Annotated in this window: 52 protein-coding genes and 1 tRNA gene (2 of these 53 running past the window's edge); 29 read left to right on the forward strand and 24 right to left on the reverse strand. The window is 60.0% G+C overall.

Translation table 11 applies throughout. The annotated features are described in order from the left end of the window. Together DJ564_RS29770 and DJ564_RS29775 are read left to right on the forward strand one after the other, a co-directional pair. A protein-coding gene (locus DJ564_RS29770; protein ID WP_109635338.1) for a bifunctional diguanylate cyclase/phosphodiesterase crosses the window boundary here: on the forward strand, window positions 1-789 show its 3' end. Its footprint begins 2,958 nt before the window's first position; the window shows 789 of its 3,747 coding nt (coding positions 2,959-3,747); the start codon falls outside the window, past its left edge; the stop codon is at window positions 787-789. 15 nt (window positions 790-804) lie between these two features. Then, window positions 805-881 (forward strand) — tRNA-Ile (locus DJ564_RS29775). A gap of 60 nt (window positions 882-941) precedes the next feature. Here DJ564_RS29775 and DJ564_RS29780 read toward each other — a convergent pair. Further along, window positions 942-1,127, reverse strand: a complete 186-nt coding sequence (locus DJ564_RS29780) for a hypothetical protein (RefSeq protein ID WP_077747304.1) — start codon at window positions 1,125-1,127, stop codon at window positions 942-944. Window positions 1,128-1,252: 125 nt separating this feature from the next. Continuing rightward, window positions 1,253-1,447 (reverse strand): hypothetical protein, encoded by a 195-nt coding sequence (locus tag DJ564_RS29785; protein ID WP_109635340.1) that lies wholly within the window; start codon window positions 1,445-1,447, stop codon window positions 1,253-1,255. Window positions 1,448-1,894: 447 nt separating this feature from the next. On the opposite strand from DJ564_RS29785, the gene DJ564_RS29790 reads away from it, so the two are divergent. Then, complete coding sequence (locus DJ564_RS29790; protein ID WP_109635342.1) at window positions 1,895-2,200, forward strand: DUF3077 domain-containing protein; 306 nt, start codon at window positions 1,895-1,897, stop codon at window positions 2,198-2,200. Between the two features lie 87 nt (window positions 2,201-2,287). Here the strand turns inward: DJ564_RS29790 and DJ564_RS29795 are convergent, their stop codons facing one another. Continuing rightward, window positions 2,288-2,968: a peptidase M41 gene (locus DJ564_RS29795; RefSeq protein ID WP_109635343.1), complete on the reverse strand. Its 681-nt coding sequence runs from the start codon at window positions 2,966-2,968 to the stop codon at window positions 2,288-2,290. Between the two features lie 156 nt (window positions 2,969-3,124). On the opposite strand from DJ564_RS29795, the gene DJ564_RS29800 reads away from it, so the two are divergent. From DJ564_RS29800 to DJ564_RS29850, 10 genes are all read left to right on the forward strand, one after another. Further along, window positions 3,125-3,586, forward strand: a complete 462-nt coding sequence (locus tag DJ564_RS29800; protein WP_109635345.1) for an Lrp/AsnC family transcriptional regulator — start codon at window positions 3,125-3,127, stop codon at window positions 3,584-3,586. A 260-nt stretch (window positions 3,587-3,846) separates the two neighbouring features. Beyond that, window positions 3,847-5,529, forward strand: a complete 1,683-nt coding sequence (locus DJ564_RS29810; RefSeq protein ID WP_109635346.1) for an NAD(P)/FAD-dependent oxidoreductase — start codon at window positions 3,847-3,849, stop codon at window positions 5,527-5,529. A 12-nt stretch (window positions 5,530-5,541) separates the two neighbouring features. Next, a complete protein-coding gene (locus DJ564_RS29815) occupies window positions 5,542-6,336 on the forward strand; it encodes a carbon-nitrogen hydrolase family protein (protein WP_109635347.1) in 795 nt (264 codons plus the stop codon). 48 nt (window positions 6,337-6,384) lie between these two features. Continuing rightward, entirely contained in the window at window positions 6,385-8,811 is a 2,427-nt protein-coding gene (gene pqqF / locus DJ564_RS29820; RefSeq protein ID WP_109635348.1) for a pyrroloquinoline quinone biosynthesis protein PqqF, read from the forward strand. Window positions 8,812-8,966: 155 nt separating this feature from the next. After that, window positions 8,967-9,041: a pyrroloquinoline quinone precursor peptide PqqA gene (gene pqqA / locus DJ564_RS29825; protein ID WP_009045898.1), complete on the forward strand. Its 75-nt coding sequence runs from the start codon at window positions 8,967-8,969 to the stop codon at window positions 9,039-9,041. A gap of 79 nt (window positions 9,042-9,120) precedes the next feature. Beyond that, window positions 9,121-10,032 (forward strand): pyrroloquinoline quinone biosynthesis protein PqqB, encoded by a 912-nt coding sequence (pqqB, locus tag DJ564_RS29830; protein ID WP_109635350.1) that lies wholly within the window; start codon window positions 9,121-9,123, stop codon window positions 10,030-10,032. Between the two features lie 139 nt (window positions 10,033-10,171). Further along, window positions 10,172-10,924 (forward strand): pyrroloquinoline-quinone synthase PqqC, encoded by a 753-nt coding sequence (pqqC, locus tag DJ564_RS29835; protein WP_109635351.1) that lies wholly within the window; start codon window positions 10,172-10,174, stop codon window positions 10,922-10,924. Next, window positions 10,921-11,196: a pyrroloquinoline quinone biosynthesis peptide chaperone PqqD gene (gene pqqD, locus DJ564_RS29840; RefSeq protein WP_109635353.1), complete on the forward strand. Its 276-nt coding sequence runs from the start codon at window positions 10,921-10,923 to the stop codon at window positions 11,194-11,196. The genes pqqC and pqqD overlap by 4 nt, the downstream gene beginning before the upstream one ends. A gap of 4 nt (window positions 11,197-11,200) precedes the next feature. Continuing rightward, window positions 11,201-12,343, forward strand: a complete 1,143-nt coding sequence (gene pqqE, locus DJ564_RS29845) for a pyrroloquinoline quinone biosynthesis protein PqqE (RefSeq protein ID WP_162556278.1) — start codon at window positions 11,201-11,203, stop codon at window positions 12,341-12,343. Beyond that, on the forward strand, window positions 12,309-14,135 hold the full coding sequence (locus DJ564_RS29850) for a S9 family peptidase (RefSeq protein WP_109635356.1): 1,827 nt from the start codon (window positions 12,309-12,311) through the stop codon (window positions 14,133-14,135). Before pqqE ends, DJ564_RS29850 begins: the two co-directional genes overlap by 35 nt. 130 nt (window positions 14,136-14,265) lie before the next feature. Here the strand turns inward: DJ564_RS29850 and DJ564_RS29855 are convergent, their stop codons facing one another. After that, window positions 14,266-14,424, reverse strand: a complete 159-nt coding sequence (locus tag DJ564_RS29855; protein WP_007904205.1) for a YqaE/Pmp3 family membrane protein — start codon at window positions 14,422-14,424, stop codon at window positions 14,266-14,268. Between the two features lie 205 nt (window positions 14,425-14,629). Then, complete coding sequence (locus DJ564_RS29860) at window positions 14,630-15,871, reverse strand: aspartate aminotransferase family protein (protein ID WP_109635357.1); 1,242 nt, start codon at window positions 15,869-15,871, stop codon at window positions 14,630-14,632. Between the two features lie 169 nt (window positions 15,872-16,040). Between DJ564_RS29860 and DJ564_RS29865 the strand changes: the two genes are divergently transcribed. After that, a complete protein-coding gene (locus tag DJ564_RS29865) occupies window positions 16,041-16,970 on the forward strand; it encodes a LysR family transcriptional regulator (protein WP_109635359.1) in 930 nt (309 codons plus the stop codon). A gap of 227 nt (window positions 16,971-17,197) precedes the next feature. Here DJ564_RS29865 and DJ564_RS29870 read toward each other — a convergent pair whose 3' ends face one another. From DJ564_RS29870 to bioB, 10 genes are all read right to left on the reverse strand, one after another. Next, the gene (locus DJ564_RS29870; RefSeq protein ID WP_109635361.1) at window positions 17,198-18,976 is read right to left on the reverse strand and encodes an acyl-CoA dehydrogenase C-terminal domain-containing protein; all 1,779 of its coding nucleotides are present in this window, start codon (window positions 18,974-18,976) and stop codon (window positions 17,198-17,200) included. A gap of 190 nt (window positions 18,977-19,166) precedes the next feature. Further along, window positions 19,167-20,963 carry an acyl-CoA dehydrogenase C-terminal domain-containing protein gene (locus DJ564_RS29875; protein WP_109635362.1) on the reverse strand — a complete coding sequence of 599 codons (1,797 nt, stop codon included), beginning with the start codon at window positions 20,961-20,963 and terminating at the stop codon, window positions 19,167-19,169. A gap of 90 nt (window positions 20,964-21,053) precedes the next feature. Beyond that, a complete protein-coding gene (locus DJ564_RS29880) occupies window positions 21,054-22,343 on the reverse strand; it encodes a GGDEF domain-containing protein (protein ID WP_109635364.1) in 1,290 nt (429 codons plus the stop codon). Window positions 22,344-22,584: 241 nt separating this feature from the next. Beyond that, entirely contained in the window at window positions 22,585-24,390 is a 1,806-nt protein-coding gene (locus DJ564_RS29885; RefSeq protein WP_109635366.1) for a phenylacyl-CoA dehydrogenase, read from the reverse strand. 280 nt (window positions 24,391-24,670) lie between these two features. After that, the gene (locus tag DJ564_RS29890) at window positions 24,671-24,967 is read right to left on the reverse strand and encodes a pyrroloquinoline quinone biosynthesis protein PqqE (protein ID WP_109635368.1); all 297 of its coding nucleotides are present in this window, start codon (window positions 24,965-24,967) and stop codon (window positions 24,671-24,673) included. Window positions 24,968-25,074: 107 nt separating this feature from the next. After that, entirely contained in the window at window positions 25,075-25,755 is a 681-nt protein-coding gene (gene bioD / locus DJ564_RS29895; protein ID WP_109635370.1) for a dethiobiotin synthase, read from the reverse strand. Continuing rightward, complete coding sequence (gene bioC / locus DJ564_RS29900) at window positions 25,752-26,564, reverse strand: malonyl-ACP O-methyltransferase BioC (RefSeq protein ID WP_109635372.1); 813 nt, start codon at window positions 26,562-26,564, stop codon at window positions 25,752-25,754. The genes bioD and bioC overlap by 4 nt, the downstream gene beginning before the upstream one ends. Beyond that, a complete protein-coding gene (locus tag DJ564_RS29905) occupies window positions 26,557-27,288 on the reverse strand; it encodes an alpha/beta fold hydrolase (RefSeq protein WP_109635374.1) in 732 nt (243 codons plus the stop codon). Before DJ564_RS29905 ends, bioC begins: the two co-directional genes overlap by 8 nt. Next, a complete protein-coding gene (bioF, locus tag DJ564_RS29910) occupies window positions 27,281-28,459 on the reverse strand; it encodes an 8-amino-7-oxononanoate synthase (RefSeq protein WP_109635376.1) in 1,179 nt (392 codons plus the stop codon). Before bioF ends, DJ564_RS29905 begins: the two co-directional genes overlap by 8 nt. A gap of 162 nt (window positions 28,460-28,621) precedes the next feature. Beyond that, window positions 28,622-29,677 carry a biotin synthase BioB gene (bioB, locus tag DJ564_RS29920; protein WP_010467114.1) on the reverse strand — a complete coding sequence of 352 codons (1,056 nt, stop codon included), beginning with the start codon at window positions 29,675-29,677 and terminating at the stop codon, window positions 28,622-28,624. Window positions 29,678-29,769: 92 nt separating this feature from the next. On the opposite strand from bioB, the gene DJ564_RS29925 reads away from it, so the two are divergent. The 5 genes from DJ564_RS29925 to rarD all read left to right on the forward strand — a co-directional run bounded on the left by DJ564_RS29925 (window position 29,770) and on the right by rarD (window position 35,641). Next, entirely contained in the window at window positions 29,770-30,510 is a 741-nt protein-coding gene (locus DJ564_RS29925; protein ID WP_109635377.1) for a ComF family protein, read from the forward strand. Between the two features lie 185 nt (window positions 30,511-30,695). Then, window positions 30,696-31,460 (forward strand): TOBE domain-containing protein, encoded by a 765-nt coding sequence (locus DJ564_RS29935; protein ID WP_109635381.1) that lies wholly within the window; start codon window positions 30,696-30,698, stop codon window positions 31,458-31,460. Window positions 31,461-31,518: 58 nt separating this feature from the next. Beyond that, window positions 31,519-33,420, forward strand: a complete 1,902-nt coding sequence (locus DJ564_RS29940) for a PhoX family phosphatase (RefSeq protein ID WP_109635382.1) — start codon at window positions 31,519-31,521, stop codon at window positions 33,418-33,420. Between the two features lie 182 nt (window positions 33,421-33,602). Further along, the gene (locus tag DJ564_RS29945) at window positions 33,603-34,577 is read left to right on the forward strand and encodes a serine/threonine protein kinase (protein ID WP_109635384.1); all 975 of its coding nucleotides are present in this window, start codon (window positions 33,603-33,605) and stop codon (window positions 34,575-34,577) included. A 176-nt stretch (window positions 34,578-34,753) separates the two neighbouring features. Beyond that, on the forward strand, window positions 34,754-35,641 hold the full coding sequence (gene rarD, locus DJ564_RS29955; RefSeq protein ID WP_109635386.1) for an EamA family transporter RarD: 888 nt from the start codon (window positions 34,754-34,756) through the stop codon (window positions 35,639-35,641). A 215-nt stretch (window positions 35,642-35,856) separates the two neighbouring features. On the opposite strand, the gene DJ564_RS29960 is transcribed toward rarD, so the two are convergent. After that, a complete protein-coding gene (locus tag DJ564_RS29960; protein ID WP_109635388.1) occupies window positions 35,857-36,375 on the reverse strand; it encodes a glycine cleavage system protein R in 519 nt (172 codons plus the stop codon). A gap of 558 nt (window positions 36,376-36,933) precedes the next feature. Here DJ564_RS29960 and DJ564_RS29965 point away from each other — a divergent pair. Next, window positions 36,934-39,111: a malate synthase G gene (locus DJ564_RS29965; RefSeq protein WP_109635390.1), complete on the forward strand. Its 2,178-nt coding sequence runs from the start codon at window positions 36,934-36,936 to the stop codon at window positions 39,109-39,111. A gap of 58 nt (window positions 39,112-39,169) precedes the next feature. On the opposite strand, the gene DJ564_RS29970 is transcribed toward DJ564_RS29965, so the two are convergent. Next, window positions 39,170-39,631 (reverse strand): response regulator, encoded by a 462-nt coding sequence (locus DJ564_RS29970; RefSeq protein WP_109635392.1) that lies wholly within the window; start codon window positions 39,629-39,631, stop codon window positions 39,170-39,172. 253 nt (window positions 39,632-39,884) lie between these two features. Between DJ564_RS29970 and DJ564_RS29975 the strand changes: the two genes are divergently transcribed. The 8 genes from DJ564_RS29975 to DJ564_RS30010 all read left to right on the forward strand — a co-directional run bounded on the left by DJ564_RS29975 (window position 39,885) and on the right by DJ564_RS30010 (window position 49,103). Continuing rightward, window positions 39,885-41,825: a putative nucleotidyltransferase substrate binding domain-containing protein gene (locus DJ564_RS29975; protein ID WP_109635394.1), complete on the forward strand. Its 1,941-nt coding sequence runs from the start codon at window positions 39,885-39,887 to the stop codon at window positions 41,823-41,825. Continuing rightward, window positions 41,822-42,529, forward strand: a complete 708-nt coding sequence (locus tag DJ564_RS29980; RefSeq protein WP_109635396.1) for a PolC-type DNA polymerase III — start codon at window positions 41,822-41,824, stop codon at window positions 42,527-42,529. Before DJ564_RS29975 ends, DJ564_RS29980 begins: the two co-directional genes overlap by 4 nt. Before the next feature lie 257 nt (window positions 42,530-42,786). After that, complete coding sequence (locus DJ564_RS29985; RefSeq protein WP_109635398.1) at window positions 42,787-43,305, forward strand: RNA polymerase sigma factor; 519 nt, start codon at window positions 42,787-42,789, stop codon at window positions 43,303-43,305. Beyond that, entirely contained in the window at window positions 43,302-44,273 is a 972-nt protein-coding gene (locus DJ564_RS29990) for a FecR domain-containing protein (RefSeq protein ID WP_109635400.1), read from the forward strand. The genes DJ564_RS29985 and DJ564_RS29990 overlap by 4 nt, the downstream gene beginning before the upstream one ends. A gap of 235 nt (window positions 44,274-44,508) precedes the next feature. Then, on the forward strand, window positions 44,509-46,935 hold the full coding sequence (locus tag DJ564_RS29995) for a TonB-dependent siderophore receptor (RefSeq protein WP_109635402.1): 2,427 nt from the start codon (window positions 44,509-44,511) through the stop codon (window positions 46,933-46,935). A 71-nt stretch (window positions 46,936-47,006) separates the two neighbouring features. Next, the gene (locus DJ564_RS30000) at window positions 47,007-48,140 is read left to right on the forward strand and encodes a PepSY domain-containing protein (protein ID WP_109635404.1); all 1,134 of its coding nucleotides are present in this window, start codon (window positions 47,007-47,009) and stop codon (window positions 48,138-48,140) included. Further along, on the forward strand, window positions 48,137-48,316 hold the full coding sequence (locus tag DJ564_RS30005; RefSeq protein WP_109635406.1) for a hypothetical protein: 180 nt from the start codon (window positions 48,137-48,139) through the stop codon (window positions 48,314-48,316). The genes DJ564_RS30000 and DJ564_RS30005 overlap by 4 nt, the downstream gene beginning before the upstream one ends. A 157-nt stretch (window positions 48,317-48,473) precedes the next feature. Next, a complete protein-coding gene (locus DJ564_RS30010; RefSeq protein WP_109636236.1) occupies window positions 48,474-49,103 on the forward strand; it encodes a glutathione S-transferase in 630 nt (209 codons plus the stop codon). A gap of 208 nt (window positions 49,104-49,311) precedes the next feature. On the opposite strand, the gene creD is transcribed toward DJ564_RS30010, so the two are convergent. The 4 genes from creD to DJ564_RS30035 all read right to left on the reverse strand — a co-directional run bounded on the left by creD (window position 49,312) and on the right by DJ564_RS30035 (window position 53,617). Beyond that, complete coding sequence (gene creD / locus DJ564_RS30020; protein WP_109635408.1) at window positions 49,312-50,682, reverse strand: cell envelope integrity protein CreD; 1,371 nt, start codon at window positions 50,680-50,682, stop codon at window positions 49,312-49,314. A 267-nt stretch (window positions 50,683-50,949) separates the two neighbouring features. Continuing rightward, complete coding sequence (gene creC, locus DJ564_RS30025; protein WP_109635410.1) at window positions 50,950-52,371, reverse strand: two-component system sensor histidine kinase CreC; 1,422 nt, start codon at window positions 52,369-52,371, stop codon at window positions 50,950-50,952. Then, window positions 52,371-53,051 (reverse strand): two-component system response regulator CreB, encoded by a 681-nt coding sequence (creB, locus tag DJ564_RS30030; RefSeq protein WP_109635412.1) that lies wholly within the window; start codon window positions 53,049-53,051, stop codon window positions 52,371-52,373. The genes creC and creB overlap by 1 nt, the downstream gene beginning before the upstream one ends. Window positions 53,052-53,110: 59 nt before the next feature. Continuing rightward, a complete protein-coding gene (locus tag DJ564_RS30035) occupies window positions 53,111-53,617 on the reverse strand; it encodes an ATP-dependent zinc protease (RefSeq protein ID WP_109635414.1) in 507 nt (168 codons plus the stop codon). A 336-nt stretch (window positions 53,618-53,953) separates the two neighbouring features. Here DJ564_RS30035 and DJ564_RS30040 point away from each other — a divergent pair, with 336 nt between their 5' ends. Further along, window positions 53,954-54,841: an acyltransferase gene (locus DJ564_RS30040; protein ID WP_109635416.1), complete on the forward strand. Its 888-nt coding sequence runs from the start codon at window positions 53,954-53,956 to the stop codon at window positions 54,839-54,841. A 1-nt stretch (window position 54,842) separates the two neighbouring features. On the opposite strand, the gene DJ564_RS30045 is transcribed toward DJ564_RS30040, so the two are convergent. From DJ564_RS30045 to purU, 3 genes are all read right to left on the reverse strand, one after another. Further along, entirely contained in the window at window positions 54,843-55,400 is a 558-nt protein-coding gene (locus DJ564_RS30045; protein ID WP_109635417.1) for a DUF2780 domain-containing protein, read from the reverse strand. A gap of 315 nt (window positions 55,401-55,715) precedes the next feature. Continuing rightward, window positions 55,716-56,915: a formaldehyde dehydrogenase, glutathione-independent gene (fdhA, locus tag DJ564_RS30050; protein WP_059407445.1), complete on the reverse strand. Its 1,200-nt coding sequence runs from the start codon at window positions 56,913-56,915 to the stop codon at window positions 55,716-55,718. A gap of 207 nt (window positions 56,916-57,122) precedes the next feature. Further along, window positions 57,123-57,671: the 3' portion of a formyltetrahydrofolate deformylase gene (gene purU / locus DJ564_RS30055; protein ID WP_109635419.1), read on the reverse strand. Its footprint extends 309 nt past the window's final position; 549 of the gene's 858 nt are visible here — the last part of the coding sequence; its start codon lies off the right edge, out of view; the stop codon is at window positions 57,123-57,125.

Here is a 57,671-nt window from a genome sequence, read left to right on the forward strand (position 1 = left end):
CTGCGGCGCGCCATCGAGCGCAACGAGCTCTATCTCTACTACCAACCGAAAATCAGCCTCGCCGACCATCGACTGGTCGGCGCCGAAGCGCTCATTCGCTGGCATCACCCGACCTTCGGTGCGGTACCGCCGGAACACTTCATTCCCTTGGCCGAAGAAAACGGCATGATCCTGCAAATCGGCGACTGGGTACTGGAGACCGCCTGCCGACAAATGTTTGAGTGGAACCAGGTCTATGAGTGCCTCGGCCCGCTGTCGGTCAACCTCGCCGGCGCTCAACTGCGCCAGCCGAATCTGCTCGGGCGGATCGAACAACTGCTCAAGGACAACGGCCTGGCACCCGGTTTTCTGCAACTGGAAATTACCGAAAACTTCATCATGAGCCAGGCCGAAGAAGCGCTGGCCGTGTTGCACCAACTCAAACACCTGGGCGTGCAATTGGCGATAGACGACTTCGGTACGGGCTACTCGTCCCTGAGCTACCTCAAGCGCCTGCCGCTGGACATCCTCAAGATCGACCAGTCCTTCGTCCGCGGCCTGCCTGACGATCCGCACGATGTGGCGATTGTTCGCGCAATTATCGCCTTGGGGCGCAGCATGCAATTCACCATCATTGCGGAGGGCGTCGAGACCCTGGCGCAGCAACAATTCCTGGCCGAAGAAGGCTGCGAACAGATCCAGGGCTACATCGTCAGCCTGCCCCTTCCCCCCGATGAATTCGCCGCGACGTTTCTTCGTATAGCCGTATCGGATTTTTCGGATAGCACAGCCGAGAAACCATCGTTATAATCCGCGGCCTACTGAGGGCCTATAGCTCAGTTGGTTAGAGCAGAGGACTCATAATCCTTTGGTCCACGGTTCAAGTCCGTGTGGGCCCACCAAACAAGAAAGCCGCGCAAATGCGCGGCTTTTTTTCTGCGACTAACGTTTGGCCTAAGAGATCAGACCAGCCGAACCACCAAGGCAACAGCAACAATAGTCACGAGCGCCAGCGCGGCACCGAGTCCAAACGGCAGTAGGATTGCTCGGGTCGCGATGGGGGATGGGCTACGCATGTCTTCGGCCAAGGCGGCCACGTCACGGTGTAACTGTTCAATGCTGGCTTGAATCGTAGGAGGTGTGGACATACTGCGTCTTCCTGCAGGGATCACGGGTCACGCCTAATGCGCTAACCCTTGTTAGATAAGGTGGGCTGCTAAGCGGTAAAACTCAAGCACCTCCGATCATTGGTCGCTTCCGTGTGTTAGGGATTTTAAAGCTTGGACCACAATCCGACGGCGGCGACAACGGCGGTCACTAGACCGGCGCCTACTGCGAACGGATACCAAAAAGCCTCCTGCCTAAGCTTGCTTTCTTCGGCCATAAACTTGCGGGTTTCAGCAATGAATCTCCGGATTTCGACTTGAAGCTTATCGAGCTCCAGATTTTTGCGGTCATTTTGTAGCATCAGTCATCCTGTCGGGGCTCGGGTCGCGTCCTGTGCGCTGCTCCGCGGCGGGACATGCGTTTTTTCCTGTCTGCCGTCTAGGTTATATTTTGCGCTGACGTGAGGTTATCGGATGACGTCTGCCATGGTTGTAGGCAAACTCCGAGAATTGCGTAATGGGTGCGTTTAGGCACTTTGCCGCCTTGTTGGCGTTCTCTTCGACGGGATACTCTCCGGACGTCGCTGCAAATGCAGCGATCGGGTGTGGTAACCCGGGAACCAGCGCAACAGTGCACTCATCACGAAGATAGGCAGTTTTTTATGCCTGTGATCTCGATATGGCAGCTGTGCGTGGGACGCCTTCGGGCGTGCCGGTTTCCTTGGTTCCCGGTTTACCACCCTGCGTACAGCTGCCACCCTTTCGTGTGGTAACGAAAGTGGCAGCTCCTCGAACCCAGGAGTTATATCGTGAACAAAACAAATCCGTCCGCAATTTCAGACCTGAAAACCATCGGTTTCACCCCACTCATCTACTGCTCGGATCAGGCGTTGTTCAACGTCCGCGCCGGCGTCCCCATCGTTGATGCATTGTCACAAGCCTCCGATCTGCTGTTCCTCGCCAAATCATTTGCCGAGGACGCAGCCTACGCAAGAGACACCGACCGCCACGCCTGGGCCGCGCATTATCTGACGGCGATGGGTAAGGCGGTAATTGATGATGTGGTGAAGGTGCTTACACCAAGGCCTCCCCGGACAGCGACGGAGTCCGAGTAATAGCGCGGCTTTTCCCGTTGTAAGGCGCCCCGATTATTCGGGGCTTCCGAATCGTGATCGGGCGTGCATTACGCGCCTGCAATGTCGTTATTTCCTGAATGGATCGGCATCACTACAGCTGCCAGCCCCGACGCCCAACGCCGGAATCGCCCGCACCACCCCCATCCGCTCAAGCACCTCCCTCGTCAACACACCCTCATACGTATCCGCCGCCCTGCCCCATTGCTCCACGATACCCATGCCATCAACCAACGTCTCGCCCAACCCAATAATCGTATCGGCCAGCTGCTCAACGATTGTTTGAGTCCGTAACCACAGGCGATCCGTAATCTCTTTCAGCTCGGCGGTTACGCGATCAGGCGAAGCCGGATCCGTATCGGGGTAGGTGATGTTACGCAGCAAGTGCCGTAACTCCCTGATTTTTGCGTAGTCCTGTTCTGCCCCAAGTTCTCCCCTCAGGATGGCGGCCGCTTTCGGCTTATCGACGCGTTTGCCGGGCGAACGCTTTGAAGCCAATGACTGCGCCATGGCGCCCGCAAAGAGGACCATCATTCGGGCTTGCAGATGCTCCTTCATTGCCTCAATCGTCGTAATTGAACGCGCCAAGGTAATGGAAGCGCCCGCTTGATGCCTCAAGTCCATGGTCACTGTCAGGCTCACATCACCCGTTTCAAACCCCAAGACTCGGGCAACGACGTAGTGACCCATTTCGTGATTGGCAATCTGCACTGCGTGATCCCGGACAGCGGGAGGCATGTTCTTTGTCATTTTGATCACCTCGCATCCCTCGATTTCTCATTCGACTATGACTGACAGCTGGTGTCCATCCTGTCTTCCGCGCGCCGTCTGACGTTCTCAGACATCCGCCGTGCCAGCCGTGCTGTAACATGCCAAGCCACTGATTTGTGTTGCCGGAGACGCCCCTTGCCTGACACCCGCCCACCCGTTCTTGACGAAATCGACCGCCAACTCATCGCGGCCTTACAGATCAACGCGCGTGAGAGCGTGGCCATGCTCGCTCGCCAATTGGGCATCGCACGGACCACGGTGACTTCACGTCTGGCGCGGCTGGAAAAGGCCAAAGTCATCACCGGTTACGGCGTGCGGTTGGGTCAACGGGTGGTGGATGGCGGATTGCAGGCGTACGTCGGGATCACGGTGCAACCGCGCTCGGGCAAGGAAGTGCTGCGTCGGCTCAGCGCCATGGCCCAGGTGCAGCAGTTGTGTGCGGTGAGTGGCGAATTTGATTATGTGGCGTGGTTGCGCACTGAATCGCCGGAGCAACTGGATCAGTTGCTGGATCAGATTGGCAGTGTCGATGGGGTGGAGAAGACTACGACATCGATCATCTTGAGTAGCAAGATTGATCGGGGGCAGCCGGTTTAAACGCGGTCCAGGGTGGGAGCGGGCTTGCTCGCGAAAAGGGAGTGTCAGTCGACATCTCTGCTGTCTGGCCCACCGCATTCGCGAGCAAGCCCGCTCCCACACTGGTCAGTGCGTAGCGATTGATCGTCATAGTGATCGAGTAATTGGCAAAACGACGACACATTGCGTCTTATTAACGTGTTCTACGCTCTCTAGAATGGCTGCCATCTTTTCCTATACTCAGATGCGCATTCCGCGTCGGGTCGCCAGTAAGGTCAGTCATGAACAAGAACAATCGCCATCCTGCAGACGGTAAAAAACCAGTCACCATTTTCGGCCCGGACTTTCCTTTCGGCTTTGACGACTGGATCGAACACCCGGCCGGCCTGGGCAGCATTCCAGCACACAATCATGGCGCTGAAGTGGCGATTGTCGGCGCGGGCATCGCCGGCCTGGTGGCCGCCTATGAACTGATGAAACTGGGCCTCAAGCCCGTCGTCTACGAAGCCTCGAAGATGGGCGGTCGTCTGCGTTCCCAAGCGTTCAACGGGACCGATGGCATCGTCGCCGAACTGGGCGGCATGCGCTTCCCGGTGTCGTCCACGGCGTTTTACCACTATGTCGACAAGCTCGGTCTCGAGACCAAACCCTTTCCCAATCCGCTGACGCCTGCCTCTGGCAGTACCGTGATCGACCTGGAAGGCAAAACCCACTACGCACAAAAGCTGGCGGATCTTCCTGCACTGTTCCAGGAAGTGGCTGACGCGTGGGCGGATGCGCTGGAGGCCGGCTCGCAGTTTTCCGATATCCAGCAAGCGATCCGCGACCGCGATGTTCCACGCCTCAAAGAGCTGTGGAACACCCTGGTTCCGCTGTGGGACGACCGCACCTTCTACGACTTTGTCGCCACCTCCGAAGCCTTCGCCAAGCTCTCGTTCCATCACCGCGAAGTGTTCGGCCAGGTCGGTTTCGGCACCGGCGGCTGGGACTCGGACTTCCCGAACTCGATGCTGGAAATCTTCCGCGTCGTGATGACCAACTGCGACGATCATCAACATCTGGTCGTCGGCGGCGTCGAACAAGTGCCACAAGGCATCTGGCGTCATGTGCCGGAACGTTGCGTGCACTGGCCCGAAGGCACCAGCCTCAAGTCGCTGCACAGAGGCGCGCCACGCTCCGGGGTTAAAAAAATCGCTCACGCCCCGGACGGCCGTTTTGCGGTCACCGATAACAACGGCGACACCCGCGAATACGCCGCGGTGTTGACCACCTGCCAGAGCTGGCTGCTGACCACCCAGATCGAATGCGACGAAACCCTGTTTTCGCAAAAGATGTGGATGGCCCTCGACCGCACCCGCTACATGCAATCGTCGAAAACTTTCGTGATGGTCGACCGCCCGTTCTGGAAGGACAAGGATCCGGAAACCGGCCGCGACCTGATGAGCATGACCCTCACCGATCGCCTGACCCGCGGCACCTATCTCTTCGATAACGGCGACGACAAACCAGGCGTTATTTGCCTGTCGTACTCGTGGATGAGCGACGCGTTGAAAATGCTCCCGCACCCGGTGGAAAAGCGCGTGAAACTGGCGCTGGATTCATTGAAAAAGATCTACCCGAAAGTCGACATCGCCGCGCGGATCATCGGCGACCCGATCACCGTGTCGTGGGAAGCCGACCCGCATTTCCTCGGCGCCTTCAAAGGTGCCTTGCCCGGTCACTATCGCTACAACCAGCGCATGTACGCGCACTTCATGCAGGACGACATGCCGGCCGAACAACGCGGGATTTTCATCGCCGGCGACGACGTTTCGTGGACGCCGGCGTGGGTCGAAGGCGCGGTGCAGACCTCGCTCAACGCGGTGTGGGGCATCATGAAACACTTCGGCGGTGAAACTCACGCCGAGAACCCGGGTCCAGGTGATGTGTTCAACGAGATCGGTCCGATCGCCTTGCCCGAGTAAGAGGAATCCAAAATGCGCGTAGCCCTTTACCAATGTCCACCGTTGCCCCTGGATGTCGCCGGCAACTTGCAACGCCTGCATCAATTGGCGCTGGAAGCCAAGGGCGCAGACTTGCTGGTGCTGCCGGAGATGTTCCTGACCGGCTACAACATCGGCATTGATGCCGTCAGCGTGCTGGCGGAGGTGCACAACGGTGAGTCGGCGCAGCAGATCGCGCGCATCGCCAAGACGGCCGGGATCGCCATTTTGTATGGCTACCCCGAGCGCACCGAGGACGGGCAGATCTACAACGCCGTGCAGTTGATCGACGCCAACGGTGAGCGCCTGTGCAACTACCGCAAGACTCACCTGTTCGGCGACCTCGATCACTCGATGTTCAGCGCCGGGCAGGATGATTTTCCGTTGGTGGAACTCAATGGCTGGAAGCTCGGCTTTCTGATCTGCTACGACCTCGAGTTCCCGGAAAACGCCCGACGCCTGGCCTTGGCCGGCGCCGAGCTTATCCTGGTGCCGACGGCGAACATGATTCCCTTCGACTTCGTTGCCGATGTCACCGTGCGTTCCCGCGCCTTTGAAAACCAGTGCTATGTGGCGTATGCCAACTACTGCGGACAGGAAGGCGAGATCAATTACTGCGGCCAGAGCAGCATCGCCGCGCCGGATGGTAGCCGCATCGCCCAGGCTGGCCTGGATGAAGCGCTGATTGTCGGTGAGCTCGATCGTCAGTTGATGGTCGATTCCCGTGCTGCCAATCGTTACTTGATCGATCGCCGTCCCGAGCTTTACGGCGACCTTAACAAGCGCTGATCCACCGTTATCCGCTAGCATTAGCGCTTCTCTGTTCTGGAAGTGCTCATGCCTGCGCTGAATCATCCCCGCCCCCACACCGAAACCCTGGCCAACGGCCTACGGGTGACGCTGCGTCATGCTCCCGATTTGAAGCGCTGCGCTGCTGCGTTGCGGGTTTTCGCGGGCAGTCATGACGTGCCGCTGGCATGGCCCGGCCTTGCGCATTTTCTTGAGCATTTGTTGTTTCTGGGGACGGAGCGCTTTCCCGCAGGGCAAGGGCTGATGGCCTACGTACAAGGTCACGGCGGCCAGGTGAATGCGCGCACCAGCGAACGCACGACCGACTTCTTTTTCGAACTGCCGACTCAGACGTTCAGCGGTGGGCTGGAGCGTCTGTCAGACATGCTCGCTCATCCGCGTATGAATCCGGACGATCAGCGGCGGGAACGGGAAGTGCTGCACGCTGAATTTGTCGCATGGTCCCGGGATGCCACGGCTCAGCAGCAGTTCGCGCTGTTCGATGGGCTGTCAGCCGCTCACCCGCTTCGGGCATTTCATGCAGGCAACCGGTACAGCCTGCCGGTGCCGCAGCCGGAGTTTCAGCAAGCGTTGCAGGATTTCTATCAGCGGTTTTATCGGACCGGGCAGATGACGTTGAGCCTGACGGGCCCGCAAAGTCTCGATGAGTTGAGGGCAATGGCTCAGCGCTTTGGCGACCCTATCGCCGTAGGGGAAAAGGTCCAGCAAGAAGCACCTGCAGCGCTGATGGATTCTTCCGACAAAAGTTATCAACAGGCTCGCGAACGTCGGCTCGATCTACTGTTCGCGTTCGAAGCGTTGCCAGACTCATCCCGCGAAGCATTAGCATTCCTGTGCCATTGGCTGAACGCGTCGAAACCTGGCGGTCTGTTGGCTGAATTGCGCGAACAAGGGCTGGCGGACAACCTGAAAGCCGCGCCGCTGTATCAGTTCGCCGGGCAAGCGTTGCTGCACATTGAATTCAACACCGATAAACCGGGAAGCGCGATCAGCGAGCGGCTCGTGGATTGGCTGGGCTTTTTTGCTTCTCACCAGAGCTGGACCGAGTTGCGCAAAGAATACGCCGCCCTGCTCGACCGTCAGCAACAAGTGAGCGGCGCCCTGCAACGAGCCCGACTGGACAGCGAGCAGCTTGAAGCCGGTTTATCCGAACAAGGCGTCGTAGCGCTCAACGACATCCTGAAAAAAATCGGCGCTGTGGATAACTTCAGCGGTGAATGGCAATTGCCGACGCCTAATCCGTTCTTACGGGCTGAAGTCGCTGTGGCCAATGCCGGGCTGATTCGCGGCCAGACCAGCAAACACCGTGGCCTGCGGACGTTCGCCCAGGATCGCTCGCGCAGCCGTCGCGAAAACTCTCCTATGCAGTTCAGTCAGGCGTTGCCGGATAACACTGACGAAGGCGCGATTTATCTGCGGTGGCGACTGCTGGCGAAACCTCACCCTCGTCTTCAATCGAGCCTGGAAAATCGCCTGCAACCCTTGCGCGAAGATGCCCGTCAGGCGGGCGTCGACTTTTCCTTCAGTGCGTCAGGCAATGAATGGCTGCTGAAATTGACTGGCCTGCAGGAGCCAATGCCGACCGTCCTCGAACATGCGCTGAAAGAGCTGACAAAACCCGACGCCGGTTTCCCACAGGAGGAACCGCCTAGCGTGCTGTTGATGCCGATCAGACAGCTGCTGAAGGCGCTGCCCGAGCATTGCCTTGAGCGCACCACTGAGACTGATGACGTGCAGCAGCTGTGGGCGAGTGCGCGCTGGCAGGGTCTGGCGACGGGCCTGTCGGCGCAGACGCAAGCGGCGATGGGCCTGGCGCTGAGCCGTGTGCCCGGTGTTGCGGACGATCAGCCGTCGCCGCCCGCCTCGATAAAATCGCTGCACCTTTGGAGCGTGATCGACACCGGCTCCAGCGAACACGCGTTGTTGCTGTTTTGTCCGACTTCCACGCGAGACATCGCTGACGAAGCCGCGTGGCGTCTGCTCGCGCACCTGTGCCAGACGCCGTTCTATCAGCGTCTGCGGGTTGAGCTGCAATTGGGTTACGCTGTGTTCAGTGGCCTGCGTCAGCTCCATGGGCAGACCGGGCTGCTGTTCGGCGTTCAATCACCGAGTGTTGCGCCTCAGGATCTGCTGGAACACATGGAACGCTTCTTGAGCGAAATGCCCACGATGATTGAAGGCATTGATGAAGCGACTTTCATCGTTCAGCGCCAGGCTCTGGCCGATCAATTCCATGCCACCGCACTGCCCCACGCGCAGGCAGCCGAATTGCTCTGGCAGGGCAAACTGGCCGGCCACTCGTCGGATTATCTGGAGCGTCTGCCCGAAGCGATCCTGATGATCGATCGCAAAACGTTGAAAGCCGCCGCCCTACGACTGAATCAAGCCGAAGGTGGCTGGCGCTGCCTGGCCAGCAGTGCTTGCGCAAAGGCGCCTTGGCAAGTGCCAAAATGATCATTACCGACGCTGCAATTAGCTTTCTCAAAGATTCGCGGCCAATCGCTCTGTAATTTTGAGTAACATAGCCACCTAACTATCTGAACATCTCCGGCTGGAGGTGGACTATATGTATAGATCTCAACTGTCCTATCACCTGAAGGAGCGCTTCCATGTCCTGGTCCAAACCCGCTTACACCGACCTGCGTATCGGCTTTGAAGTCACCATGTACTTCGCAAGCCGCTAAGGTCTGCCGTTGTCATGATGTGCAACGCCTCGGTTTACCGGGGCGTTTTTATTTTCAGCGTTGAAATGATGGAGCGTCCATGTTTGTCCAGATTCTAGGTTCCGCCGCCGGCGGCGGTTTCCCCCAGTGGAACTGCAACTGCGTGAACTGCGCCGGTTTTCGCAACGGCAGCCTGAACGCCAAGGCGCGTACCCAGTCGTCCATCGCCATTTCCGATGACGGCGTGAACTGGATCCTGTGTAACGCTTCGCCGGACATCCGTGCCCAACTCCAAAGCTTCTCCCCGATGCAACCGGGCCGCGCCCTGCGTGATACCGGCATCAGCGCGATCATCCTGATGGACAGCCAGATCGACCACACCACCGGCCTGCTCAGCCTGCGCGAAGGTTGCCCGCATCAGGTCTGGTGCACCGACATGGTCCACGAAGACCTGAGCACCGGTTTCCCGCTGTTCAACATGCTCAAGCACTGGAATGGCGGGCTGGACTGGAACCGTATCGAACTCGACCGCAGCTTCACCATCCCGGCCTGCCCGAGCCTGCGCTTCACCCCGCTGCCCCTGCGCAGCGCCGCGCCGCCCTACTCGCCGCACCGCTTCGACCCGCACCCGGGCGACAACATCGGCCTGATCGTCGAAGACCTGAACACCGGCGGCAAGCTGTTCTATGCGCCGGGCCTGGGCAAGGTCGATGCGCCGCTGCTGGACATCATGGCCGGTAGCGATTGCCTGCTGGTGGACGGCACGATGTGGGATGACGACGAAATGCAGCGCCGTGGCGTCGGCACCCGCACCGGACGGGAAATGGGTCATCTGGCGCAAAACGGCCCCGGCGGCATGCTTGAAGTGCTGGAGCAGTTACCCAAGCAGCGCAAGGTGCTTATCCACATCAACAACACCAACCCGATTCTTGATGAGGATTCGCCGGAGCGGGCCGAGCTGGTTCGGCGCAAGGTTGAAGTGGCCTATGACGGCATGAGTATTGTGTTGTAGGGCATCGAGACCGCTGCGCGGTCTATCGCCAGCAGGCTGGCTCCCACAGGGGAATGCGATCAACTGTGGGAGCCAGCCTGCTGGCGATGAGGCCGGACCAGACACAACAGAAACCACCGGTTGTTCCCGGAGAACCGCAATGACTGACACCCCCATGTCCCCCGCCGAATTCGAAGCGGCCCTGCGCGCCAAGGGCGCCTATTACCACATCTATCACCCCTATCATGTGGCGATGTATGAAGGCCGGGCGACCCGCGAGCAGATCCAGGGTTGGGTCGCCAACCGCTTCTACTATCAGGTGAACATCCCCCTGAAGGACGCCGCCATCCTCGCCAACTGCCCGGACCGCGAGATCCGTCGCGAGTGGATTCAGCGCTTGCTGGACCATGACGGCGCCCCCGGCGAAGACGGCGGCATCGAAGCCTGGCTGCGTCTGGGCCAGGCCGTCGGCCTCGACCCGGATCAGCTGCGCTCGCAGGAACTGGTATTGCCCGGCGTGCGTTTCGCCGTGGACGCCTACGTCAACTTCGCCCGCCGGGCCAATTGGCAGGAAGCCGCCAGCAGCTCGCTGACCGAGTTGTTCGCGCCGCAGATCCACCAATCGCGCCTGGACAGCTGGCCGCAGCATTACCCGTGGATCGACCCGACAGGTTACGAGTATTTCCGCACACGCCTCGGTCAGGCGCGCCGGGATGTCGAGCATGGTCTGGCCATCACGTTGCAGCACTACACGACGCGGGAAGGCCAGGAGCGCATGCTGGAAATTCTCCAGTTCAAACTGGACATCCTTTGGAGCATGCTCGATGCCATGAGCATGGCCTACGAATTGAACCGCCCGCCGTATCACAGCGTGACTGACCAGCGGGTCTGGCATAAAGGAATCACCTTATGAGTTTCGATCGCAGCAAAATCCCGAACTGGCGTCAGGGCTATCGCTACCAGTACGAACCGGCGCAGAAAGGCCACGTGCTGCTCTACCCCGAAGGCATGATCAAACTCAATGAAAGCGCCGCTTTGATCGGTGGTTTGATCGATGGCGAACGTGACGTCGCGGCGATCATTGCCGAACTGGACGCGCAGTTCCCCGGCGTACCCGAGCTCGCTGAGGACATCGAGCAGTTCATGGAGGTTGCCCGTGCTCAGCACTGGATCGAACTTGTCTGATTCCGTGTCGGACAAGTTACCGCCCAAACCCGACATCGGCCTGCCTTTATGGCTGCTGGCCGAGCTGACTTATCGCTGCCCGCTGCAATGCCCGTACTGCTCCAATCCGCTGGATTTTGCCGAGCAAGGCAAAGAACTGAGCACCGAACAGTGGATCAAAGTGTTCCGCGAAGCGCGGGAGATGGGTGCAGCGCAACTGGGCTTCTCCGGCGGTGAGCCGCTGGTGCGTCAAGACCTCGCCGAGTTGATCGCCGAGGCGCGCAAGCTGGGTTTCTACACCAACCTGATCACCTCCGGCATCGGCCTGACCGAACAGAAAATCAGCGACTTCAAGAAGGCCGGTCTGGACCACATCCAGATCAGTTTCCAGGCCAGCGACGAGCAAGTGAATAACTTGCTGGCCGGTTCGAAAAAAGCCTTCGCGCAGAAGCTGGAAATGGCCCGCGCGGTGAAGGCCCACGGTTATCCGATGGTGCTGAACTTCGTGACCCATCGGCACAACATCGACAAGATCGACCGGATCATCGAGCTGTGCATCGCCCTTGAGGCCGACTTCGTAGAACTCGCGACGTGCCAGTTTTACGGTTGGGCGCAGCTCAATCGGGTCGGCCTGCTGCCGACCAGGGAACAACTGGTCCGCGCCGAACGCATCACCAACGAATACCGCGCCAGGCTGGAAGCCGAAGGGCATCCGTGCAAGCTGATTTTCGTCACGCCGGACTACTACGAAGAACGCCCGAAAGCCTGCATGAACGGCTGGGGCAGCATCTTTCTGACAGTCACGCCGGACGGAACCGCACTACCCTGTCACGGTGCCCGACAGATGCCGGTGCAATTTCCCAATGTGCGCGACCACAGCATGCAGCACATCTGGTACGACTCGTTCGGCTTCAACCGCTTTCGCGGTTACGACTGGATGCCCGAGCCGTGCCGCTCCTGCGACGAGAAAGAAAAAGACTTCGGCGGCTGCCGCTGCCAGGCCTTCATGCTCACGGGTGACGCGAGCAATGCCGACCCGGTGTGCAGCAAGTCGGAACATCACGGCGTGATTCTCAAGGCCCGCGAAGAAGCCGAGCACGCGACCCAGACCATCGAACAACTGGCCTTTCGCAATGAACGAAATTCACGCCTCATCGCCAAAAGCTGAACCCTTCAGCGCCTCCCGGGCCGTCGCGGCCGGTATCGACTTCGCCGAGTTGCTGGTCGGCAAACATGGCCTGTTCTGGAACGAGTACCGACCCGAAGATGCCGCGTGCAGGATCTGGCATTGGCGCAACGGCCAGGCCCGTTGCCTGACACCAACGGGTTTCAGCGTGCGCAGTCGGGTGTACGAATACGGCGGTGGCGCGTTTTGTCTGACCGATGACGGGATTGTTTTCGTCAACGAGGCGGACCAACAGCTTTATCGACAATCGCTGGCGGGCGAGACGCCTGAGGTGCTGACCTCTGGGGAATGCCGTTACGGCGATCTGCAGTTTGCCAATGGCCAGGTGCTCGCGGTTGAAGAGAACCGTGACCGCCATCGTCTGGTGGCGATTGATGTAGCTGACGGCCAGCGCCATCTGCTGGCCGAGGGCGCCGACTTCTATGCTGCGCCGACATTGAGTCCTGACTCGCAACGATTGGCATGGATCGAATGGAGCTGCCCGGATCAGCCATGGACCGCAACTCGGCTGATGGTTGCCGAACGTCAGAACGATGGGCGCTTTACTCAACCGCGTTGCGTGGCGGGCGAAGGTGTTCAGGAGTCGCTGCAACAACCTCGTTTCGACAGCGGCGGCCGTCTGTTTTGCCTGACAGATCGCGCCGGCTACTGGCAGCCTTGGGTGGAATCCTCAGAAGGACTGAGCCCGTTGCCGAGTGCCGCTGCCGATCATGGCCCGGCGCCTTGGCAGCTGGGTGGCAGCACCTGGTTACCGCTGGGCGAACGCCGTTACCTGGCCAGTTGGACCGAAGGCGGGTTTGGCAAATTGGCGCTTTGTGGTGACACCGTGGAAGACTTCACCGGTGATTACAGCCGCTTTCGTCACCTCGCACTGGATGAGCAATTCATCTACTGCATCGCGGCATCGCCGGTGAGTTCGTCGGCGGTCGTTGCCATCGACCGCGATACCCGACAGGTCAAGGTATTGGCTGGCGGGATTGCACCGCTGCCCGCCGAGCACATCAGCGTCCCGCAAACCTTGCGCTACCCGAGCGGTTCGGGCGAGGCGCATGGCTTCTACTATCCGGCGATGACCGGCGAAGCGAAACCGCCGCTGGTGGTGTTCATCCACGGCGGCCCGACCTCGGCCTGCTATCCGATGCTTGATCCCCGTATTCAGTACTGGGCGCAACGCGGTTTCGCCGTAGCCGATCTCAACTACCGCGGCAGCAGTGGTTATGGCCGGGCGTATCGCCAGGCCTTGCATTTGAGTTGGGGCGACGTGGACGTTGAAGATGCCTGCGCAGTCGTCGCTCATCTTGCCGAACGAGGAATGATCGACGGCGACAAGGCATTTATCCGCGGTGGCAGTGCCGGCGGTTACACCACCCTTTGTGCGTTGGCCTTTAACAATGTTTTCCGCGCGGGTGCCAGCCTTTACGGTGTCAGCGATCCCGTTGCACTGAGCCGTGCAACCCATAAGTTCGAAGGCGATTATCTGGATTGGCTGATCGGCGATCCGGTAGAGGATGCCGAACGCTACGCCGCACGCACGCCGCTGCTGCATGCGAGCAACATCAGTGTTCCGGTGATTTTCTTTCAGGGGGAACTGGACGCCGTCGTGGTGCCGCAACAGACCCGTGACATGGTCACGGCGCTACAGGACAACGGTATTCTGGTTGACGCGCATTACTACGCGGACGAACGTCATGGCTTTCGCAAGGCGGGGAACCAGGCCCATGCACTGGAGCAGGAATGGTTGTTTTATCGGCGGGTGATGGAGTTGGCGGACTGAGTTTCTGCGATCCGCGCGGAAATTGCGGCGCCTCATTCGCGAGCAAGCCCACACATTGGATTTGTAAACGACGCAAATCCCCTGTGGGAGCGAGCCTGCTCGCGATGCTATCTGTCAAACGCTGCAGAACTTAACGCTTGGCGATGATGTACACCGCATGCACGATCCCCGGAATGTAACCGCACAACGTCAGCAGAATATTCAGCCAGAACGCGCCGGCGAAACCGACTTGCAGAAACACACCCAGTGGTGGCAACAGAATGGCAATGATGATGCGAATGAAATCCATGGGGCAGCTCCTGATTTGAAGTGGGCTCGTGAAAGCCCTACAGCTAATCGACCTGCGCCATTCGTCAGGGTTCAGTAGGAACCTGGCCGAATACCGGAACCGAACGAATCGCAGACAAAAAAACGCCCCACGCGAAAAGAATCAAACGTGGGGCGATGCGTTATTACCGCGAGACGGTTCTGGAATTCGTGCAGGTAGAGTCTGATCAGACCGCAATCCCCTTGCGGCACTGCAGTTGTGCGGTGCGTACGCGAGAAAAGGCGCGGGACAGGCGCAGGAGCATTTCGTCGATGTTGGCTTTGCTGACGGTGAGGGCCGGGGTGAAGCGCAGGCAATCGGGTTGCGGGGCGTCGAGCAACAAGCCTTCGTACAACGCTGACTTGACTACGGCATCAGCCGAATCATCGGACAGAGTCAGCCCCCAGAGCAGCCCTTGCCCGCGCAGTTCACCGTGACCGTAGCGATGGGATAACCGACTCAGTCCTTCGCGCAGGTGCTGACCGGTTTCTTCCACATGATCGAGAAAACCCTTGTCCTGGATCATGTTGAACACGGCAAGACCGGCCGCCGTCATCAGCGCATTGCCATGGTGAGTTCCGCTCAGTTCGCCCACCTCGAAACAGCAGGCGTTACCTCGCGCCAACATCGCGGCCAGTGGTACACCGCCGCCAAGCCCTTTGCCGAGGACGACGATATCGGCTCGAACGCCAAAGGACTGTTCGGCTAGCAAGGTGCCGCAGCGACCGATGCCGGTTTGCACTTCGTCGAGGATCAACAGAATGCCCAGGTCTCGGCACAGCCGTTCGACGCCCTTGAGGTAATTCTCGGTGGCCGGAATCACCCCGGCTTCGTTCTGGATCGGTTCGAGCAGGATTGCCACGGTCCGAGCATCGACCGCCGCGTGCATCGCCGCAAGATCATTGAAGGGAACGTGGTGGAAGTCCGACACGGAAATTGTCCCGAGACTACGGCCATGGCAGCCGTTACTCGCAACAATGATCCGTGAGGCCCCGCCGCGATGCCGCTGCCCCCATTTACGTGCCAGGTGAATCGCTGCATCACAGGCTTCCCTGCCACTGTTAAGCAGGTACGCCTGATCACTGCCGGTGCTAGCGCAGAGCCGCTCGGCAAGGTTGAGCATGCCGCGGTTGTGCAGGGCAAAACCCGGATTGATCAGTAACTGAGCCTGTTCCGAGATCGCGTTGACCAGCACCGAAGGGCTGTGGCCGAGGCTATTGGCGCCGCCACCCTGCGAGAAATCCAGATAAGCGCGGTCATCGCTGTCCCACAACCATGAGCCTTGGCCGCGGACGAAAATCTGTTTCGGCCGCTCGACACTGGGCATCAGGCACTTGCTGGAAAGGGTGTCGCGTCTGGAAGACTGGAAAGTGTCCACGACCAAGTCATCGAGACTCGGGGGATTGCGACGCAAGCTAAATAAATTCATTGGTTCAAACCTCGCTTGAGGTTTTTTGCCTTACCTATGTAAACACCATCGACGTAAACGGTATTCATCGTGCGTTCCGGCCCTGTAAGCCTTGTGAATACGGTTAGACTAGGCTCAGGCACGGCGTTGAGCCATTTCGATTTCCCAGCATTTTCGATAAGCGCACCTTATGGATTTCAAGCAACTGCGTTATTTCGTCGCGGTCTACGAGGAAGGCCACGTGGGCCGGGCGGCCGAGCGACTGTCAATCTCCCAACCGGCACTGTCGCAACAGATCCGCCAGCTCGAACAGAACCTCGATGTGAGCCTGTTCGAACGCAGCAGCAAGCGCCTGCTGCCTACCCTCGCCGCCCACACTTTGTACAACCATGCCGTGCCATTGCTTGATGGGCTGCAACGGGCGCGCGAAGCCTTGGGCAACTTCAAGGGCCAGGCGTTACGCACTTTGGCTATCGGCGTGTTGCAGACGGTTCACACCAGCCTGGTGCCGCAGATGCTCGAACGCGTGCGCAAGGCGCAGCCGCATCTGGTGGTGCAGATCTATGAGCTGACGGGGCTGGAAATCGAACGGCGGCTGCTCAATGGTTCGCTCGACATCGGCATCAGCTACCTGCCACCCCGTCAGCCGGGTTTACATGGCGTCATGCTGTACGAAGATGAACTGACCCTGGTCATCCCGGCGGACCACCCCCTGCGCGAATTCAAGAAAGTCTCGATGAGCCAGGCCGCCGAGTTACCCATGCTGTTGCTGGGAGAAGAGTTCCAGGTACGGCAGATCTGGCAGACACAACTGGCCAATCTGGGACGACGCCCGCAGGTGCAGGCAGAACTGAACAACATGGCGGGGATTCTCGACAGTCTGCCCCACACCCGCCTGGCCACCGTCCTGCCCGGGCGCTCGCAAAAGGCGCTCGGCAATAACGAACTGCTGTGGAAACCGCTGACCGAACCGCGAGTGCCGCTAAAAGTCGGATTGGTGTGTCGGGATGTGCAGCGGCAACAAGCCTCGCTGGCCTTGTTACGCACGCTGTTGGAGGAAGTGATGAACCGGCCGGACGACCGCTTGAACAGCCCGACTGCGCCCCACGGGCTGAGCTGAATACTTTTCTCGAGGCAAAAGAAAACCCCGCCGAAGCGGGGCTTTGCAGACTGTTTCCCTGACATCCATTTCACTCCGCCGTCCTGGCAGAATCCTACGTGTCCGTGTTGTTGCTTTGCGCTTCCTGCGCGACGTCCATGTGAAGTAGATTAGCTCTGGATCCAATTTTCGCCTATGGGAGAACAGCAGCACGTCATGTAAGAGAATGCTTACATGACGCTATCGGGTCAGAACTGTGCAGCGTCCAGCAGAAACAGCGACTCGCTCCCCGCCTTCACCGACGCGCTCAACGAATGAATACGCGGCAACAGACGGGCGAAATAGAACCGCGCCGTGCCCAACTTGCTCGCGTAGAAATCGTCCTGCGCTTCTTTGCCCAGGGCTGCCTTGGCCATGAGCGCCCACATGTAGGCGTACGCCACGTAACCGAAAGTTTGCAAGTACTCGACCGACGCCGCGCCGATTTCGTTCGGGTTGTTTTTTGCCCGGTCCAGCAACCACGAGGTCAGTTCATCGAGGGTGGTCACGGCATCGTTGAGAGGCTTGGTGAACTCTGCCAAGTCAGCGCTGGCACTGGCGGTGAAGTGACGGATTTCGTCCGCAAACAGGTTGTAGAACGCTCCGCCGGTGCCGACGATCTTGCGCCCTACCAGGTCCAGCGCCTGAATACCGTTGGTGCCTTCGTAGATCTGGGTGATGCGCACATCACGAACCAGTTGCTCCTGGCCCCACTCACGGATGTAACCGTGGCCGCCGAACACTTGCTGGCCGTGAACGGTGGTCTCCAGACCGAGGTCGGTGAGGAACGCCTTGGCCACCGGGGTCAGCAAAGCGACCAGATCTTCCGCACGCTTGCGGGTGGTCGCGTCTTCGCTGAACTTGGCGGTGTCCAGTTGCATGGCCACGTAAGTGGAGAAGGCACGACCGCCTTCGTTTGAGGCTTTCATGGTCAGCAGCATGCGACGCACGTCTGGGTGGACGATGATCGGGTCAGCGACCTTGTCCTTGTTCTGCGCGCCGGTCGGCGAACGGCTTTGCAGACGGTCGCGGGCGTATTCGACGGCGTTCTGGTACGAGCGCTCGCCGGTGGCCAGGCCCTGAATACCGACACCCAAACGCTCGTAGTTCATCATGGTGAACATCGCCGCCAGGCCTTTGTTCGGCTCGCCGACCAGGTAACCCACGGCTTCGTCGAAGTTCATCACGCAGGTCGCGGAGGCCTGGATGCCCATCTTGTGTTCGATCGAACCGCAGTTCGCCGGGTTGCGCGCGCCCAGGCTGCCATCGGCATTGACCATGAACTTCGGCACAAGGAACAGCGAAATACCTTTTGGCCCCGCCGGTGCGTCCGGCAGTTTGGCCAGCACCAGGTGGATGATGTTTTCGGTCAGGTCGTGTTCGCCACCGGTGATGAAGATCTTGGTGCCGCTGACTTTGTAGGAACCGTCGGCCTGAGGCTCGGCCTTGGTGCGGATGATCCCCAGGTCCGTACCGGCGTGCGGCTCGGTCAGGCACATGGAGCCGGCCCAGACCCCGGCGTACATGTTTGGCAGGTACGCGGCTTTCAGCTCTTCGCTGGCGTGGGCGTTGATCGACAGGCAGGCGCCCGCGGTCAGCATCGGGTACAGACCGAAGGACAGGCTGGCGGAGTTGACCATTTCTTCGACTTGCGCGGAAACCGCCTTGGGCATGCCCATGCCGCCGTAGGTCGGATCGCCACCGACACCGACCCAGCCGCCTTCGGCATACGTCTGATAAGCCTGTGGGAAACCGGCCGGAGTGGTGACGGCACCGTCCGCCCAATGGCAACCTTCTTCGTCAGCCGCACGGCTCAGGGGCGCGATGCTTTTGCTTGTGACCTTGCCGGCCTCTTCGAGAATGGCTTCGACGGTTTCCGCATCGACGGTCTCGGCCAGCGCCGGCAACTCGGCCCAGAGTTTGGCGACCTCGAAGACTTCATTGAGGACGAAGCGCATATCGCGCAGGGGCGCTTTGTAGTCAGCCATGGCAAACCTCGCAAGATCTAAACAGGTGATTCGTGGGAATGGTGTTTTCGTTGGGTCCGAGTGTAACCCAACAACTTTTGCGACACATAGGGTCAGCCAGTGACCGTTTTGTAATGTTTAGTCACTGACCATTCAGTCATGAAAAAGCCCGCAAACGAGGCGGGCTTCTTTGTGTCTGGTTTTACAAAGACTAAAGCGCAAACAACTCCGCCGGCAGCTTCATCAGGCAATCGCTGCCCGCTTCGATGGCCGCCCGATGAGCGGCGGTGCGGGGCAGCAAACGCTTGAAGTAAAACTCGCTGGTGGCCAGTTTGCCCCGGCAGTAGTCGGCATCGCCGATGCCCGCGTCAAGTTGTGCCTGAGCCACCAGCGCCATGCGCAGCCACAAATAGCCGAGGATGATGTAACCGCTGTACATCAGGTAATCCACCGACGCAGCACCGACTTCGTCCGGATTCTTCATCGCGGCCATGCCGACCTGGGTGGTCAACTCGCCCCATTGCTGATTCAGGCCATTGAGTTGCGCCACATAGCTGGCCAGTTGTGGATGCTCGGCATTCGCCGCGCAGAACTTATGGACGATTTTGGTGAAGCCACGCAGGAGTTTGCCCTGGCTGCCCAGCACTTTGCGCCCGAGCAGATCCAGCGCCTGAATGCCGTTGGTGCCTTCGTAGATCGGCGCGATCCGGCAGTCACGAACCAGCTGCTCCATACCCCATTCACGGATGAACCCATGGCCGCCAAACACTTGCATGCCGTGGTTGGTCACTTCCAGCCCGGTGTCGGTCATGAAGGCTTTGCAGATCGGCGTGAGAAATGCCAACAGGTCTTCGGCGTCCTGGCGCGCCGTTTCATCCGGGCTCAGATGCGCCGCGTCCAGCAACTGCGCGGTGAAATAGGTCAGGGCGCGGTTGCCTTCGTTGAAGGCCTTCATGGTCAGCAACATCCGGCGCACGTCGGGATGAACGATGATCGGATCGGCGGCTTTTTCCGGTGCTTTGGGACCGGTGAGCGAGCGCATTTGCAGGCGATCGTTGGCGTACTTGATAGCACCCTGAAAGCTCGCCTCACCCAGACACAGACCCTGCATGCCGGTGCCGAGCCGCGCGTGGTTCATCATGGTGAACATGCAGTTCAAGCCCTTGTTCGGCTCGCCGATCAGGAAGCCCTTGGCCTCGTCGAAGTTCAGCACGCAGGTGGCCGAGGCCTTGATGCCCATTTTGTGTTCGATCGAGCCGCAGGAAACGCCGTTGCGCTCGCCGGCTTCACCCTCGGCATTGGGTAGGAATTTGGGAACGATGAACAGGGAAATGCCCTTGGTGCCTGCCGGTGCGTCCGGCAGTTTCGCCAACACCAGATGAATGATGTTGTCGCTCATGTCGTGTTCGCCGGCCGAGATAAAGATCTTGCTGCCGGAAACCGCGTAGCTGCCGTCGGCGGAAGGGACGGCGCGGGTTTTGATGATGCCCAGGTCAGTACCGCAATGGGCCTCGGTCAGGCACATGGTGCCGGTCCATTGGCCGGCCGTCAGTTTGCTCAGGTAGGTGTTTTTCTGCTCGTCGGTGCCGTGGGCATGGATGGCCGACATTGCACCGTGGGTCAGGCCGGGGTACATACCCCAGGAGGTATTGCTGGAGCCAACCATTTCACTAATGACCAGGCCCAGGGAGCTTGGCAAACCCTGGCCGCCATACGCCGGATCAGCCGCCAGACCATGCCAGCCGCCTTCCACGTATTGTGCGAAAGCCTGCTTGAAACCTGTAGGCGTTGTCACCACGCCATTGTCGAAATGGCAGCCTTCTTCGTCGCCGCTGCGGTTCAACGGCGCCAGAACGTTCTCGCAGAACTTCGCGCCTTCTTCGAGGATCGCATTGACCATATCCGGGCTGGCGTCGGTGGCACCCAGCGCGGCGTAGTTGGTGTGGAAGTCGAAGACGTGGTCGATCAGAAAGCGCATGTCGCGCAGGGGAGCTTTGTATTCGGGCATGGTCATTTCTCCGTCAGCAGATCCCTCAAACCTACTGCCGCCCACCTTGCCTCACAATCACAGTCCAGACGCTGAATGCGCCATCATCACTCAACCCGCAGCGGCGTCCATGCGCACCGCGCCACGGCGAGTCTGACCGAAGGCCACCACACAATTCCGCCCGGCGCCCTTGGCGCTGTAAAGCGCTTCGTCAGCGGACTTGAGCACTTTTTCGGGGGTTCGTTGCTCCACGCGTTCGGCGACACCGATGCTGACGGTGACCGACACACTTGAAGCGCCGGAGCCCGCGCGACGCTGACGCCCCTGTTGGTCGTCCTGCGGGCGGGCGTCTTGGTTGCGCAGTTGAATGTTGTAAGTGGCGATGGACTCGCGGATGACTTCCAGGTGCGGCATGCACTCTTCGAGGGTCTTGCCAGCGAACACCAGAGCAAATTCCTCTCCGCCGTAGCGATACGCCCTACCGCCTCCGCCGATTTTCGACAGTTTGCTGGCGACCAGTCGCAGCACTTGGTCGCCGACATCGTGACCGTGGGTGTCGTTGAATTTCTTGAAGTGATCGACGTCGCTCATGGCCAGCACGTAATTGCGCCCCAACCGCTGCATCCGTTCGTTCAAGGCGCGACGACCCGGCAGGCCGGTGAGCTCGTCGCGGAAGGCCATTTGATACGCCTCGTGAGCGACCGCTGCGGCAATCATCAACATCACCTGGCTGCACATGATGTTCAGGGTGAACGGCAGGATGAAGGTTTTCGGCAGCGCCCAGAACAACCCGAGCAAACCCACCAGCTGTGCGGCGTGCAAAGGTCTCGGGTTACGCCAGTATTGCCAGCTCAGCAGCAGGAACGAGGCGATGAATACGGGATAGGACAGCTGAATCAGGCTCATCCAGGCGCCGTGCAGCGCTGGCCAGCGGATTTCCGAAAGCCACATCAGCAAGGCCTGGGGATAACTTTGCTCCAGCCCGAGCGCGACACTGCCGACGGCCAGCAACACTGCGAAACGCGCCACCATGTCCTGAAACAGATGAGTGCGTTCCTGCCAGGCTGCGAACACGCCGAACAACAGCGGCAGCAACAGGCAACACAGATGGAAAATCACTGCTGCGTCATCACGAACCTTGCCGTGGTCGCGGTAATAGTCGGTCTGGGTATCGAGCAGGAAGTAGGCGATGTACACCGTGACCATCAGAAACAGCTCACGCTGCCTTCGGTAAACCGCGCAGTACGCACCGCCGAGCAACAGCACCAGGGTTGGCAGCACGTTGAACAGCGAAGTGAAGAAGACGTTGAGATCCTTGATGTAAGCGGCCGCAAGCCCCGCAAGTAAAAGCAGTATCGACGGTAGGAAATGGCTGAGACGTACAGCGGAAGAACGCGGCAAGGGTAAAGCTCCGACCGTCATGACAATAGATGGCATTGTGCCCACCTACTGTAACGGCAGAAATGCTGACTTACTGAGTCAATTGTCAGGTTTTTTTAGCGGGTGCATCAGTGGCCGTAGACCGGGTGGGCAGTGCCTAGATCCCATCAACAATCGCGGGCGACTGCTTTTACTTTTCCCAAGAACAAAAAAGCCGCTACCCCCGAAGGGATAGCGGCTTTGTGAAGAACAGCGTTAAGGCTTAGTAGCCCAGCGCGAAGTCCTCTTCTCTCATGTCCATCAAGTTGTTGGCACCCGACAGCATGGTTGCAACGTGAGTGCGGGTACGCGGCAGGATGCGCTGGAAGTAGAAGCGCGCAGTCTGCAGCTTGGCGGTGTAGAACGCCTCTTCGGAAGTGCCGGCAGCCAGCTTCTCGGCAGCCAGACGCGCCATGTCAGCCCAGAAGTAGGCCAGGCAGGCGTAACCGGAGTACATCAGGTAGTCCACCGAGGCCGCGCCGACTTCTTCGCGATCTTTCATGGCGGCCATACCGACCTTCATGGTCAGCTCACCCCACTCTTTGTTCAGCGCAGCCAATGGCTCGACGAACTCTTTGACCGCTTCGTTGCCTTCGTTGGTCTGGCAGAACTTGTGGACGATCTTGGTGAAGCCTTTCAGGGCCTCGCCTTGAGTCATCAGCACTTTACGGCCCAGCAGGTCGAGTGCCTGAATACCGGTGGTGCCTTCGTACAGCATCGAAATGCGGCTGTCGCGAACGTTCTGCTCCATGCCCCACTCGGCGATGAAGCCGTGGCCGCCGTAGATTTGCACGCCGTGGTTGGCGGATTCGAAGCCGACTTCAGTCATGAAGGCTTTGGCGATTGGAGTCATGAAGGCCAGCAGTGCGTCGGCTTTCTTCTTCTCTTCTTCGTCTACGCCGTATTTGACGATGTCGACTTGCTTGGCGGTGAAGTAAACCATTGCGCGGTTGCCTTCGGCGAACGCTTTCATGGTCAACAGCATGCGACGCACGTCAGGGTGAACGATGATCGGGTCAGCGGCTTTTTCCGGCGCTTTCGGGCCAGTCAGCGAACGCATTTGCAGGCGATCGCGAGCGTATTTCAGGCCGCCCTGGAAGCCGATCTCGGCGTGGGCCAGACCTTGCAGCGCAGTACCCAGACGTGCGGTGTTCATGAAGGTGAACATGCAGTTCAGGCCTTTGTTCGCCGGGCCGATCAGGTAACCGGTGGCCGCATCGAAGTTCATCACGCAGGTGGCGTTACCGTGGATGCCCATTTTGTGTTCCAGGGAACCACAGGTCACGGCGTTGCGAGCGCCGATCGAACCGTCAGCGTTCGGCATGAACTTCGGCACGATGAACAGCGAAATGCCTTTGGTGCCAGCCGGTGCATCCGGCAGACGTGCCAGCACGATGTGGACGATGTTGTCGGCCATGTCGTGTTCGCCGGCCGAGATGAAGATCTTGGTACCGGAAACTTTGTAGGAACCGTCGGCCTGAGGCTCGGCCTTGGTGCGCAGCATGCCCAGGTCGGTGCCGCAGTGCGGTTCGGTCAGGCACATGGTGCCGGTCCATTCGCCGGACACCAATTTGGTCAGGTAAGCCTCTTGCTGCTCAGGCGTACCGTGCTCGGAAATGGTGTTCATCGCGCCGTGCGACAAGCCTGGGTACATGCCCCACGACCAGTTGGCTTCGCCAACCATTTCGCTGACCGCCAGACCCAGAGACTCCGGCAGGCCTTGGCCGCCGTGCTCTACGTCGTGGGCCAGGCTTGGCCAGCCGCCTTCAACGAATTGCTTGTAGGCTTCTTTGAAGCCGGTCGGGGTTTTAACGCCGGACTCGCTCCAGGTGCAGCCTTCGGTGTCACCCACGCGGTTCAGCGGAGCCAGTACCTGCTCACAAAACTTGGCGCCTTCTTCGAGAATGGCGCTAACCATGTCAGGAGTTGCGTCTGCACAAGCCGGAAGGCTCTGATAGTGCGCTTCGTAGCCGAGCAGTTCGTCACGAACGAAGCGAATATCACGCAAGGGGGCCTTGTAGTCAGGCATAGCGATAAACCTCTGCTGATGTAACCGGGAATGAACGACCGTGTTGATTTGTTGTGACGGTCAAACAGTTGTTTGAAACATACGTTTACGACCAAATCTTGTCAAGCGCCGATCTTTTGCCGTTCGTCATCACGCCACGCAAATGCCGGACACGCGGCCGCGCTGCCGCCGTTGACAACGCAACAGGCCTTGCAGGAAAGATTAGTTGAGGGAGAAGGACTTACGCACAAAAATGCCGCGAATAATCGCGGCGTTTTAGTGATGCGGATTCAGCGAGGGATCAAGCGAAGGTATCGATCAACGTGCCAAGCACTTCATCGGAAGCCTTGGCGACTTTGGCGCCGGCTTCAACCTGAAACTTGCCCTGGGCCATCTCGACCATGCTGCTGGCCAGGTCCGACTGCTGACTGCGGTCTACCGAACGCAGGCGATCAACCTGGACTGCGGAAGACTGGCTGGTCACCGAGCGCTCGATGGTGCTGCTGGCGATCTGGCCGGAAGCCTGATCGACACGGTTCTGCCCTGTCTGAATAGTGCTCAGACCGGCATAAAAAGCGGTGTTTCCTGAGATTTCCATGGGAGAACTCGTCCTAAAAAGGAACAACAGTGGCCATTGAAACAGACCTGATGGCAAAAGGCCCGACAAAAACACTAATGGCACAGTGCCTTGTCATAGGCAAAATCTCAATCCAGCAGATCCAGTTGCAGATGTTCCGCCACCGCTTCTGCAGTCACCAATTTGAGTTTCGGCACTCGTCCAAGGCAAGGCGCGGGAATCCGCTCGGCAAGAGTCGCGAGGTTCTCTTCCAGACGCGAGGTCTTCGGATCAATGATATTGGCCACCCAACCCGCCAGCTGCAAACCATCCTGCGCGATCGCCTCGGCGGTCAGCAGCGCATGATTGATACAGCCCAGGCGCACCCCGACCACCAGAATCACCGGCAGGCCCAGCGCCATCGCCAGATCCGACAGATTGTCCTGATCCGCCAATGGCACGCGCCAGCCGCCGGCGCCTTCGATCAAGGTGAAATCCGCCTGCATGTCGAGAATGTCGAGCATCGGCGTCAACAGTGATTGCACCGTCAGCGCCACGCCCGCCTCCCGCGCGGCCAGGTGCGGAGCGATCGGTGGTTCGAACGCCACCGGGTTGACCTGTGCATAAGTCAAAGGCAACGAGCACTCGGCCAACAGCGCCAGCGCATCGGAATTACGCAATCCCTTGGGCGTCACATCACAGCCGGAAGCGACCGGTTTGCCCGCCGCCGTGCTCATGCCCGCCGACCGCGCAGCATGCAACAAGCCTGCTGCAATGGTGGTCTTGCCGACATCAGTGTCCGTGCCGGTGATGAAATAGGCTGCGCTCATACGGGTTTCTCCAACACGGCGTAGACCACCTGATAAGTCGCTGGCAATCCTTCGGCCTGACGAAACTGCTCATAAGCCTCGATCAAGCCGAGGATCCGCGCGCGACCGGTCAAACCACCCGGCCGACCAGGGTTCAAGTTGTGCGCGCCCAGTGCCTTGAGTTCATGCGTCAGGCTGCGCACATCCGGGTAATGCAACACATGCGCACGGGTTTGCAGGCCGACGACCTTCAAGCCACTGGACGCGCACAAATGTTGATAAACCCCCAACTCGCGGAAGCGATTGACGTGCACCATGCCATCCACCTGCCGCCAGCTGTCACGCAACTCAAACAACGTTCCTACGCAAAGACTAGCAAACGCGAAAATCCCACCCGGCTTCAGGGCCCGATACGCCTCACTGAGCACCGATTCGAAATCCGCACACCACTGCACCGCCAGGCTCGAGAAGATCAGATCACAGGTCGAATCCTGCAGCGGCAAGTGCTCGGCATCACCGGCGATGAAATGCGTGGCGCCGCCCAGTGGCCGGGCGTGGTTGAGCATGCCTTCGGCGATGTCCATTGCCAGTCCGTGACCGGCAGGAAAGCGCTCGCCCAATGCCCGGCTGAAATGCCCGGTGCCGCATCCCAGATCCAGCCAGACGCCCGGTACAAAATCATCCGGCAAACGGCTCAACAACTGGCTGCCGACATCGCGCTGCAGTTCAGCCACGCTGTCGTAGCTCGCCGCCGCGCGGGAAAAGGAGGCCGCTACCTGACGCTTGTCGGGCAAGCCGCCGGGCAGATTGGGGAGAGATAAATCAGTCATCACCGGACTCGTGCAAAAAGGCCTGGATCGCCCCCGCCACACCGTGGGGATCTTCCAGAAGAAACGCATGGCTGGCCTGTTCAATCAGACCGATTTCGACGTCCGGCAGCAAGGCCAACAAATCACCCGCCGCTTCCGCCGGAACCAGACCGTCGAGGCCGGCGAACAAATGCAGTTGTGGACCGCGAAATGCCTGCAACGCTTGACGGGTATCCAGTTGGGCGAGCACTTCCAGTCCGCTCATCAGCACCGCTTCTGAGGTATGCGGCGCCCCACCGAGCAACAACCGCGACAGCCCGCGAGGATCTTCCGAGCCTTGGGCGCAAAGGAGTGAAAAGCGCTTCAACGTCATCCGCGGGTCGGCTTTGCAACCGGCGAGAAACGCATCGAAGGTTTCGCCAGGCATCGCACTCGGCCACTGCTCATGGGCGACAAAAGAAGGATTGCTCGCCAGGGTCAGCAAGCCGCAGCAACGATCACCCCGACGCGCCGCCAGCTCAGACGCAAGCATGCCGCCGAGGGACCAGCCACCGAGCCAGGCGTCTTGCGGGATCGTCGAATCCAGCTCATCGAGCCACTCTTCAAGCTCGCTCGATTCCAGTTCCGGCAACGGCTCGATCTCGACCCGCAGATGCTCATCCAGCCCCTGCAACGCGGCTGCCAACGGCTCCAGCGGTGAAACTCCGAGGCCCCATCCGGGCAGCAGAATCAGTCGATCACGCATGGCTTGGCTCCGGTCCAAGTTGTTGGAAACAATCGGCCAGTCCATTCAACAATAGCTGCACCTGTGCCTCGCTGTGGGCCGCGGTCAGGGTCACGCGCAGACGCGCGCTGCCGGCGGGCACGGTGGGCGGACGAATCGCCGTGACCATCAGCCCGCGCTCGCGCAGCATCTGCGACAGTCGAACCGCACGCCCGGCATCGCCGATCATGATCGGCTGGATCGGCGTGAAGCTGTCCATCAACTCAAGGCCGATCTGCTCGGCGCCGTGCCGGAACTGGCGGATCAACACTTTCAGATGCTCGCGACGCCAATGTTCAGTGCGCAGCAGCTCGAGGCTTTTGAGCGTCGCACAGGCCAAGGCCGGCGGTTGGCTGGTGGTGTAGATATAGGGGCGGGCAAACTGGATCAGGCTTTCGATCAGCTCTTCGCTGCCAGCCACAAAGGCACCCGCAGTGCCGAATGCCTTGCCGAGGGTGCCGACCAGCACCGGCACGTCTTCCTGGCTCAGGCCGAAATGCTCGACGATCCCGCCGCCGTTGGCGCCCAGCGGACCGAAGCCATGCGCGTCATCAACCATCAGCCACGCACCTTTAGCCTTGGCTTCCCGGGCCAGCGCCGGCAAGTCGGCGATATCGCCGTCCATGCTGAACACGCCGTCGGTGACCACCAGCGTATTGCCGGTCGCCTTCTCCAGACGCTTGGCCAGACTGGCCGCGTCGTTGTGCAGATAGCGATTGAAACGCGCGCCGGACAACAAACCGGCATCCAGCAACGAGGCATGATTGAGGCGGTCTTCCAGCACCGTATCACCCTGCCCGATCAACGCGGTGACCGCGCCGAGGTTGGCCATGTAACCGGTGGTGAACAGCAGCGCACGCGGGCGACCGGTCAGGTCGGCCAACGCTTCCTCCAGCTCATGATGCGGCGTGCTGTGGCCAATGACCAAATGCGACGCCCCGCCACCGACACCCCAACGAGCAGCACCGGCGCGCCAGGCTTCGATCACTTGCGGATGATTGGCCAGGCCCAGGTAATCGTTGTTGCAGAACGCCAGCAATGGCTGACCGTCGACCACCACTTCCGGGCCTTGAGGGCTTTCGAGCAGGGGGCGTTGGCGGTAGAGGTTTTCGGCACGACGGGCAGCAAGGCGTGCGGCGAGATCGAAAGACATGCAGGCCTCACGGGGCAGAATTCAGAAGCGACGACGCAATACCCTGTGGGAGCGGGCTTGCCCGCGATGACGGCGTCACATTCAACATAGAAGTCGACTGATAAATCGCTATCGCGGGCAAGCCCGCTCCCACAGTGTCTTGTATTCCTTCAGAGGAGGGCGTTAAACAGCCGCGTTATAGAACTGCTCGCTGCTCTTCTGCTCAACCAGCGCTTGTTCGATCGCGGCCTGATGCACTTCGTCCGCGTGCTCTTCGCGCGCTTCCGGCAGGATCCCCAGGCGCGAGAACAGTTGCATGTCCTTGTCGGCCTGCGGGTTGGCGGTGGTCAGCAGTTTTTCGCCGTAGAAAATCGAGTTGGCACCGGCGAAGAACGCCAGGGCCTGCATCTGCTCGTTCATCGCTTCGCGGCCAGCGGACAGGCGCACGTGGGATTGCGGCATCAGGATGCGCGCGACGGCGAGCATGCGGATGAAGTCGAACGGGTCGATGTCCTCGGCGTTTTCCAGCGGCGTACCGGCGACTTTCACCAGCATGTTGATTGGCACCGACTCTGGATGCTCGGGCAGGTTGGCCAGCTGGATCAGCAGATTGGCGCGGTCATCGAGGGACTCGCCCATGCCGAGGATGCCGCCGGAGCAGATCTTCATCCCCGATTCACGCACGTAAGCCAGGGTTTGCAGGCGCTCGCTGTAAGTGCGGGTGGTGATGATGCTGCCGTAGAACTCCGGCGAGGTGTCGAGGTTGTGGTTGTAGTAATCGAGGCCGGCGTCGGCCAGCGCAACGGTCTGGTCCTGATCCAGGCGACCCAGGGTCATGCAGGTTTCCAGGCCCATGGCTTTCACGCCTTTGACCATTTCCAGCACGTAAGGCATGTCTTTGGCCGACGGGTGTTTCCACGCCGCGCCCATGCAGAAACGGGTCGAACCGATGGCCTTGGCGCGAGCGGCCTCTTCGAGGACCTTCTGCACTTCCATCAGCTTTTCTTTTTCCAGGCCGGTGTTGTAGTGACCGGACTGCGGACAATATTTGCAATCTTCCGGGCAGGCGCCGGTCTTGATCGACAGCAGGGTGGAAACCTGGACGCGGTTGGCGTCGAAATGCGCGCGGTGCACCGTTTGCGCCTGGAACAACAGGTCGTTGAATGGCTGAACGAAGAGTGCTTTGACTTCGGCCAAAGACCAGTCATGACGCAGGGTTGCAGAGGTGCTGGCGCTCATGGGCGTTTCCTTTGTTTTATGCTTGGCAAGCGGTCGGGGGATGGAATACCCACAGACGCGACACGGATGTTCGGCATATTTAAGGAAGAGCGATGCGCTGTCAACCACCATACGTAGGACAGGTTTACATCTGGTTAAACAATGATCAACACTGCTTACTCTGCAGCGAGGCCACCGAAGAAGTCAGGCCCATCTGCATGGCCTGCGAAACGGACCTGCCCTGGTTGGGGGATCACTGCCAGACCTGCGCCCTGCCATTGCCTGCGGCCGGCCTGACGTGTGGCCCATGTTTAAAACTGCCGCCGGCTTTCGAGCGGGTCGCTGCGCCCTGGACTTACAGTTTTCCGGTGGACACGTTGATCACGCGCTTCAAGCACAGCGCCAAGTGGCCGTTTGGCCGCCTGCTCGGCGAACTTCTCGCGCAATACCTGCAACACCGCTTCGATGAGGACCTTGATAGGCCCGACGCTCTGGTCCCTGTTCCGCTTGCTGCTAAACGCCTGCGTCAACGGGGTTTCAACCAGGCCGCGATGCTCGCCCGCTGGCTCGGTGACAGCCTCAACATCCCTTGCGATGAAAAACTGCTGCTGAGGATTCAGGACACCAGCGCGCAACAAGACCTGAATGCCGATGCGCGCAAGAAGAACCTGCGCAATGCTTTTGCGCTGGTGCCCGAAGCATCCATCAAGGGCCGGCACCTGGCGATCGTGGACGACGTGCTGACTACTGGCGCCACCGCACAGGCCCTGGCCCGCCTGTTGATGGACGCTGGCGCGGCACGGGTCGATGTTTACTGCCTGGCCCGCACGCCCAAACCCGGCGAAGCGGTTTAACCCAGGGGCGCAAAACCTGGGGGAGCGGGCTTGCTCGCGAAGGCGGCTTGGCATTCAACATCGATGTCGACTGAACCGACGCCTTCGCGAGCAAGCCCGCTCCCACAGGGTTTGTGGTCTGACTTGACTCCAGCAGTCCAAGCCGCCAACGTCCTCCCCATCGCCACAACCCAAAGCCTCTCTCCATGTCCTTGCCCACCTTGTTGTCTCAGCACATTGTCCGTCGCCCGCAGCGCATCGCGTTGCTGCAGCACATCGCCGAACAGGGCTCGATCACCCGCGCCGCGAAAAGCGCGGGGCTGAGCTACAAGGCGGCCTGGGATGCCATCGATGAGCTGAACAACCTCGCGCAAAAACCGCTGGTGGAACGCAGCGTCGGCGGCAAGGGCGGCGGTGGCGCCAAGCTCTCCAGCGAAGGTGAGCGCGTGCTGCGCCTGTATCAAAAGCTGCAAGCATTGCAGGCCCAGGTGCTGGAAGCCGCGGAAGATGCCAGCGACCTGGACCTGCTCGGTCGGCTGATGCTCAGAACCAGCGCGCGCAATCAATTGCACGGAAAGATCGTGGCGATCGGCAGCCAGGGGCACAACGATCGAGTCCGTCTTGAACTGGCCGAAGGCTTGACCCTCGATGCGCAGATCACTCACGACAGCACCCTGCGCATGGAGCTGGAGACCGGCACCGAAGTCGTGGCCCTGATCAAGGCCGGTTGGCTGGAGTTGCTGGGCATCGATCAACAAACAACACCCGGCAACAATTGCCTCACGGGCATGATCGAAACCATTCTCGATGCCAAAGACGGCCCCAGCGAAGTGCGAATCGGCCTTCCCAACGGCCAGACCCTCTGCGCACTGGCCGAGCCGCTGCACTTGCGAACGCTAGGTCTTGCCGCAGACAAACCGGTGCGGGTGCAGTTCGCGCCGTCCAATGTTTTGCTCGGCACTCCACTCTGAAACAAAAGCTTCATCGACGCTCTTTAAGGTGGCTGCAAAAACCAACAGGGAGCCTGATGTGAGCCTATTAGAAGAAAACCAGTCCACCGACCTCGAGAAAATGGTCGGTCTCAGCCGCCGTGGTTTCATCAGCGCCGGCGCCCTCTGCGGTGCGGCCATGTTCCTCGGCGGCAACCTTCTGAGCCGCAGCGTGCTGGCCGCGAGTGTCAGTGCAGCCTCCAGCAAACTGTTGGGTTTTGACAGCATTCCCGCCACCACCAGCGACGCCATTACCTTGCCGCCGGGTTACAAGTCCTCGGTGTTGATCAGTTGGGGCCAGCCTTTACAGAAAAACGGTCCGGCGTTCGACCCGAGTGGCAACGGCACCGCCGAGCAGCAGGAAGTCCAGTTCGGCGACAACAACGACGGCATGAGCCTGTTCGAGTTTCCGGGCGAGAAAGACCGGGCGCTGATGGCGATCAACAATGAATACACCAACTACCGCTACCTCTACCCGCACGGCGGCATGCCGCAATCGGCGCAAGAGGTGCACAAGGCGCTTGCCTGCGAAGGCGTGTCGGTGATCGAAGTGCAGCGCAAGAACGGCCAATGGCAATTCGTCCAGGGCTCGCGCTACAACCGTCGTATCCACGGCAACGCGCCGATCAACCTGAGCGGTCCGGCCGCCGGTCATGCCTTGGTGAAAACCAGCGCCGACCCGCAGGGCAAGCATGTCCTCGGCACTTTCCAGAACTGCGCCAACGGCAAGACGCCGTGGGGCACCTATCTGACCTGTGAAGAAAACTTCACCGATTGCTTCGGCAGCAGCAATGCCGAGCAGAAATTCGATCCCGCGCAAAAACGCTACGGTGTAGTGGCAACCAGTAAAGAGATCAACTGGCATCAACACGATGAGCGGTTCGACCTGGCGAAGAATCCGAACGAGCTCAACCGCCACGGCTGGGTCGTGGAAATCGACCCGTTCGATCCGCAATCGACGCCGGTCAAGCGCACCGCCCTGGGCCGCTTCAAACATGAAAACGCCGCCCTGGCTGAAACCAATGACGGTCACGCCGTGGTTTACATGGGCGACGATGAGCGCGGCGAGTTCATCTACAAATTCGTCAGCCGCGACAAGATCAACCACAAAAACCCCAAGGCCAACCGCGACCTGCTGGACCACGGCACGTTGTACGTGGCACGTTTCGATGCGGGCGACAGCAACGCCGATCACCCCAAAGGCCAGGGCGAGTGGATCGAACTGACCCACGGTAAAAACGGCATCGACGCCAGCAGTGGTTTTGCCGATCAGGCCGAAGTACTGATTCACGCGCGCCTCGCGGCCAGCGTGGTGAAAGCCACACGCATGGACCGTCCGGAATGGATCGTCGTCAGCCCGAAAGATGGCCAGGTTTACTGCACGCTGACCAACAACGCCAAACGCGGCGAAGACGGCCAGCCCGTGGGCGGACCGAACCCGCGCGAGAAGAACATCTACGGGCAGATCCTGCGCTGGCGCACCGACCGCGACGACCACGGCTCGAAAAGTTTTGCCTGGGACCTGTTTGTGGTCGCCGGCAACCCGGGCGTCCACGCTGGCACGCCGAAGGGCGGTTCGTCGAACATCACGCCGCAGAACATGTTCAACAGCCCGGATGGCCTGGGCTTCGACAACGCCGGACGGTTGTGGATTCTCACGGATGGCGATTCGAGCAATGCCGGGGATTTTGCCGGTATGGGTAACAACCAGATGCTGTGTGCCGACCCGGTGACCGGGGAGATTCGTCGGTTCATGGTGGGGCCGGTGGGTTGCGAGGTGACGGGGATCAGCTTTTCACCGGATCAGAAGACGCTGTTTGTCGGGATTCAGCATCCGGGGGAGAACGGGGGATCGACGTTCCCTGAGCATCTGCCGAATGGCAAGCCGCGGTCATCGGTGATGGCTATCACGCGTGAAGATGGCGGGATCGTCGGCGCCTGATAGGGACTCTTCGCGGGCAAGCCCGCTCCCACACTGGATCTGCGACACACCGCAAATCCCCTGTGGGAGCTAGCCTGCTAGCGATGGCAACACCACTCATCTCAAGCCTTAACACTAAAGACGGCCCGTCTGCGCTACCATGCTTGGCCGGACGCGGCAGCCTGCTGCGCGCAGGAGTCAGCATGGCCCACCCGTTTGCAACCCTCACCCCAGACCTCGTGCTCGATGCCGTCGAAAGCATCGGCTTTCTCAGCGACGCGCGCATTCTGGCGCTCAACAGCTACGAGAACCGCGTCTACCAAGTCGGCATCGAAGACTCCGAGCCGCTGATCGCCAAATTTTACCGTCCGCAGCGCTGGACCAACGAAGCGATTCTCGAAGAGCACCAGTTCACCTTCGAACTCGCCGAATGCGACGTGCCGGTGGTCGCGCCGATGATTCACAACGGCGCCAGCCTGCACGAACATGCCGGGTTCCGTTTCACCCTGTTCCCCCGCCGTGGCGGCCGTGCGCCGGAGCCGGGCAATCTCGATCAGCTGTATCGCCTGGGCCAACTGCTCGGCAGGCTGCACGCCGTCGGTGCGACCAAGCCGTTTGAACACCGTGAAGCGCTGGGTGTAAAGAACTTCGGTCACGATTCGCTGACCACATTGCTCGAAGGCAACTTCGTGCCCAAAAGCCTGCTGCCAGCCTACGAGTCCGTGGCCCGCGACCTGCTCAAGCGCGTGGAAGAGGTCTACAAGGCGACGCCACACCAGAACATCCGAATGCACGGCGATTGCCACCCCGGCAACATGATGTGTCGCGACGAAATGTTCCACATCGTCGACCTCGACGACTGTCGCATGGGCCCGGCCGTTCAGGACATCTGGATGATGCTGGCCGGTGATCGCCAGGAATGTCTCGGTCAGTTGTCAGAATTAATGGACGGTTACAACGAATTCCACGACTTCGACCCGCGGGAACTGGCGCTGATCGAACCGTTGCGCGCCTTGCGCCTGATGCACTACAGCGCTTGGCTCGCCCGCCGCTGGGACGACCCGGCGTTCCCCCATAGTTTTCCGTGGTTTGGAAGTGAGCGGTATTGGGGAGATCAGGTGTTGGCGTTGCGTGAGCAATTGGCTGCGCTGAACGAAGAACCGCTGAAACTCTTCTAACAACTACAAATTCCCAGTGGGAGCGGGCTTGCTCGCGAAGACGGACTGGCATTCACCGATGATGTCGCCTGTACTGACGCCTTCGCGAGCAAGCCCGCTCCCACATTGGTCCGCGACCATTCCTGCAAATCTCCTTACAATCCCCTCTTTGTTAGCTGCCTAAGCAAGGATTCTGCATGCAAGCTGCCAACCCGCGTCGCGGGTACATCCTGGGTCTGAGTGCCTACATCATTTGGGGCCTGTTCCCTATCTACTTCAAAGCCATCGCCAACGTGCCCTCCGTGGAGATCATCATCCACCGCGTGCTGTGGTCAGCGCTGTTCGGTGCCTTGCTGCTGATGGTGTGGAAGCATCCGGGCTGGTGGCGTGAGTTGCGTGACAACCCGAAACGACTGGCGATTCTGGCCCTGAGCGGCACGCTGATTGCGGCCAACTGGTTGACTTACGTCTGGTCGGTGAACAACGGGCGCATGCTCGAGGCCAGCCTCGGTTACTACATCAACCCCTTGGTCAACGTGCTGCTGGGGATGTTGATCCTCGGCGAACGGCTGCGGCGCATGCAGTGGATCGCCGTGGGACTGGCGGCGGTCGGCGTGGCGCAACAGGTGTGGCAGGTCGGCAGTCTGCCGTGGGTGTCGCTGGTGCTGGCGTTGACGTTCGGTTTCTACGGCCTGATCCGCAAGCAAGCACCGGTCAAAGCGCTGCCCGGTCTTGTTGTGGAAACCTGGATGCTGGTGCCGATTGCCATTGCCTGGCTGCTGTTCAATCAGACGGCCATGAGTGCTCAGCCCGAGTTCTGGACCACCTCCGAAGCCTGGTGGCTGGTGGCGGCTGGGCCGGTGACGTTGGTGCCGCTGGTGTGTTTCAACGCCGCCGCACGGCATTTGCCCTACACCACACTGGGATTTCTCCAGTACCTGGCGCCGACGCTGGTGCTGTTGCAAGCCGTGCTGCTGTTTGGCGAGCACTTGTCTTCCAGCACGCTGGTCGCGTTTATTTTTATCTGGGCCGGCTTGGCGATTTACAGCGTCGATGCGGTAATCAGTATGCGCCGCCGCAGCTGATCAAAAAACACACAAACCTCTACAGGCCACGCCCTTCGTGGCCTGTATTGATCCTTCCCAAGGTTATCCACAGCGTGATCCCCGCCGTTTGTGCGCAACTTGTTGAAACTGCTGGTTTTTTGATCAGATCCTGAAGAAGCCCGGCCGGCGTGGGCTGGCGGGCTGTCTCTACAGGTTATCCACAGGCAGGTGCACGTATAACTTGGATAACCCTGTCAGGGTTCGCTGCGCAGCACCAACTCCACCATCAGATCGTCGGCCAAGGTTTCCAGCCGTGACTGCAATACATCCAGAGATAAGGTGAGCGGCACCGCCAGAATCGCTTCGGCGTGAAACAGCGGCTCGCTGCTCATCGGCGCCGGACGCACTTCGGTCACCAGTCGCTCCAGGTTCACCCCTTGTTCACTCAGCAAGCGGGTAATGTCGCGGACAATCCCGGGGCGGTCATTACCCAACAATTCCATGGCAATAGGCTTCCAGGTGCAGGATTGCTCGATGCCGCTTTCGGCGATCAGCACGCGAATACCGTGGGCGGACAACGCCTTCAGAGCATCGACCAGCTCATCGTAGGCTTCGGCCGGCACACCCACCCGGAGAATCCCGGCAAACTGCCCGGCCATACGCGACATGCGGCTCTCCAGCCAGTTGCCGCCATGCTCGGCAATGCATTGGGCAATGCGCTCGACCTGCCCTGGCTTGTCCGGAGCGAAAACAGTGAGTACGAGGTGGTCCATGGCGCAGCCCTCTAGTCATGACTTTTGTTATAGAAAAGCAAGTATAGGCAAGGGCCGTTTCTGCGCTGGTCCTGCGCTGAATCGCCTGACGCCTTCGCGAGCAAGCCCGCTCCCACAAGGATTGCGCAGGACCTGTGGGAGCGGGCTTGCTCGCGAAGGCAAGCGCCGCCTATACCGCTAAAAAAAACAAATCGTGTACAACTTTATATATTTAACTGGAACAATCTAATACTTTTTTGAGAACATCCCCATCCCCGACGTGACCGCAATGCGTCATGGGGTCGCAGAACGACGTAATTAGTCTAATTTTCACAAGCGCAATTCATCATGTAGTATGCCGCAGCGCGCACTACATAACGTTGGATCGATGTCTGCCACCGGCACAGTCGCAGCCCTGAAAGCCCTATCAGCAAGGCCTCAACGCCGTTGATCGGTTCCATCCCAGCCGCCCGAAATGGCATGTACTGGTGGAAGGGGTTTGTGGTTTAAATAGCCAGAGGCTTCATTGTTAATTTGAAGAGCTGAAAAGCGAAATAGCTGAGCAGAGTGAGGCAAGCAATGACTGAACACGTTCAAGTCGGTGGCCTGCAGGTCGCCAAAGTCCTGTTCGACTTCGTGAACAACGAAGCCATTCCCGGTACCGGCCTCACCGCCGATAAGTTCTGGGCCGGTGCCGACAAGGTCATTCATGACCTGGCGCCGAAGAACAAAGCCCTACTCGCCAAACGCGATGATTTCCAGGCTCGTATCGATGGCTGGCACCAATCCCGTGCCGGTCAATCACACGACGCTGTGGCCTATAAAGCCTTCTTGCAAGACATCGGTTATCTGCTGCCAGAAGCGGCTGATTTCCAGGCAACGACGCAAAACGTCGATGACGAAATCGCCCGCATGGCCGGTCCACAGCTCGTGGTGCCGGTAATGAATGCCCGTTTCGCGCTCAATGCCTCGAACGCCCGCTGGGGTTCGTTGTACGACGCGCTCTACGGCACCGACGCCATCAGCGAAGCCGACGGCGCGGAAAAAGGCAAAGGCTACAACAAGGTTCGCGGCGACAAGGTCATTGCCTTCGCCCGCGCCTTCCTCGACGAAGCCGCGCCCTTGGCGGCCGGCACTCACGTCGATTCCACCGGCTACAAGATCGTTGACGGCAAACTGGTGGTCGCCCTCAAAGGCGGCAGCAACTCCGGCCTGCGTAACGACGCTCAGTTGATCGGCTTCCACGGCGATGCGGCTGCACCGACCGCGATCCTGCTGAAAAACAATGGCCTGCATTTCGAAATCCAGGTGGACGCCAGCACCCCGGTCGGCCAGACCGACGCTGCCGGCATCAAAGACATCCTGATGGAAGCCGCGTTGACCACTATCATGGACTGCGAAGACTCCGTCGCCGCTGTCGATGCCGATGACAAAGTGGTGATCTACCGCAACTGGCTCGGCCTGATGAAGGGCGACCTGTCAGAAGAAGTCTCCAAGGGCGGTCAGACTTTTACCCGCACCATGAACGCCGATCGCACCTACACCGGTGTCGACGGTAAAGAATTGAGCCTGCACGGTCGTTCGCTGTTGTTCGTGCGTAACGTCGGTCACCTGATGACCATCGATGCAATCCTCGACAAAGATGGCAACGAAGTGCCGGAAGGCATTCTTGACGGCCTGATCACCAGCCTGGCGGCGATCCACAGCCTAAATGGCAACAGCTCGCGCAAGAACAGCCGCACCGGTTCGGTCTACATTGTGAAACCGAAAATGCACGGCCCGGAAGAAGCCGCGTTCACCAACGAGCTGTTCGGTCGCATCGAAGAAGTCCTCGGTCTGCCGCGCAACACGCTGAAAGTCGGGATCATGGACGAGGAGCGCCGGACCACGGTCAACCTCAAGGCCTGCATCAAGGCCGCCAGCGAGCGCGTAGTGTTCATCAACACTGGTTTCCTCGACCGCACCGGCGACGAAATCCACACCTCCATGGAAGCCGGCCCGATGGTGCGCAAGGCCGACATGAAGGCCGAGAAGTGGATCGGCGCCTACGAGAACTGGAACGTCGATATCGGTTTGAGCACCGGCCTGCAAGGTCGCGCCCAGATCGGTAAAGGCATGTGGGCGATGCCCGACCTGATGGCGGCGATGCTCGAACAGAAAATCGCTCACCCGCTGGCCGGCGCCAACACCGCCTGGGTTCCATCGCCGACCGCCGCCGCGCTGCACGCGCTGCATTACCACAAGGTCGACGTGTTCGCCCGTCAGGCCGAACTGGCCAAACGTGCGCGCGCTTCGGTGGACGACATCCTGAGCATCCCGCTGGCCGTGAACCCGAGCTGGACCGCGGAACAGATCAAGAACGAACTGGACAACAACGCCCAGGGCATTCTCGGTTACGTGGTGCGCTGGATCGATCAGGGCGTGGGTTGCTCGAAGGTGCCGGACATCAATGACATCGGCCTGATGGAAGACCGTGCGACGCTGCGTATTTCCAGCCAGCACATCGCCAACTGGTTGCGTCACGGCATCGTCACCGAAGAGCAAGTGATGGAAAGCCTCAAGCGCATGGCGCCAGTGGTTGACCGTCAGAACGCCAACGACGCGCTGTATCGCCCGCTGGCACCGAACTTCGACAGCAACATCGCCTTCCAGGCGGCGGTCGAACTGGTGGTTGAAGGCACCAAGCAGCCGAACGGCTACACCGAGCCGGTCCTGCACCGTCGCCGTCGCGAGTTCAAGGCTGCCAATGGCCTGTAACTAAAGCGCTGACGCCGGACAAAAAAGGCCCTGATCGAAAGATCAGGGCCTTTTTGTTTCAAATCGGGGTTTGCTCATCCATTATTCCCAACTCATGTTTGACCAGCTCCAACAGCTTGCCGGTATCGACAGGTTTGAGCAGGAAGTCGACCACGCTTAAATGCATGGCGGCAATCGCGTCTTGCACGTCGGCGTCGCCGGAAACAATGATGATCGGCATTGCCGCCCTTACCGACTCGCGAACTTCCCGGATCAGGTCCAGACCACCGATGTGCCCCATGCGCAGATCAGTAATCACCAGGCCAATCGAGGGTTTCTCGCTCAACATCTTGAGTGCGGTTTCGCCACTGGCAGCCGTCATGCAACGAATACCGTCCAACGCAAGAATCTCCGACAACAGTTCCCGCGCGTCTTTATCGTCATCGACGATCAGCACCCGCTGGGGTGGCAAGTCAGGTTCCAGCATGACGGCATTCAGCGCCTCGCGCTCGGCGTCACTCAAAATATCGTGGTCGGACATGGCTTTCTCTACGTTTTCAATTCAATCCCCTAGCACTTCCGTCAGACATCGCTAAGCAGACCTACAATGTGCACTTCGTCGGAAACTTTTCCTATAGCCAATGTAGGAGGTTTTTCCTGCATTTGCGTCAGACATTTCCTAACTTCCGACGCCTGCAACGCCCGACCTAGACTTACGTCCAATGGGCACCCTGCGCATAGAGGCCGACCATGGCTGAGTCATCCGACAACAACAATTCAAAAAGACTGCGGTCATGGTTATGAGTAAAGCGGACGCCTTCACCCAGGCAGGGAAAACCGCGGTGTTGCAGAACATCCAGGGCACTTTGCAATTCCTTCAGCGCTTCCCGCCCTTCAATCAGATGGAACACGCGCACCTGGCGTACCTGGTTGAACAATGCCAGATGCGTTTCTACGCCCCTGGCGAGAGCATCATCAAACCTGCCGATGGGCCGGTTGAGCATTTCTATATCGTCAAGCAAGGTCGGGTCGTGGGTGAACGCCCGCATACGGCCAAGGGCGGCACTGAAACCACCTTTGAAATCACCACCGGCGAGTGTTTCCCCCTCGCCGCGCTACTGGGTGAGCGCGCAACCCGTACCGAACACCTGGCGGCCGAAGACACCTTCTGCCTACAGCTGAACAAGCTGGCGTTCATCAAGCTGTTCGCACTTTCCACCACGTTTCGTGACTTTGCCCTACGTGGTGTCAGCAGCCTGCTGGATCAGGTCAATCAGCAAGTCCAGCAAAAAGCCGTGGAAACCCTCGGCACTCAATATTCACTGAACACGCGGCTGGGCGAATTGGCCATGCGTCATCCGGTGACCTGCAGCCCCGCCACGCCATTGCGTGAAGCCGTGACCCTGATGCATGAGCAACAGGTCGGCAGCATCGTGATCGTCGACGAGCACAAAGCCCCGCTGGGCATTTTCACCCTGCGAGACCTGCGCCATGTGGTGGCCGACGGCACGGACGACTTCAATGAAGCCATCGAACAGCACATGACCCGGGCGCCGTTTTTCCTGTCGCCGGACCACAGCGCTTTCGATGCGGCGATCGCCATGACCGAGCGCCACATCGCCCACGTCTGCCTGGTGAAAGACCATCGTCTGTGTGGCGTGGTGTCCGAGCGGGATCTGTTTTCACTGCAACGGGTCGACCTGGTGCACCTGGCGCGGACCATTCGCAGCGCCCAGAAACTGGAAAACCTGGTGGCGATTCGCGGCGAGATCGGTCAACTGGTCGAACGCATGCTGGCGCACGGTGCCTCCTCGACCCAGATCACCCACATCATCACCCTGCTCAACGATCACACGGTGTGCCGGGTGATCGAACTGACCCTCGCCGAGAAAGGAGACCCAGGCATTCCGTTCAGCTGGCTGTGTTTCGGTAGCGAAGGTCGCCGCGAACAGACGCTGCATACCGATCAGGACAACGGCATTCTGTTCGAAGCCCGGGACGCGGCCCATGCCGCCGAAATCCGCGGTCAATTGCTGCCGATTGCCCAGCACATCAACCAGAGCCTGGCGCTCTGCGGCTTCACGCTGTGCAAGGGCAACATCATGGCCGGCAACCCCGAACTGTGTTTGTCCCGGGCCGAATGGGCGCGACGCTTTGCGGCGTTTATTCGCGAGGCGACGCCAGAGAACCTGCTGGGTTCGAGCATTTATTTTGACCTGCGCGTGGTCTGGGGCGACGAGCAGGGCTGCGATCAGCTGCGTCAGGGCATTCTCGATCAGGTGAACGACAATCGGCTGTTCCAGCGGATGATGGCCGAGAACGCCTTGCGCAACCGTCCGCCCGTAGGACGTTTCCGGGAGTTCGTGCTGGCGCGCAAGAATGGCGAGAAAGCCACGCTGGATCTCAAGGTTCAAGGCCTGACGCCTTTCGTCGACGGCGCTCGATTGCTGGCCCTGGCCCATGGCATCGAGTCCAACAACACCCTGGAGCGCTTTCGCGAATTGGTGGCCAAAGAGGTCATTGAACGGCTGGACGGTGCTGCGTATGAAGAGGCGTATCACTTCATCCAGCAAACCCGCATGCAGCAACATCAGCTACAGACCCGGGAGAACTTGCCTTACTCCAACCGGGTCGATCCGGAAAGCCTCAATCACCTGGACCGACGGATCCTGCGCGAATCCCTGCGCCAGGCTCAACGCCTGCAAAGCAGCCTGGCCCTGCGGTATCAGCTATGAGCCTGTTTTCGTGGCTGCGCCCGGCAGGCCCAAGCCTGACCGGCGAACTCCAGCAGCGTCTGCAACGCTTGCCCTCGGCGGCAGAGCTGAGCGAGTGCAGCCTGCGCGAGCAGCGTTGGGTGGTGCTCGACCTGGAAACCACTGGCCTGAACTTGAACAAGGACCGGGTGTTGTCGATCGGCGCGGTGGTGATCGAGGACGGCGCAATCGATTTCAGCCAGCAATTCGAACGCACGCTGCAATGCGCCGATATGAAGCTGGGGCCCAGCGTATTGATTCATGGCCTGGGGCCGAGTGAGATTGCCGCCGGTAGCGATCCGGGACTGGCGCTGCTCGACTTCATGGAGTTCGTCGGTGACAGTCCGGTGCTGGCGTTTCATGCGCCGTTCGATCAACACATGCTTGGGCGTTCGTTGAAGGACCATTTGGGCTACAAATTGCAGCATCCGTTTCTGGATGTGGCGGACATCGCACCGCTGCTGTGTCCGCAGGCGCACATTCGCGATGCCGGGCTGGATGAGTGGATCGACTGGTTCAAGCTGGAAGTCTTCGAACGGCATAACGCCAGCGCCGATGCGTTGGCCACGGCGGAACTGGCGTTGATTTTGTTCAGCCGGGCGCGGCAGCAGCAGATTCATAGCCCGCTGAATTTGCAGCAGCGAGTGAGCCAATGGAAACGCCGGCAGCGGGTGCCGTCCTTTTAAGACAAGCAAATCTTCTGTGGCGACGGAGCTTGCTCCCGCTCGGCTGCGCAGCCGTCGTCAATCAGCGATACGGGTCTGCCTGGATAAATGCAAGGGGCCGCTTCGCGCCCCAGCGGGAGCAAGCTCCCGCGCCACAGGTTACTTTGCACAATGCCCTGGAAACTCACCTGACCAGTGGCCAATTGCTTACCTCCCCCGCCTCTGCCACAATCGCGAACAATTCTCGTTAGTTAACACTTCCCAATCGGTGATGCTGCGTGTCGTCAGTCCAAAGCCCCCAAAGTGAGCTCGTTGGTGCGTTGTATCGCGACCATCGCGGTTGGCTATTGGCTTGGCTGCGACGCAATGTGGCCTGTCCGCAACGGGCCGAAGACCTGAGTCAGGACACTTTCGTGCGCTTGCTGGGCCGCGATGAACTGAAGGAGCCTCGCGAACCGCGGGCGTTTCTGGTGGCGATCGCCAAGGGCTTGCTGTTCGACTATTTCCGTCGCGCAGCGCTGGAACAGGCCTACCTCACCGAATTGATGCTGATCCCCGAAGGCGAACAACCGTCGGTGGAAGAACAGCAGCTGATCCTCGAAGACCTGAAAAACATCGACCGCCTGCTCGGCAAGCTTTCAAGCAAGGCCCGGGCGGCGTTTCTCTATAACCGTATCGACGGCCTCGGACACACGGAAATCGCCGAGCGTCTGGGCGTGTCGGTGCCCCGGGTTCGTCAGTACCTGGCACAAGGCATTCGTCAGTGCTACATCGCGCTGTACGGTGAGCCAATATGAGCCCGGCCAGTTCCAAACCGGTATCAGCCCACGTGCTGGATGCCGCGATTGCCTGGCAATTGTCCCTGGATTCCGGCAACCCGGTGGAGCGCGAAGAGTTCGTCAAATGGCATGCCGCCCACGAGGAACACGCTCGGGCGTGGCGCCAGTTGGGCATGCTCGACCAGCGTTTCAGCGTCGCCAGCGGCCCGGCTCGCACGGCGTTACTGCAATCGCGCGAAAGCATTCGCCGGCGGGTACGCAAACTCGGCAGTGGCCTGGCCAGCATCATCGCCGTGATCGGAATGGCGCTGTTCGCCGGTGATCGTTATCTGCCCATCGACTATTGGCTGGCCGACCAGCGCACCGCCACCGGCGAGCAGCGCACCCTGCGCCTGACCGACGGCACGCTGATCAACCTCAACACCCACAGCGCCGTGGACGTGCGCTTCGATGAGAAGCAGCGGCTGATCATCCTTCAGGAAGGTGAGATTCTCGTCGAAACCGGTCACGGCGATGCCCGGCCGTTTATCGTCGAAACCCGCGAAGGCAGCCTGCGAGCGCTGGGCACGCGGTTCCTGGTCAAGCGCGAGGACGACGGCACGCGGCTGAGCGTGTTGCAGTCCGCAGTGGCGGCCCATCCGGAATCGAGTCCTGAGGAGCAGATCCTGCGTGAAGGCCAGCAAGTGCTGATGCGCAGCAATGGCCTGGGCCCAATCGTCGCGCTGAACCTCGGCGCCGATGCCTGGACCCGCGGCATGCTGGTGGTGGACAACGCACGACTGGAAGACCTGGTGCACGAACTCGGTCGCTATCGACGCGGGCATTTGGGCGTTGCGCCGGAGGTTGCTGACTTGCGGATCACCGGCAGCTTCCCTCTGCACGACACCGACAAGGCCTTGAGTGCGCTGCTGCCGACCCTGCCCGTGCAGATTGAACAGCACACGCCGTGGTGGGTGACGGTGGCGAAGGCTGAAGCCAAGCCCTGAGAGGTGTTGCGCCTGCTAGGCCGCCTTCGCGGGCAAGCCCGCTCCCACAGGTTTTGGTGTCATTCACAGATTTCCTGCTCGACACAAAACCTGTGGGAGCGTGGCTTGCCCGCGATGGGGTCATCAGCCTCACCGCAATTGATGAATCGAAATTATTTTCATCCAGCCCTATCACTTTTGGATTCTCGTTCGGCACCTAGGCAATTGAGAAATATTTCCATTCAGGAGCCGCTGTATGTCCCGCTCGCTAGACACCTTGTTGCGCCCCAGCTTGCTGGCAGTTGCCATTGCCCTTTGCGCCCCGCTGGCCAGCAGTCAGCTGATTGCCGCCGAACAGGCGTCCAGCGTTCACGCCTACAACCTGCCGGCCGCGCCGCTGGCCAGCACCCTGAATCAGATCGCCAGCCAGGCGGGCCTCGCGCTGTCGTTGAATCCATCGCTGGCCGCGGGAAAGACTTCCGCGCCGGTCAAGGGCCAGTTCGACGCCGCTACCGCCCTGCGTGAAGCCCTGCGCGGCACCGGTTTGCAATTGGAACAAAGCAGCGCCGGCACCTACAGCCTGGTCGCCATTCCCGAGGGCACGCTGGCCCTGCCGGAAACCGCCGTCATCGGCGTCGAAAATACTGAAAGCGCCTGGGGCCCGGTCGAAGGCTACGTGGCCACGCGCACCGCCGCCGGCACCAAGACCGATACCGCGCTGGTCGAAGCGCCGCGCTCGATTTCGGTCGCGACCCGCCAGCAAATGGAAGATCGCAATGTGCAGAACCTCGACGACGCCGTGCGCTACATGCCCGGTATCGTCGCCAGCAGCTACGGCAGCGACACCCGCGCCGACTGGCTACGGGTACGCGGTTTCGAACCGACCCAGTTCCTTGACGGCCTGCCGCTGCCAAAAGGCGTCTACGCCAACCCGAAACAGGAAACCTGGAACCTCGATCGCCTCGCCCTGCTGCGCGGCCCGGCGTCGTCGGTTTACGGCCAGACCCCGCCGGGCGGCCTGCTCGACATGGTCAGCCGCCGTCCAACCGCTGAAGACAGCCACGAGATCCAGCTGCAATACGGCAGCGACAACCAGCGCCAGATCAACTTCGCCAGCACCGGCAAGATCGATGATGAAGGTCAGTTCCTCTACAGCCTGAGCGGCGTGGTGCGCGACAGCGGCACGCAGATCGACCATGTCGACAACAAGCGCTACAACATCGCGCCGAGCCTGACCTGGAACATCGACGACGACACCAGGTTCACCCTGCTCACGCAATTCACCCGCGACGATACCGGCATCACCAGCCAGTTCCTGCCGGTGCAAGGCACCAAGATCGACATGCCGTTCGGCAAGGTTTCACATCACAAAAACCTCGGCGATCCGGACTGGGAATACTACGACCGCACCTACTACGCGCTGGGCTATGCGTTCGAACATCGTTTGAACGATGTCTGGCAGTTCAAGCAGAACCTGCGTTACACCAAATCCGATCTGTCGTTCCAGGGGCTCACCGTCGGCTCCTACCCGTTCACCCAGGTGGATAGCGACGGCAACGTCGGGCGCACCAGCACCATCGTCGATGAAGACATCAGCCAGTTCGCCGTGGACAACAATTTCCAGGCCGACTTCGCCACCGGCGATGTCCGTCACACGCTGCTGCTGGGTCTCGACCACCAGCGCAGCAACACCAATTACACCTCGATTTTTGGCGACGGACTGACCACCAACGTCAATAACCCGATCTATGGCCAGCCGATCGTTCGTCCACCGCGCTCTACCGCGTTCTACGACTACAACCAGAAGACCTACCAGACCGGCCTGTACGTGCAGGATCAAATGGCCCTCGACCAATGGCGCCTGACTGTCGGCGGACGTGAGGATTGGGTCCACACCAGCACCGAGTTCTTCAACAAGGGCGATGCCACCAACACCCAGCGCGACAAGGCTTTCAGCGGCAACGCGGCGATCAGCTATGTATTTGACTCGGGCTTTGTGCCGTACCTGTCGTATGCCGAATCCTTCCAGCCCACTACCGGCGCGTCAGCTTCGAGCACCGAATCGTTCAAGCCGACCGAAGGCAAGCAGTGGGAACTGGGCATCAAGTACCAGCCACCAGGCAGCAACACCCTGCTCAGCGCGGCGGTGTATGACCTGACCCAGAAAAACGTCTCGGTCACCACCACCGTCGGCGCCACACCGATCACCAGCCAGACCGGCGAAGTGAAAGTGAAGGGCCTGGAGCTGGAAGCAGTGTCCGACGTCACCGAAAACCTGAAAATCATCGCCGCCTACACCTTGGCCAAATCCGAAGTGCAAAAAGGCGACAACAAGGGCAACCGTCTGCAATTGATGCCTAACCAACAGGCTTCGCTGTGGGCCGATTACACCTGGCACGCCGGCGTGCTGGACGGCTTCGGCATTGGTGCCGGCGCTCGCTACACCGGCAATACCTACGGCGATCAGGGCAACACCTGGCTGGGCAAGGCCGATGCCTACACCGTGTTCGACGCGGCGGTCCATTACGACCTCGGCCGTCTGGACAACAGCCTGAAAGGCGCGTCGCTGGCACTGAACGCCACCAACCTGCTGGACAAGGACTACATCTCCACCTGTGACAGTTTCTACTGCTACTACGGCGACCAGCGCAGCGTCGTCGCCAGTGCGACTTACAAGTGGTAATTGCCTGATCTGAACGCTCCAAGACCAAGCCGTCCCTCGAGGACGGCTTTGGTATTTCTGAAGGCCATCAAATGAAGAGCAAAACGATTCGCCGCTGGTCATGTATTCACACCTGGACCAGCCTGATCTGCACGGTGTTTCTGCTGATGCTGGCGCTGACCGGCTTGCCGTTGATCTTTCACCACGAGATCGACCATCTGCTGGGCGATGCCGCCGAGTTGAAGCACATGCCGGCGGACACCCCGCAACTGAATTTGCAGCAGTTGGTGCAGGCGGCGGAAAAACATCGCCCCGGTGAAGTCATGCAGTATTTCGGCTTCGACGAGGAAGAACCCAACGCCGCGATCGCCATCATGGCCGCCACCGCCGGCACCGAACCCAATTCGTCGCACACCTTCATGCTCGACGCCCGCACCGGTGAAGCGCTGGAGATGCCGTCGGCCAACGGCGGTTTCATGATGGTGATGCTGCGTCTGCACGTGGACATGTTCGCCGGTCTGCCGGGCAAGTTGCTGCTGGCGTTCATGGGACTGATGTTTGTCGTGGCGATTGTTTCCGGGACGGTGCTGTACCTGCCGTTCATGCGCCGCTTGAAATTCGCCACCGTGCGCCAGGACAAATCCACTCGCCTGCGCTGGCTCGACCTGCACAACTTGATCGGGGTGGTCACCCTGACCTGGGCGCTGGTGGTCGGGGTTACCGGCGTGATCAGTGCTTGCGCCGACCTGCTGATCGCCGCGTGGCGTAACGACGCCTTGAGCACGATGATCGCACCGTATCGCGATGCGCCACCGCTGACGCAATTGGCGCCAGCGACTCGTTTGCTCGACATCGCCAAGGAAGTCGCGCCAGGCATGCAACCCGATTTCATCGCCTTCCCCGGCACACGGTTTTCCAGCGAACACCATTACGCTGTGTTCATGAAAGGCAGCACCCACCTGACGTCGCACCTGCTGACCCCGGTGTTGATCGATGCCAGTACCCTGCAAGTTACGGCGGTGGCCGAACGACCGTGGTACATGGACGCCATGGGCATGTCGCAACCGCTGCACTTTGGTGATTACGGCGGCATGCCGATGAAAATCCTCTGGGCGACCCTGGATGTGCTGACCATCGTCGTGCTGGGCAGTGGGGTTTATCTGTGGGTGGTGCGGCGCAGGGCGGCGAAAAAACCGGTGCTCGAACAGGCGGAGGCTCAAGCATGAGGCCACGACAGTCGAACTTCTGGAAGGTCTTCGCCACGCCCACCGTAATTGCGCTGCTCAGCGCCGCGGGGCTGTTCGCCGCGCTGCTGGGCGATGGCGTTTGGGATGCCTTGAGCTGGGTTGGCTTGGGCGTCCCCGCTGTGCTTGCCCTGCGCGGCCTGCTGCAACGCCGCTGATCCTTGTGGGAGCGAGCCTGCTCGCGATGGCGGCCTGACATTCAACAGGGGTGCTGAATGTAAACGACCTCTTCGCGAGCAGGCTCGCCCCCACGATCTTGAGCAATCTCTTGAACGCGCTATGCTGCCCAGCACTGCCCAACTCCGAGACGCTGCCATGTCCGCCCCCAGCATGACCCTGTTCCACAATTCGTTATCGCCCTTCGTTCGCAAAGTCATGGTGCTGTTGCACGAAACCGGTCAGACCGACCGCGTGGCGTTGCAAGACTGCGTGCTCACACCGGTTAGCCCGGATCAGGCGCTCAACGAAGACAACCCCCTGGGCAAGATCCCGGCCCTGCGCCTGGCCGACGGCAACGTCATCCATGACAGCCGGGTGATCCTCGATTACCTCGACCATCAACACGTCGGCAATCCGCTGATCCCCCGCGAAGGCTCGGCCCGCTGGCGCCGTTTGACCCTGGCCTCCCTGGCCGACGGGATCATGGACGCTTCGGTGATGGTTCGGTATGAAATGGTCCTGCGAGCCCCCGAGAAGCATTGGGACGAATGGCTCGATGGCCAGCGCGACAAGATTCGTCGCGCATTGGCGCTGTTGGAGAAGGATGCGATTGCCGAGCTGACCAGCCATTTTGATGTGGCGGCGATCAGCGTGGCGTGTGCGTTGGGTTACCTCGACTTGCGGCATCCGGATCTGGAATGGCGCGAGGCGAATCCACAATTGGCGGCCTGGTATTTCGAGGTGAGTCAGCGGCCTTCGATGGTGGCGACGATGCCGAAGCTCTAGATCTTCGCCGACTGTACCGGCCTCATCGCGGGCAAGCCCGCTCCCACAGGCTCCTTGGCGTGCGCGAAATTCGTGTTCGCAGAAGATCCCTTGTGGGAGCGGGCTTGCCCGCGATGGCACCACACCGGATCAACAGGAAACAACACCGCAATCAGCGTCGCCAACACCTCCCCTTCCCGCTGATCCTCACGCAACCCCAGCGACCGGCTCATTCCACCGCTCCAATATCAAACGCCAGCGGCTTGGCCGGCTTCGGCCCGATTCCGTACCAATCCAGCTTGCGGGTCAGCACCATGAACACACCGAGCAAGCCGAAAAGCAACAGCGAGCCCATCAGCAGCGCGTAATCCTCGGCACTCAACAAGCCGTAGAGCAAGCCATACAGCGCCGCCAACCCCGCCGAAAAGCTCAAGCCGTGACGCACGCTACGCAGCACATGGCAGACATAAAAGCCGATCAACAACACGCAGCCACCCGCCGACAACAGATAAGCCAGGGCAAAACCGATGTGCTCCGACAGCGACAGCAGCAACAGGTAAAAGAACGCCAGCGCCACGCCCACCAATGCGTATTGCACCGGGTGCACCGCCAGGCTTTTCAGCACTTCGAAGAGGAAGAATCCGGCGAAGGTCAGCACGATGAACAGCAGTGCATATTTGATCGCCCGATCGCTCTTCAGGTACTGGTCCACCGGATCGATGAAGCTCACGCCGAAGCTGCGGCCGTTGTATGCCTCGCAACCACCGCCAGACACGCAGCTGCTTAGCGCTTCCTGCAGATTGGTGGAGAAAAACGAGGTCTGCCAGTTGGCGGTAAAGCCTTGATCGGTGACTTCACGCTGGGCCGGCAGGTAATTGCCTATGAAGCTTGGGTGCGGCCAGTTGGCGCTCAGCGACACTTTGCTGGTCTTGCCCACTGGAAGGATCTGCAACTGACCGGTGCCTTGCAGCCGCAGGTCGAAACCGAAGGTCAACTCCGTGGCTTGCTTCGCATCCAGCGCCGGCAACGTCACGTGAACACCTTCGCCTAACCAGCCCACCTGAGTGCCTGGAACAAAGTCCAGGCGCTGGTCATTGAGTTCGAGTTTCAGGGCGTTTTCGATGCCGCGAATGTCGCTGATGCCGACGGCCAGAAACGGCTGGTCGAACTGGTAATCAGCGAAGTCCTCCTTGATGCCCAGTTGCGCCGGGACCGAGAAATGCCCGCTGATACGGTTGTCGGCGTGGAACAGCCGCGCCTCGTAAATGCCTCGGGAACGCAGTTCGGTCTGCACCTGGCCGTCGAGCTCGAAGCGCTCCGGGAGGAAATAAAGACGACCGCGTTCTTCACCGACTTCCTGATAGCGCTCGTTGGTTTTCTCGTTGAGTTTCCAGGTGCGCACCACTTTGCGATACGGCACCACCATCAACGGTCCGCTCAGTTGCTGGCTGTAGCTGGAACTGCGGGCAATGTCTTCAAGCACGCCGTCGCGCAATTGCTGGCGGTCCTGGATGACGCCGTTAATCATCAGCAACGGAATGAGCAATAACAGAATCAGAAGGGCAATGGCCCCGAGTTTTATGGTCAGGCTGCGGTTCATGGGACTCTCCCTGTTTGGATGGGGAGAGTCTGGGAGGGGTGTGTGGGGGTTTTGTGGGGGGAATGTGGAGACTTTGTGGAGAGTGTTTCAGCGGAAGATCCACCCCTCACCCCAACCCTCTCCCCAGAGGGGAGAGGGGGAAAGGGAGCCGATCTTCAAGTCTTTCAAATGATGAGTCCCACTCGATATCTCAAGTCGCCAATTTTCTACATAACACATCGGTTAGTCCCCTCGCCCACTGGGAGAGGGTTAGGGTGAGGGGTGATTCTAAGCTGGCATACACAATTTGACTTCAACACCGCCGTCAATATTGCCGATGCTCAATGTCCCGCCATGCAACTTGACCACTTCTTCCACAAAGTTAAGCCCCAACCCGGTGCTCTTGCGCCCACTGTCCGGTCGCGGCAAGGAATAGAAGCGCTCACTCAAACGCGGTAACGCATAGTCAGGAATCGCCTCAGCCTGGTTGAACAGCCTGAACTCGATCTGTTCACCGACCCTCTCGGCGCTGAATCGCAGCACGCCCTGAGGCGTAGTGAAATCCAAAGCATTTTCCAGCAGATTCCCCAACGCCTGACGCAGCAGAAACGGCTCGCCATGCAGGTTCATGTCCGGGGCAATCCGCTGTTCCACACGCAACTTCTTGCCTTCGATTCGCGCGGCCTGTGCATTGAGCAACTCATCCAACAGCCCCGCCAATGGCACCGCCACCCGCTCTTCCAGCCCTTGGCGCTGCTCAACCTGGGCCAGGTTCAGCAACCGTTCAATCAACTGCTGCATGCGCACACTTTCGCTGTCGATGTTGCTGACAAAACGCTGCCGCTGATTCAACGGCATTTCCCCTTGCAGTAACTCCGCCGCACCGCGAATCGCCGCCAACGGGCTCTTCAATTCATGGGTCAACGTGTGCACATAACGCTCGACGTAGGCTTTGCCTTCCAGCTGCGTTCGCATCTGTTCCACCGCCGTCGCCAGTTGCTCCAGCTCACCGCCGCGATAATGCGGCACTTCGACGCGCCGGCCTTCACTCACCGCCTGCGCATAAGCCGTCAAGCGCCGCAGCGCCGCGCTCAACCACCACGACAACAGCGCGCCGAACAGCAGGCCCAGGCCGATCAGTCCGGCGCCATAGGCGAGTAATCGACGCTCGGTGCGATCCACATAAGGCTGCAACGAACTGTTGGGCTTGGCCACGGTGACCACGCCGATGATCCGGCCGTTGTCGCGAATCGGGGCGCCGACGTGCATCACCGAGGAGGTCGCATCGTTGGGATCGCTGCGAGTGGAACGCGCACCGTATTCACCGCGCAACGTCAGGTAGACGTCGTTCCAGCGCGAATAATCCTGGCCCACCGCTACGCCGCTGGAATCCAGCACTACGGTGCCTTTGGCGTCGGTGACGTAGATGCGGTGGTTGACCTGGTTCTTCGGCAAACCCCAGATGCTTGCCTTCGGCTGCCGTTCGCCATAGGCCTTGAGCAGTTCGGGCCAGCGGTTCTGATTGAGGGTGCCGGCCTTGAAGTCGTCGCGCAGGATCTCGGCCATCAGGTTTGCCGTATCCACCAGCGTTTCTTCGGTGGATTGACGCACCCCGGGGCGGATTTCTTCCATCACCGTGTTGAGCACGAAATAACCGGTCAGGCCGATAAACAGCACGTAGACCAGGAAAATCCGGATCCCCAGTGGCATCAGCTATGCCCCGGGCTGTAGCTGTAGCCGAGGCCGCGATGGGTCTGGATCGGTTCGGCGTCAGCCTTCACCAGACGCAGTTTGGCGCGCACGCTTTTGATGTGGCTGTCGATGCTGCGCTCGTAACCGGCATCGGCGGCGACCCCCAGCGCATCGAGCAACTGCTCGCGACTGAAGACGCGTTCGGGTTGTTCCACCAAGCATTGCAGCAAACGGAATTCGTGCCGCGTGAGGATCAATGGCTGATTGCGATAGCTGATCTGCACGCGTTCGCTGTCGATCCGAAACAGCGTCGACGAAACCTCGGCCACCGGGCGCGGCGCCATACGCTTGAGAATCGCCCGGACCCGCGCGGCAACTTCCCGGGGGCTGAACGGTTTGACCACGTAATCGTCGGCGCCGATTTCCAGGCCCACCACGCGATCGATTTCCGCATCACGGGCACTGAGAAAGATCACCGGCACTTCGCTGAAACGCCGCAATTGCTTGCAGGTTTCAAAGCCGCTGATGTCCGGCAGGCCAATGTCGAGAATGATCAGGTCGGCCGGCGTCTGGCGCTGATGCTCCAGCGCCGCCACGCCGAGGCTCAACCAGGTCGTGGTAAACCCCTCGCCCTGCAACGCGAATATCAGGGTGTCGGCAATCGCCGCTTCGTCTTCAACAATCAGGATATGAGGCATGGCGTCCGAGCCCGGCAGTTAAGTGGGCGAACGGTGCCCCAAGCCTCACATTCCGTCAATCAGCAGTCGGGTTTGTCGGCGGTGAAACGTCGCGCCGGGTTTACCGCTGCGCCGAATTCACGCAAGGCCTTGGCACCGATCAGCAACGGGTAGTTGAAGCTGCTGCGGTCGGTGAGGTTGACCTCGACGGTACGCTTGACGTTGCCCAGGCACAGCTCCAGATCGACCACCGGACGCTTGGTTGGCTCGATGGCTTCCTTGTCATCATCGTCTTCTTCGGAGCGGGTCTTGATCTTGCTGATCCGCGCGACCTTGTGTTCGTAGACCTTGTTGCTCGCGTCTTTGGTGGCGAGGCGGAAACGTACCCACTCGTCGCCGTCGCGGGTGAAGGTTTCGATGTCCTTGGCCGACAGCGACGCCGTCAGGGCGCCGGTGTCCATTTTGGCCTTGAGGACTTCGCCGCCGATTTCCGGCAGCGCAATGTATTCGTAACGCCCGTACAGCGTCGGCTCGGCAGCCAGGACCGGCAGGGCCACGAGGGAAAGCAGTGCAAGGAGGGATTTCACGTAATGGGCATCCTTTGGGAATGGGGGCGCAGTGGCCGAATTCTAGACCGCAAACAACAACGATAGTTGGACGAGCACATACCTTTGTGGCGAGGGAGCTTGCTCCCGCTGGGCTGCGAAGCGGCCCCAAAGCTATGTGAATTGACTTGTCAGGAACACCGAGTTGAATGGATTTACGGCGGCTTCGCCGCCGAACGGGAGCAAGCTCCCTCGCCACAGGGATCTCATCAGGCTGCAAGCATAACGATGTAAAGGTGAAACATTCGTCACCGCCGATTTGGCCTGTCGCCCGAAGCTGCTTATCATGGCGCGCCCAAAGGCTTTCAAGAGTTACTTATGCGCCGCCTGCTCACCGGCTGTTTCGTTACCCTGCTGCTGTTGCTCAACACCCTGGTCCTGTTCGGGCCGCTGATGGTGTTTGCCCTGCTCAAACTGATCCTGCCCGGGCGCTTTCGCGACTACGCCTCATGGGCCGTCATGTGGATCGCCGAGACCTGGGCCGAAATCGACAAGCTGATTTTCCGCCTGTGCATCCCCACCCAATGGGACATCCGCGGCGGCGATGACCTGCGCCGCGACACCTCGTACCTGGTGATCAGCAACCATCAATCCTGGGTCGATATCCCGGCGCTGATCCAGACGCTGAATCGCCGCACGCCATTCTTCAAGTTCTTCCTCAAGAAAGAACTGATCTGGGTGCCGTTCCTGGGGCTGGCGTGGTGGGCGCTGGATTACCCGTTCATGAAACGCTACACCAAGGCATTCCTGGCGAAGAATCCGGAACTGGCCGGCAAGGATCTCGAAATCACCAAAGCGGCGTGCGAGTTGTACAAGCGTCAGCCGGTCACCGTGGTCAATTACCTGGAAGGCACCCGATACACCGCGGCAAAAAGCGCTCAGCAGCAATCACCGTTCACCCACCTGCTCAAGCCCAAGGCCGGCGGCGTGGCGTTCGTATTGGCGGCGATGGGCGAACAGCTGGACGCCGTTCTCGATGTGACGGTGGTGTATCCGCAGCAGCAGATTCCGGGGTTTTGGGACTTGATCAGCGGCAACGTGCCGAGGGTCATCATCGACATCAAGACCCGCGAACTCGACCCGGCCCTGTGGCAAGGCGATTACGAGAACGACCCGGTGTTTCGCGAAACGATCCAGAACTGGGTCAACCAGCTCTGGATCGAAAAGGATCAACGCATCGACGCCTTGCGCGCCGAACGCCGCTGAATCAACTACCGGTGCCGGCGCCCCAGATCCCGCCCAGGCTTTCCAGCAGCGAACCGCCGACGCCCTGCTGACCCAGGAATTGTAAAAGCACCGGGGCAAACTGACCGATCATGCCGCTGTCCATGCCCAACGCGCTGAAAGCGTTGTTCAGGTCATTGGTGTTTTTCACGCTGCCCAAGGCGTTTTCCAGACCGGCCGATTTACCGGACGATCCGAGCAATCCAGCGAGGGCGCCAAGCTCACCGCCGCCGGACAGCTTGTCGATACCCGGTACGCTTTTCGCCAATTCCGAATAGTCGGTCGAGCTCAGCTGATTCTTGGCCAGCCCCAACATCGCCGCGGTGCCGCCGACGGCTTGCTCGGGTTTGACGTTCAACTGCGAAGTCAGCGCGCCCAGCAACCCGGCGGTTTCCTGCGTCGGCGCGGCGGCAGTGGCGGCGTTACCGCCCTGCATGCTCGCGGCCGCGTTGGTCACATCTTCCAGGCTGAAACCGGCGAAGACCGGGCTGGCCGCGATTGTCATCAGCGAGGCCAGTGCAATACCGCGTGAAATCTTCATCCAGACATCCTCTTGCGCCATGAAAACCGCCCGTGTGTGAGCGGGAAAACTGCCGGTTTGACAGGGGTTTGCTGGGCAATGTTCCTTGCTGCCGCATTTTTACCCCGTTCACACACCTGTGGAGAGGGAGCTTGCTCCCGTTTGGCGGCTAAGCTGTCGCGAAACTGTCAGACACGTTGTGTCTTACAGATAGAAATCACAGCGTTTCGAGCCGCTTCGCAGCTCAACGGGAGCAAGCTCCCCCGCCACAGGGTTGATGTAAAACATCAACAAAAACGGCGACCCTCGGGTCGCCGTTTTGCATCGCGTGAAGGCTTACGCCGCGCTGAACAGTTTGTGCGGATCAATCACAAACTTCTTCGGCACGCCCGCATCGAACTCGCCATAGCCTTGTGGTGCCTGATCCAGGCTGATCACCTGAACACCCACCACTTCGGCGATGTTGATGCGGTCCCACATGATCGCCTGCATCAGCTGGCGGTTGTACTTCATCACTGGGGTCTGGCCGGTGTGGAAGCTGTGGGATTTTGCCCAGCCCAGGCCGAAGCGGATGCTCAGGCTGCCCATTTTTGCGGCGGCATCTACTGCCCCTGGATCTTCGGTCACGTACAGGCCTGGGATACCGATTTTGCCGGCAACCCGCACAACGCCCATCAGCGAGTTGAGCACGGTGGCCGGGGCCTCGTGTTTCACGCCGTCATGGCCGTGGCCGCGCGCTTCGAAGCCTACGGCGTCGACGGCGCAATCCACTTCTGGTTCGCCCAGCAGTGCAGCGATTTGTTCATGCAGCGGGGTGTCCAGGGACAGGTCGGCGATTTCGAAACCCTGGGCCTTGGCGTGTGCCAGGCGGACGGTGTTGACGTCGCCGATGATCACTACCGCAGCGCCCAACAGGCGAGCGGAAGCGGCGGCGGCCAGACCGACCGGGCCGGCGCCTGCGATGTATACGGTGCTGCCCGGGCCAACGCCGGCAGTGACTGCTCCGTGGTAACCGGTGGGCAGGATGTCGGAAAGGCAGGTCAGGTCGCGGATTTTTTCCATCGCGCGATCGCGATCAGGCAGTTTCAGCAGGTTGAAGTCAGCGTACGGCACCATCGCGTATTCAGCCTGGCCGCCGGTCCAGTCGCCCATGTCGACATAACCGTAGGCGCCGCCCGGACGCGCCGGGTTAACGCTGAGGCAGACACCGGTGTGCATCTCTTTGCAGGAACGGCAGCGCCCGCAAGCGACGTTGAACGGTACGGACACCAGGTCGCCGATCTGCAGGTTCTCGACGTCGCTGCCCTTCTCGATCACTTCACCGGTGATTTCGTGGCCCAGCACCAGGCCGGTTTGAGCGGTGGTACGACCGCGCACCATGTGCTGATCGGAACCACAGATGTTGGTGGAAACCACACGAAGGATGACGGCGTGGTTAATCTTCCTGCCACGCGGGTCCTGCATTTTCGGATATTCGATATTCTGTACTTCGACCTTGCCAGCGCCGAGATACACCACACCACGATTGCCAGACATGCTTTCACCTCGCTGTTGTTTTTATGTAGCGGTCGCGTCGCCATGGATCGGCGGCGCGTTGATTGCTCGGGTACAGATGCTGTTTATGTGTTGCTTGTAATGGCCTCATCGCTAGCAGGCTAGCTCCCACAGTTGATCTTTGGTGTGACCGAGATCTGTGGGCAGACACAAATCCCCTGTGGGAGCTGGCCTGCCAGCGATGGCGATCTAAAGAACGACGGTTCTGTTCGCGTTGAGAAACACTCTTCGCTCGATGTGATAACCAACGGCCCGGGCCAAGGTCAGCCCTTCGATATCCCGGCCTTTGGCGATCAGGTCTTCCGGGTAATGACTGTGGTCCACGGCCTCCACGCCCTGGGCGATGATCGGGCCTTCGTCCAGGTCGTTGTTGATGTAGTGCGCCGTGGCGCCGACCAGTTTCACGCCCTTGTTGTAGGCCTGGTGATAAGGCTTGGCGCCCTTGAAACCCGGCAGCAGGGAGTGATGAATGTTGATCGCCTTGCCGTCGAGTTTGCGGCACAGCTCTGGCGACAGGACTTGCATGTAACGGGCAAGGATCACCAGTTCGGCGCCGGACTCTTCGATCACCTGCCAGACCTGACGCTCCTGCGACGGCTTGTCGTTCGGGTCCAGCGGGAAGTGGTAGTACGGAATCTGGTGCCAGTCGGCCAACGGCTTGAGGTCCGGGTGGTTGGAAACCACGGCGGCCACGTCCATCGACAACTGGCCGATGCGCTGGCGGTAGAGCAAATCGTT

Origin of the sequence: Pseudomonas sp. 31-12 (genome assembly GCF_003151075.1) — a bacterium.
Taxonomy (GTDB): Bacteria; Pseudomonadota; Gammaproteobacteria; order Pseudomonadales; family Pseudomonadaceae; genus Aquipseudomonas.

Coding starts and splice junctions, on each gene's coding strand:
- DJ564_RS30000 (WP_109635404.1), top strand. CDS start 47,007: ATGAAGAGCAAAACGATTCGCCGCTGGTCATGTATTCACACCTGGACC.
- DJ564_RS29855 (WP_007904205.1), bottom strand. CDS start 14,424: ATGGATTTCATTCGCATCATCATTGCCATTCTGTTGCCACCACTGGGT.
- DJ564_RS29970 (WP_109635392.1), bottom strand. CDS start 39,631: ATGTCCGACCACGATATTTTGAGTGACGCCGAGCGCGAGGCGCTGAAT.
- pqqB (WP_109635350.1), top strand. CDS start 9,121: ATGTTTGTCCAGATTCTAGGTTCCGCCGCCGGCGGCGGTTTCCCCCAG.
- DJ564_RS30045 (WP_109635417.1), bottom strand. CDS start 55,400: ATGAAGATTTCACGCGGTATTGCACTGGCCTCGCTGATGACAATCGCG.
- bioF (WP_109635376.1), bottom strand. CDS start 28,459: ATGTCTTTCGATCTCGCCGCACGCCTTGCTGCCCGTCGTGCCGAAAAC.
- DJ564_RS30040 (WP_109635416.1), top strand. CDS start 53,954: ATGCGCCGCCTGCTCACCGGCTGTTTCGTTACCCTGCTGCTGTTGCTC.
- DJ564_RS29885 (WP_109635366.1), bottom strand. CDS start 24,390: ATGCCTGACTACAAGGCCCCCTTGCGTGATATTCGCTTCGTTCGTGAC.
- creC (WP_109635410.1), bottom strand. CDS start 52,371: ATGCCACTGGGGATCCGGATTTTCCTGGTCTACGTGCTGTTTATCGGC.
- bioD (WP_109635370.1), bottom strand. CDS start 25,755: ATGAGCGCAGCCTATTTCATCACCGGCACGGACACTGATGTCGGCAAG.
- DJ564_RS29875 (WP_109635362.1), bottom strand. CDS start 20,963: ATGCCCGAATACAAAGCTCCCCTGCGCGACATGCGCTTTCTGATCGAC.
- DJ564_RS29810 (WP_109635346.1), top strand. CDS start 3,847: ATGAACAAGAACAATCGCCATCCTGCAGACGGTAAAAAACCAGTCACC.
- DJ564_RS29865 (WP_109635359.1), top strand. CDS start 16,041: ATGGATTTCAAGCAACTGCGTTATTTCGTCGCGGTCTACGAGGAAGGC.
- DJ564_RS29960 (WP_109635388.1), bottom strand. CDS start 36,375: ATGGACCACCTCGTACTCACTGTTTTCGCTCCGGACAAGCCAGGGCAG.
- DJ564_RS29935 (WP_109635381.1), top strand. CDS start 30,696: ATGTCCTTGCCCACCTTGTTGTCTCAGCACATTGTCCGTCGCCCGCAG.
- DJ564_RS29815 (WP_109635347.1), top strand. CDS start 5,542: ATGCGCGTAGCCCTTTACCAATGTCCACCGTTGCCCCTGGATGTCGCC.
- DJ564_RS29945 (WP_109635384.1), top strand. CDS start 33,603: ATGGCCCACCCGTTTGCAACCCTCACCCCAGACCTCGTGCTCGATGCC.
- bioB (WP_010467114.1), bottom strand. CDS start 29,677: ATGAGCGCCAGCACCTCTGCAACCCTGCGTCATGACTGGTCTTTGGCC.
- DJ564_RS29890 (WP_109635368.1), bottom strand. CDS start 24,967: ATGGAAATCTCAGGAAACACCGCTTTTTATGCCGGTCTGAGCACTATT.
- DJ564_RS29860 (WP_109635357.1), bottom strand. CDS start 15,871: ATGAATTTATTTAGCTTGCGTCGCAATCCCCCGAGTCTCGATGACTTG.
- DJ564_RS30010 (WP_109636236.1), top strand. CDS start 48,474: ATGTCCGCCCCCAGCATGACCCTGTTCCACAATTCGTTATCGCCCTTC.
- bioC (WP_109635372.1), bottom strand. CDS start 26,564: ATGACTGATTTATCTCTCCCCAATCTGCCCGGCGGCTTGCCCGACAAG.
- DJ564_RS29925 (WP_109635377.1), top strand. CDS start 29,770: ATGCGCTGTCAACCACCATACGTAGGACAGGTTTACATCTGGTTAAAC.
- DJ564_RS29965 (WP_109635390.1), top strand. CDS start 36,934: ATGACTGAACACGTTCAAGTCGGTGGCCTGCAGGTCGCCAAAGTCCTG.
- pqqC (WP_109635351.1), top strand. CDS start 10,172: ATGACTGACACCCCCATGTCCCCCGCCGAATTCGAAGCGGCCCTGCGC.
- DJ564_RS29785 (WP_109635340.1), bottom strand. CDS start 1,447: ATGCTACAAAATGACCGCAAAAATCTGGAGCTCGATAAGCTTCAAGTC.
- creD (WP_109635408.1), bottom strand. CDS start 50,682: ATGAACCGCAGCCTGACCATAAAACTCGGGGCCATTGCCCTTCTGATT.
- pqqD (WP_109635353.1), top strand. CDS start 10,921: ATGAGTTTCGATCGCAGCAAAATCCCGAACTGGCGTCAGGGCTATCGC.
- DJ564_RS29990 (WP_109635400.1), top strand. CDS start 43,302: ATGAGCCCGGCCAGTTCCAAACCGGTATCAGCCCACGTGCTGGATGCC.
- DJ564_RS29870 (WP_109635361.1), bottom strand. CDS start 18,976: ATGGCTGACTACAAAGCGCCCCTGCGCGATATGCGCTTCGTCCTCAAT.
- DJ564_RS29975 (WP_109635394.1), top strand. CDS start 39,885: ATGGTTATGAGTAAAGCGGACGCCTTCACCCAGGCAGGGAAAACCGCG.
- DJ564_RS29980 (WP_109635396.1), top strand. CDS start 41,822: ATGAGCCTGTTTTCGTGGCTGCGCCCGGCAGGCCCAAGCCTGACCGGC.
- DJ564_RS29850 (WP_109635356.1), top strand. CDS start 12,309: ATGAACGAAATTCACGCCTCATCGCCAAAAGCTGAACCCTTCAGCGCC.
- DJ564_RS29905 (WP_109635374.1), bottom strand. CDS start 27,288: ATGCGTGATCGACTGATTCTGCTGCCCGGATGGGGCCTCGGAGTTTCA.
- DJ564_RS29780 (WP_077747304.1), bottom strand. CDS start 1,127: ATGTCCACACCTCCTACGATTCAAGCCAGCATTGAACAGTTACACCGT.
- pqqF (WP_109635348.1), top strand. CDS start 6,385: ATGCCTGCGCTGAATCATCCCCGCCCCCACACCGAAACCCTGGCCAAC.
- DJ564_RS29795 (WP_109635343.1), bottom strand. CDS start 2,968: ATGACAAAGAACATGCCTCCCGCTGTCCGGGATCACGCAGTGCAGATT.
- DJ564_RS30005 (WP_109635406.1), top strand. CDS start 48,137: ATGAGGCCACGACAGTCGAACTTCTGGAAGGTCTTCGCCACGCCCACC.
- DJ564_RS29995 (WP_109635402.1), top strand. CDS start 44,509: ATGTCCCGCTCGCTAGACACCTTGTTGCGCCCCAGCTTGCTGGCAGTT.
- rarD (WP_109635386.1), top strand. CDS start 34,754: ATGCAAGCTGCCAACCCGCGTCGCGGGTACATCCTGGGTCTGAGTGCC.
- fdhA (WP_059407445.1), bottom strand. CDS start 56,915: ATGTCTGGCAATCGTGGTGTGGTGTATCTCGGCGCTGGCAAGGTCGAA.
- creB (WP_109635412.1), bottom strand. CDS start 53,051: ATGCCTCATATCCTGATTGTTGAAGACGAAGCGGCGATTGCCGACACC.